The 55673-nt window shown below is 64.8% G+C and carries 56 protein-coding genes and 3 tRNA genes (1 of these 59 running past the window's edge); 20 read left to right on the forward strand and 39 right to left on the reverse strand.

All coding sequences use genetic code 11. The features are described 5' to 3' along the window. Positions 1-265: 265 nt before the first annotated feature. The 3 genes from BMF89_RS09125 to BMF89_RS09135 form a co-directional block, all read right to left on the reverse strand. Positions 266-685, reverse strand: a complete 420-nt coding sequence (locus BMF89_RS09125) for a DUF3151 domain-containing protein (protein ID WP_078106777.1) — start codon at positions 683-685, stop codon at positions 266-268. Further along, positions 685-1776, reverse strand: a complete 1092-nt coding sequence (fbaA, locus tag BMF89_RS09130) for a class II fructose-bisphosphate aldolase (protein WP_290439673.1) — start codon at positions 1774-1776, stop codon at positions 685-687. The genes BMF89_RS09125 and fbaA overlap by 1 nt, the downstream gene beginning before the upstream one ends. A gap of 93 nt (positions 1777-1869) precedes the next feature. Further along, on the reverse strand, positions 1870-2517 hold the full coding sequence (locus BMF89_RS09135; RefSeq protein ID WP_078106893.1) for a TrmH family RNA methyltransferase: 648 nt from the start codon (positions 2515-2517) through the stop codon (positions 1870-1872). Between the two features lie 187 nt (positions 2518-2704). Between BMF89_RS09135 and BMF89_RS09140 the strand changes: the two genes are divergently transcribed. Both BMF89_RS09140 and BMF89_RS09145 read left to right on the forward strand, forming a co-directional pair. Continuing rightward, a complete protein-coding gene (locus BMF89_RS09140; RefSeq protein WP_139359611.1) occupies positions 2705-3535 on the forward strand; it encodes an HAD-IIA family hydrolase in 831 nt (276 codons plus the stop codon). Positions 3536-3553: 18 nt separating this feature from the next. Then, complete coding sequence (locus BMF89_RS09145) at positions 3554-4246, forward strand: tyrosine-protein phosphatase (protein ID WP_078106780.1); 693 nt, start codon at positions 3554-3556, stop codon at positions 4244-4246. A gap of 22 nt (positions 4247-4268) precedes the next feature. Here the strand turns inward: BMF89_RS09145 and BMF89_RS09150 are convergent, their stop codons facing one another. Further along, a complete protein-coding gene (locus BMF89_RS09150) occupies positions 4269-5321 on the reverse strand; it encodes a thioesterase domain-containing protein (protein ID WP_078106781.1) in 1053 nt (350 codons plus the stop codon). Positions 5322-5388: 67 nt separating this feature from the next. After that, entirely contained in the window at positions 5389-5973 is a 585-nt protein-coding gene (pyrE, locus tag BMF89_RS09155) for an orotate phosphoribosyltransferase (RefSeq protein WP_078106782.1), read from the reverse strand. A gap of 126 nt (positions 5974-6099) precedes the next feature. Here pyrE and BMF89_RS09160 point away from each other — a divergent pair, with 126 nt between their 5' ends. Further along, a complete protein-coding gene (locus BMF89_RS09160; protein ID WP_078106783.1) occupies positions 6100-6741 on the forward strand; it encodes an NAD(P)-binding domain-containing protein in 642 nt (213 codons plus the stop codon). 91 nt (positions 6742-6832) lie between these two features. Here BMF89_RS09160 and BMF89_RS09165 read toward each other — a convergent pair whose 3' ends face one another. From BMF89_RS09165 to BMF89_RS09190, 6 genes are all read right to left on the reverse strand, one after another. Next, entirely contained in the window at positions 6833-7744 is a 912-nt protein-coding gene (locus tag BMF89_RS09165; RefSeq protein WP_078106784.1) for a sugar phosphate isomerase/epimerase, read from the reverse strand. After that, positions 7741-8964 (reverse strand): Gfo/Idh/MocA family oxidoreductase, encoded by a 1224-nt coding sequence (locus BMF89_RS09170; RefSeq protein ID WP_078106785.1) that lies wholly within the window; start codon positions 8962-8964, stop codon positions 7741-7743. Before BMF89_RS09170 ends, BMF89_RS09165 begins: the two co-directional genes overlap by 4 nt. After that, the gene (locus BMF89_RS09175; protein WP_078106786.1) at positions 8961-9806 is read right to left on the reverse strand and encodes a sugar phosphate isomerase/epimerase family protein; all 846 of its coding nucleotides are present in this window, start codon (positions 9804-9806) and stop codon (positions 8961-8963) included. Before BMF89_RS09175 ends, BMF89_RS09170 begins: the two co-directional genes overlap by 4 nt. Positions 9807-9809: 3 nt before the next feature. Beyond that, positions 9810-10643: a carbohydrate ABC transporter permease gene (locus BMF89_RS09180; RefSeq protein ID WP_241707369.1), complete on the reverse strand. Its 834-nt coding sequence runs from the start codon at positions 10641-10643 to the stop codon at positions 9810-9812. A gap of 83 nt (positions 10644-10726) precedes the next feature. After that, on the reverse strand, positions 10727-11722 hold the full coding sequence (locus BMF89_RS09185) for a sugar ABC transporter permease (RefSeq protein ID WP_078106788.1): 996 nt from the start codon (positions 11720-11722) through the stop codon (positions 10727-10729). 12 nt (positions 11723-11734) lie between these two features. Continuing rightward, entirely contained in the window at positions 11735-13090 is a 1356-nt protein-coding gene (locus tag BMF89_RS09190) for an extracellular solute-binding protein (RefSeq protein WP_078106789.1), read from the reverse strand. Between the two features lie 184 nt (positions 13091-13274). On the opposite strand from BMF89_RS09190, the gene BMF89_RS09195 reads away from it, so the two are divergent. The 4 genes from BMF89_RS09195 to BMF89_RS09210 all read left to right on the forward strand — a co-directional run bounded on the left by BMF89_RS09195 (position 13275) and on the right by BMF89_RS09210 (position 17776). After that, complete coding sequence (locus tag BMF89_RS09195) at positions 13275-14297, forward strand: LacI family DNA-binding transcriptional regulator (protein ID WP_078106790.1); 1023 nt, start codon at positions 13275-13277, stop codon at positions 14295-14297. Between the two features lie 156 nt (positions 14298-14453). After that, positions 14454-15275, forward strand: coding sequence for an ammonia-dependent NAD(+) synthetase (nadE, locus tag BMF89_RS09200; RefSeq protein WP_078106791.1), 822 nt, complete (start codon positions 14454-14456; stop codon positions 15273-15275). 252 nt (positions 15276-15527) lie between these two features. After that, entirely contained in the window at positions 15528-17243 is a 1716-nt protein-coding gene (locus BMF89_RS09205) for an AMP-binding protein (protein ID WP_078106792.1), read from the forward strand. A gap of 26 nt (positions 17244-17269) precedes the next feature. Next, positions 17270-17776: a MarR family transcriptional regulator gene (locus BMF89_RS09210; protein ID WP_078106894.1), complete on the forward strand. Its 507-nt coding sequence runs from the start codon at positions 17270-17272 to the stop codon at positions 17774-17776. Positions 17777-17845: 69 nt separating this feature from the next. Here BMF89_RS09210 and BMF89_RS09215 read toward each other — a convergent pair whose 3' ends face one another. From BMF89_RS09215 to BMF89_RS09245, 7 genes are all read right to left on the reverse strand, one after another. Next, on the reverse strand, positions 17846-18625 hold the full coding sequence (locus tag BMF89_RS09215; RefSeq protein ID WP_253190772.1) for an enoyl-CoA hydratase: 780 nt from the start codon (positions 18623-18625) through the stop codon (positions 17846-17848). 64 nt (positions 18626-18689) lie between these two features. Continuing rightward, positions 18690-19610 (reverse strand): 3-hydroxyisobutyrate dehydrogenase, encoded by a 921-nt coding sequence (gene mmsB, locus BMF89_RS09220; RefSeq protein ID WP_078106794.1) that lies wholly within the window; start codon positions 19608-19610, stop codon positions 18690-18692. Further along, positions 19603-20649, reverse strand: a complete 1047-nt coding sequence (locus BMF89_RS09225) for an enoyl-CoA hydratase/isomerase family protein (RefSeq protein ID WP_078106795.1) — start codon at positions 20647-20649, stop codon at positions 19603-19605. The genes mmsB and BMF89_RS09225 overlap by 8 nt, the downstream gene beginning before the upstream one ends. Continuing rightward, positions 20649-22148, reverse strand: coding sequence for a CoA-acylating methylmalonate-semialdehyde dehydrogenase (locus tag BMF89_RS09230; protein WP_078106796.1), 1500 nt, complete (start codon positions 22146-22148; stop codon positions 20649-20651). The genes BMF89_RS09225 and BMF89_RS09230 overlap by 1 nt, the downstream gene beginning before the upstream one ends. A gap of 146 nt (positions 22149-22294) precedes the next feature. Further along, positions 22295-23674 (reverse strand): deoxyribodipyrimidine photo-lyase, encoded by a 1380-nt coding sequence (locus BMF89_RS09235; RefSeq protein ID WP_078106797.1) that lies wholly within the window; start codon positions 23672-23674, stop codon positions 22295-22297. Between the two features lie 83 nt (positions 23675-23757). Beyond that, positions 23758-24429, reverse strand: a complete 672-nt coding sequence (locus BMF89_RS09240; protein WP_078106798.1) for a fasciclin domain-containing protein — start codon at positions 24427-24429, stop codon at positions 23758-23760. Positions 24430-24643: 214 nt separating this feature from the next. Further along, positions 24644-25435: an IclR family transcriptional regulator gene (locus BMF89_RS09245; RefSeq protein ID WP_253190773.1), complete on the reverse strand. Its 792-nt coding sequence runs from the start codon at positions 25433-25435 to the stop codon at positions 24644-24646. A gap of 218 nt (positions 25436-25653) precedes the next feature. On the opposite strand from BMF89_RS09245, the gene BMF89_RS09250 reads away from it, so the two are divergent. The 6 genes from BMF89_RS09250 (at position 25654) to BMF89_RS09275 (ending at position 30774) form a co-directional block, all read left to right on the forward strand. After that, entirely contained in the window at positions 25654-26370 is a 717-nt protein-coding gene (locus BMF89_RS09250; RefSeq protein ID WP_078106799.1) for a CoA transferase subunit A, read from the forward strand. Positions 26371-26396: 26 nt separating this feature from the next. Further along, a complete protein-coding gene (locus BMF89_RS09255; protein WP_078106800.1) occupies positions 26397-27080 on the forward strand; it encodes a CoA transferase subunit B in 684 nt (227 codons plus the stop codon). After that, positions 27077-28282 carry an acetyl-CoA acetyltransferase gene (locus tag BMF89_RS09260; RefSeq protein ID WP_078106801.1) on the forward strand — a complete coding sequence of 402 codons (1206 nt, stop codon included), beginning with the start codon at positions 27077-27079 and terminating at the stop codon, positions 28280-28282. The genes BMF89_RS09255 and BMF89_RS09260 overlap by 4 nt, the downstream gene beginning before the upstream one ends. A gap of 148 nt (positions 28283-28430) precedes the next feature. Beyond that, positions 28431-29000, forward strand: a complete 570-nt coding sequence (locus tag BMF89_RS09265) for a DUF308 domain-containing protein (RefSeq protein ID WP_078106802.1) — start codon at positions 28431-28433, stop codon at positions 28998-29000. Positions 29001-29064: 64 nt separating this feature from the next. Continuing rightward, positions 29065-29871, forward strand: coding sequence for an exodeoxyribonuclease III (locus BMF89_RS09270; protein ID WP_078106803.1), 807 nt, complete (start codon positions 29065-29067; stop codon positions 29869-29871). Positions 29872-29904: 33 nt separating this feature from the next. After that, positions 29905-30774: a hypothetical protein gene (locus BMF89_RS09275; RefSeq protein WP_078106804.1), complete on the forward strand. Its 870-nt coding sequence runs from the start codon at positions 29905-29907 to the stop codon at positions 30772-30774. 34 nt (positions 30775-30808) lie between these two features. Here the strand turns inward: BMF89_RS09275 and BMF89_RS09280 are convergent, their stop codons facing one another. The 5 genes from BMF89_RS09280 to BMF89_RS09300 form a co-directional block, all read right to left on the reverse strand. Further along, positions 30809-31867 (reverse strand): LacI family DNA-binding transcriptional regulator, encoded by a 1059-nt coding sequence (locus BMF89_RS09280; RefSeq protein ID WP_078106805.1) that lies wholly within the window; start codon positions 31865-31867, stop codon positions 30809-30811. A gap of 120 nt (positions 31868-31987) precedes the next feature. After that, positions 31988-32260, reverse strand: a complete 273-nt coding sequence (locus tag BMF89_RS09285; RefSeq protein ID WP_241707324.1) for a hypothetical protein — start codon at positions 32258-32260, stop codon at positions 31988-31990. Then, positions 32257-33132, reverse strand: coding sequence for a carbohydrate ABC transporter permease (locus BMF89_RS09290; RefSeq protein ID WP_078106806.1), 876 nt, complete (start codon positions 33130-33132; stop codon positions 32257-32259). The genes BMF89_RS09285 and BMF89_RS09290 overlap by 4 nt, the downstream gene beginning before the upstream one ends. Further along, positions 33129-34148: a sugar ABC transporter permease gene (locus BMF89_RS09295; protein WP_078106807.1), complete on the reverse strand. Its 1020-nt coding sequence runs from the start codon at positions 34146-34148 to the stop codon at positions 33129-33131. Before BMF89_RS09295 ends, BMF89_RS09290 begins: the two co-directional genes overlap by 4 nt. An 87-nt stretch (positions 34149-34235) precedes the next feature. Then, on the reverse strand, positions 34236-35516 hold the full coding sequence (locus tag BMF89_RS09300; protein WP_078106808.1) for an ABC transporter substrate-binding protein: 1281 nt from the start codon (positions 35514-35516) through the stop codon (positions 34236-34238). A gap of 239 nt (positions 35517-35755) precedes the next feature. Here BMF89_RS09300 and BMF89_RS09305 point away from each other — a divergent pair, with 239 nt between their 5' ends. Beyond that, a complete protein-coding gene (locus tag BMF89_RS09305; protein ID WP_139359616.1) occupies positions 35756-37504 on the forward strand; it encodes a glycoside hydrolase family 13 protein in 1749 nt (582 codons plus the stop codon). Positions 37505-37619: 115 nt separating this feature from the next. Here BMF89_RS09305 and BMF89_RS09310 read toward each other — a convergent pair whose 3' ends face one another. The 9 genes from BMF89_RS09310 to BMF89_RS09350 form a co-directional block, all read right to left on the reverse strand. After that, a complete protein-coding gene (locus tag BMF89_RS09310) occupies positions 37620-37925 on the reverse strand; it encodes a hypothetical protein (RefSeq protein ID WP_078106810.1) in 306 nt (101 codons plus the stop codon). Positions 37926-38125: 200 nt separating this feature from the next. After that, entirely contained in the window at positions 38126-38737 is a 612-nt protein-coding gene (locus tag BMF89_RS09315; RefSeq protein WP_078106811.1) for a hypothetical protein, read from the reverse strand. Then, entirely contained in the window at positions 38734-39447 is a 714-nt protein-coding gene (locus tag BMF89_RS09320; protein WP_078106812.1) for a hypothetical protein, read from the reverse strand. Before BMF89_RS09320 ends, BMF89_RS09315 begins: the two co-directional genes overlap by 4 nt. Continuing rightward, the gene (locus BMF89_RS09325) at positions 39444-39827 is read right to left on the reverse strand and encodes a hypothetical protein (protein WP_078106813.1); all 384 of its coding nucleotides are present in this window, start codon (positions 39825-39827) and stop codon (positions 39444-39446) included. Before BMF89_RS09325 ends, BMF89_RS09320 begins: the two co-directional genes overlap by 4 nt. Continuing rightward, on the reverse strand, positions 39824-40015 hold the full coding sequence (locus BMF89_RS09330; protein WP_078106814.1) for a hypothetical protein: 192 nt from the start codon (positions 40013-40015) through the stop codon (positions 39824-39826). The genes BMF89_RS09325 and BMF89_RS09330 overlap by 4 nt, the downstream gene beginning before the upstream one ends. Further along, a complete protein-coding gene (locus tag BMF89_RS09335; protein WP_078106815.1) occupies positions 40012-40485 on the reverse strand; it encodes an Asp23/Gls24 family envelope stress response protein in 474 nt (157 codons plus the stop codon). Before BMF89_RS09335 ends, BMF89_RS09330 begins: the two co-directional genes overlap by 4 nt. 198 nt (positions 40486-40683) lie before the next feature. Further along, positions 40684-40759: transfer RNA gene (locus BMF89_RS09340), tRNA-Phe, on the reverse strand. Between the two features lie 50 nt (positions 40760-40809). Continuing rightward, a tRNA-Asp gene (locus tag BMF89_RS09345) sits at positions 40810-40883 on the reverse strand. Between the two features lie 100 nt (positions 40884-40983). Further along, positions 40984-41056: transfer RNA gene (locus tag BMF89_RS09350), tRNA-Glu, on the reverse strand. Positions 41057-41332: 276 nt separating this feature from the next. Here BMF89_RS09350 and BMF89_RS09355 point away from each other — a divergent pair. Beyond that, a complete protein-coding gene (locus BMF89_RS09355) occupies positions 41333-42256 on the forward strand; it encodes a DMT family transporter (protein WP_078106816.1) in 924 nt (307 codons plus the stop codon). 56 nt (positions 42257-42312) lie between these two features. On the opposite strand, the gene BMF89_RS09360 is transcribed toward BMF89_RS09355, so the two are convergent. Then, a complete protein-coding gene (locus BMF89_RS09360; RefSeq protein WP_078106817.1) occupies positions 42313-43233 on the reverse strand; it encodes a carbohydrate kinase in 921 nt (306 codons plus the stop codon). A 48-nt stretch (positions 43234-43281) separates the two neighbouring features. Continuing rightward, complete coding sequence (locus BMF89_RS09365) at positions 43282-44334, reverse strand: LacI family DNA-binding transcriptional regulator (protein WP_253190774.1); 1053 nt, start codon at positions 44332-44334, stop codon at positions 43282-43284. 159 nt (positions 44335-44493) lie between these two features. Here BMF89_RS09365 and BMF89_RS09370 point away from each other — a divergent pair, with 159 nt between their 5' ends. Further along, positions 44494-45012, forward strand: a complete 519-nt coding sequence (locus tag BMF89_RS09370; RefSeq protein ID WP_171983444.1) for a metallopeptidase family protein — start codon at positions 44494-44496, stop codon at positions 45010-45012. Position 45013: 1 nt separating this feature from the next. On the opposite strand, the gene BMF89_RS09375 is transcribed toward BMF89_RS09370, so the two are convergent. Next, a complete protein-coding gene (locus tag BMF89_RS09375) occupies positions 45014-47800 on the reverse strand; it encodes a PEP/pyruvate-binding domain-containing protein (RefSeq protein WP_078106818.1) in 2787 nt (928 codons plus the stop codon). Positions 47801-47839: 39 nt separating this feature from the next. Then, positions 47840-48892: a universal stress protein gene (locus tag BMF89_RS09380; protein WP_078106819.1), complete on the reverse strand. Its 1053-nt coding sequence runs from the start codon at positions 48890-48892 to the stop codon at positions 47840-47842. Positions 48893-49291: 399 nt separating this feature from the next. Between BMF89_RS09380 and BMF89_RS09385 the strand changes: the two genes are divergently transcribed. Further along, a complete protein-coding gene (locus tag BMF89_RS09385) occupies positions 49292-50011 on the forward strand; it encodes an FAD-binding protein (RefSeq protein ID WP_078106899.1) in 720 nt (239 codons plus the stop codon). On the opposite strand, the gene BMF89_RS09390 is transcribed toward BMF89_RS09385, so the two are convergent. Continuing rightward, positions 50008-50670, reverse strand: a complete 663-nt coding sequence (locus tag BMF89_RS09390) for a copper resistance protein CopC (protein WP_078106820.1) — start codon at positions 50668-50670, stop codon at positions 50008-50010. The two genes, BMF89_RS09385 and BMF89_RS09390, sit on opposite strands and share 4 nt — an antisense overlap. 115 nt (positions 50671-50785) lie before the next feature. Here BMF89_RS09390 and BMF89_RS09395 point away from each other — a divergent pair, with 115 nt between their 5' ends. The 3 genes from BMF89_RS09395 to BMF89_RS09405 all read left to right on the forward strand — a co-directional run bounded on the left by BMF89_RS09395 (position 50786) and on the right by BMF89_RS09405 (position 53760). After that, positions 50786-52228 (forward strand): NCS2 family permease, encoded by a 1443-nt coding sequence (locus BMF89_RS09395; protein ID WP_078106821.1) that lies wholly within the window; start codon positions 50786-50788, stop codon positions 52226-52228. Between the two features lie 74 nt (positions 52229-52302). Further along, positions 52303-53268: a formimidoylglutamase gene (hutG, locus tag BMF89_RS09400; protein WP_078106822.1), complete on the forward strand. Its 966-nt coding sequence runs from the start codon at positions 52303-52305 to the stop codon at positions 53266-53268. Positions 53269-53538: 270 nt separating this feature from the next. Then, entirely contained in the window at positions 53539-53760 is a 222-nt protein-coding gene (locus BMF89_RS09405) for a hypothetical protein (protein ID WP_059388456.1), read from the forward strand. 105 nt (positions 53761-53865) lie between these two features. Here the strand turns inward: BMF89_RS09405 and BMF89_RS09410 are convergent, their stop codons facing one another. After that, positions 53866-54114 (reverse strand): hypothetical protein, encoded by a 249-nt coding sequence (locus tag BMF89_RS09410; protein ID WP_078106823.1) that lies wholly within the window; start codon positions 54112-54114, stop codon positions 53866-53868. Between the two features lie 194 nt (positions 54115-54308). Continuing rightward, positions 54309-55673: the 3' portion of a histidine ammonia-lyase gene (gene hutH, locus BMF89_RS09415; protein ID WP_078106824.1), read on the reverse strand. 228 nt of this gene lie beyond the right edge of the window; the window shows 1365 of its 1593 coding nt (coding positions 229-1593); the start codon falls outside the window, past its right edge; the stop codon is at positions 54309-54311.

Consider the following 55673-nt stretch of genomic DNA (forward strand, 5'->3'; position numbering starts at 1 on the left):
CAAGGCACCAAGTTGGGTCGGCGTTCACCGAGACGAACACCTCCATGATCACCGAGCCGCCCGGAGAGAGCCAGAGTCTTGGTGAGCCAGACGCATACTTTCCCGGCCCACGGCGCACCAGCGGCGCTCATCCGCTAACTCGCATTTGTTGTCGTTTTGACGGCTCATAACGGCATTAATTGCGAGTCAGTTGGGCTGGGGAAGCGCGACGGCGGCCGCCCACCTCAAAGGTGAGCGGCCGCCGTCGGCGTTTAAGACAGCTGTCCTAGCCTTCGATCGCTGCCTTCGCGGCGGGATCGGAGTCGTTCAGGAACTTCTCGATCCGCTCCGGCTCCTCGGCTTCGCCGATGGCGGCGGATGCCCGGCCGAGGGAGTACAGAGCACGCAGGAATCCCCTGTTGGGCTCGTGCTCCCACGGGATGGGTCCGACGCCGCGCCAACCGTTACGGCGCAGCGAATCCAGTCCACGATGGTAACCCACGCGGGAATACGCGTAGGAATCGATGGTCCGGCCCTCAGCCCAGGCTTCCTCGGCCAGGATCGCCCACAGCAATGAAGACGTGGGGTACTTGGCCACGAGGTCCAGTGCTTCCTGCCCCAAGGCAAGGTGCTGGTAGATCTCGGTCTCTGCAGGCAGGAGCGTAGGCTCCGGGCCCATCAGGTTCTTGCGGAATTCGTCGGACATTAGAAGGTCTTGCCTACCGAACCGAGCTGCTTTGCGGCTTCCACGATGCGGGCAGCCATGCCGGCTTCGGCGGAGGCACCCCAGACGCGCGGGTCGTACGTCTTCTTGTTGCCCATTTCGCCGTCGACCTTCAGGACTCCGTCGTAGTTCTTGAACATGTGTCCGGCAACCGGGCGGGTGAACGCGTACTGGGTGTCCGTGTCGATGTTCATCTTGATGACGCCGTAGGAAACGGCATCCGCGATTTCCTGCTCGGTGGAGCCGGAGCCGCCGTGGAAGACGAGGTCGAACGGGTTGGTCTTGCCGATCTTGGCACCGACCTCGGCCTGGATCTGCTTGAGCAGTTCGGGGCGGAGCTTGACGTTGCCCGGCTTGTACACGCCGTGGACGTTGCCGAAGGTCAGGGCGGTCAGGTAGCGGCCGTTCTCGCCGGCACCGAGTGCCTCGATGGTGGCCAGCGCGTCTTCGGTGGTGGTATAGAGCTTCTCGTTGATCTCGTTCTCGACGCCGTCTTCCTCGCCGCCGACCGTGCCGATCTCCACCTCGAGGATGATCTTGGCCGCAGCCGCGCGTTCCAGGAGCTCGCGTCCGATCCGGAGGTTATCGGACAGGGTCTCGTGCGAGCCGTCCCACATGTGCGAGTTGAAGATCGGGTCCTTGCCGGCCTTGACTGCTTCCTCGGAAGCAGAAAGCAGCGGAAGGACGAAATCAGCCAGCTTGTCCTGCGGGCAGTGGTCCGTGTGCAGGGCGATGTTCACGTTGTAGTTCTTGGCGACCTCGCGGGCGAAAGCCGCGAAACCCAGGGAGCCGGCAACCATGTCCTTGACGGAAGCGCCGGACCAGTAAGCCGCACCACCGGTGGAGACCTGGATGATGCCGTCCGATTCAGCCTCGGCAAAGCCGCGGATGGCGGCGTTCAGGGTCTGCGACGAGGTGACGTTCACTGCCGGAAACGCGTATCCACCGGCCTTCGCGCGGTCGATCATCTCGGAGTAAATCTCTGGGGTTGCGATGGGCATGCTGACTCCTATGCTGATTTTCGTCTGTGGGTTTTGTTGACCCTGGAGTAGACCTATACGGCTAGGCACCATCCTAGCGACTTCGAATCCGGCACCGTGTTTCCGGTCACGGAGACGGGTAACACTTGCGGACGTTTTGCCCGAAGGTCCTACCAGCCGGATCCCCTAGGAAACCCGCTGGCCGAAGTTGTGGCGGCGGATCCAGGCGTGCATCGCGATGGCCGCGGCCGACGCCGCGTTCATGGAGCGCGTGGAACCGTACTGCTCGATCGACAGAGTGGCGACGGCGGCGTCGTGCACCTCGGGAGTCAGGCCGGGGCCTTCTTGCCCGAACACGAGCACGCAGTTGCGAGGAAGTTCATAGGTTTCCAGCGGCACGGAATCGGGGAAGATGTCGATGCCGATGATGGCCAGCCCCTCCCCCTGCGCCCACTCCACGAAATCCTCCACGGTGGGGTGGTGGCGGACGTGCTGGTAAAGGTCAGTGACCATGGCCCCGCGACGGTTCCACCGGCGTCGTCCGATGATGTGGACCTCCTTGGCGAGGAACGCATTGGCGGTGCGCACTACGGTGCCGATGTTCAGGTCATGCTGCCAGTTCTCAATGGCAATGTGGAAATCGTGCCGGTGGGCGTCCAGGTCCGCGACGATCGCTTCATGCTTCCAGTAGCGGTACTTGTCCACGACGTTGCGGCGGTCGCCGTCCGCCAGGAGGTCCGGGTCCCACTGCTCGCCGTCCGGCCAGTCGCCTTCCCAGGGCCCGACGCCGACCTCCGGCTTCGCTTCGGACTCCCCCTCGGTTGACGGGACGATGGTCGGAACATCAGTGGAGTCGGTAGGGGCGGGGGTCTGGGGCCGGTCAGTCACTCCTCAACCCTAGCTCGCGCAATACCGCCTGCGGCGCCGAAACCCGGTGCCGCAACGCAGGACACCCGGGTGTCTCGGAGGCCGAAAGATGAAAGACTTGGGACGAGAACCAGCCACTACGCGGAGGAAAAGCATGGAGAACGCAAGCGAGGCCCCGAAGAGCTCGGCCCTTTACCGCAACGGACACGAAATCGAATGCTGGCTCACGGATATGGACGGTGTCCTCGTCCACGAAAACCAGGCGGTTCCCGGAGCGGCTGAACTGATCCAGCGCTGGGTGGACACCTCCAAGCGATTCCTTGTCCTCACGAACAACTCCATCTTCACGCCGCGGGACCTGGCGGCCCGGCTGAGTTCCTCAGGCTTGGAAATCCCGGAGGAGAACATCTGGACCTCCGCCCTGGCCACGGCACAATTCCTCAAGGACCAGGTGCAGGGCTCGGAGTCAGGAAACCGCGCCTACACGATCGGTGAGGCAGGGCTCACGACGGCGCTGCACGAGGCCGGCTTCATCCTCACCGACCAGAACCCGGACTTCGTGGTGCTCGGCGAAACGCGCACCTACTCTTTCGAAGCGATCACCATGGCCATCCGGCTGATCCTCGCCGGGGCGCGTTTCATCGCCACCAACCCGGATGCCACCGGCCCGTCGAAGGACGGCCCGATGCCCGCCACGGGCGCCATCGCTGCGCTCATCTCCAAGGCGACCGGCCGCGAGCCCTACATTGTGGGCAAGCCGAATCCCATGATGTTCCGTTCCGCGATGAACCAGATCGACGCGCACTCGGAGACCACGGCAATGATCGGAGACCGCATGGATACGGACATCATCGCGGGCATGGAAGCCGGGCTCCACACCGTCCTGGTGCTCAGCGGCATCACCCAGCGCGAGGACATCGCGGCCTTCCCGTTCCGGCCGAACCAGGTCCTGAACTCGGTAGCGGATCTCAAGAACCAGATCTAAGAAGAAGGGGCTCGTGCCATGGCTGTGCTGAACCTCCGTTCCCTGGCGGGGGGCCGCATTCTGAGGGGCAGCCAGCCGTTTGGCATGGACACCGCGGCGACGGCTGACTTCCTGGAACGTCACGGCATTAAGACGGTGGTGGATCTGCGGAGCGAGTACGAGCGCGCCATCGTTCCATGGCAACTGGCCAACGGCTCGATGTCCAAGGCTCCAGTGGAGCTCGTGGAGAATCCCCTCGATCCGCGTACGGCTTCCGACGGGCTCCAATCAATCCGCACGGCCGAAGACCTCGGCGAGCTCTACCTTGGCTGGGTGCGCACCCGCCCCGATTGGGTGGCCGAATCGTTGCGCCCTGCGGCCCATGGCAAGCGCACGCTCATCCACTGCTCGCTCGGCAAGGACCGCACCGGCGTCGTATCCGCTTTGGCGCTCCTCGCGAGCGGCGCTGGCCACGCGGCTGTTATCGCGGACTACGCCGCAAGCACCGCTGCCCTCCCCACGATGCTCAAAACGATGGCAGCAGCGTGGCGGTTGGCCGTCCCCGAGGTTCCCGAGGAAGCATTCAGTCCCTCGCTCATGCTGCTGCAATCCCCCGAAGCCGCGATGGAATACTTCCTGGACCGTTTCGGGCTCGAGTTCGGCAGTGCGGCGGATTACTTGCGCGAAGCCGGCCTCAGCGGTTCCGAGCTGGATGGACTGCGGCGCCGGTAGCGGCGTTTGTGGCGGGCACCGCTCAGTAGAAAACCACCCGCGAGCCGGCCCTGGGCAGCGGAAAGAGTTCGTTCTCCAGGTCCTCGATGATCGGATTGTAGATAAAGGGATTCCACTGTGGACTCGCATGGGCGGGCCGGGCGCCGTCGGTCCTGCGGCCCGTGGACGCGATGTTGAGGGGGAAAGTCTTGGCCCACGCAGCCCGGGCTGTCGCGTAGTTCACCGTGTCATCGTTCGGGTTCCCGATGAAGGCCATGCGGGTATCCCCCAGCCGGTCGACAAACCGTGTGCCGTCGAAGTGGTAGATATAGTCCGATTCGCTCTGGATCAGGACGCTCGACGGCGCGATCGGCGAAAGCTGTTCCAAGGTCTGGTCCCAGATCTGCCCCCAGGTGCGTTCGTGCTTGTTGACCACGCGCTCGCCCAGCTCGTAACCGCCGCGGAGCACCGACGGAACCTGGAAGCCGCTCTCATACAGGAACACGACGCCGTCGAACCAGCTTTGGTCGAGGATGTCGTACTTGCTGAACGGCGATGAATCCAACAGGATCAGCTTGACGCTGACGCCGTTCCGCTCACGCAGGAGCGCGGCCACTTCGGTGGCCAGCATTCCACCGAAACTGTGGCCGTAGAAATACAGGGTGTTCAGCTTGCGCTCGTTGATGTAAGCGAGCACCGCGTCCACCACCTCGGCGACTTCCAACCCCAGGTTGGAGTATCCGACGGCGGCCATCTGGCCCCGCTGCCGGAGCGACCCCCGGAGCGAGTTGAGGATCCATTGGGCCTCTTCCCAGCTGGTCTTGTAACCGGGAAAGAGAATCCAACTCGAGTTGGGGTAGTAGGACTCCGCGACATCGTCTCCCACCGGGAGGATCTTGGTGACGCGACGTTCTGCCTGGACCTGGCGGGTGAACAGCATATCCGCTGCGAGCGCCGTGGAAGCGCCCGCTCCAATGAGGAAGCTGCGGCGGGAAAAACTCTTCAGCTCGGCAGCTTGCCGGAGAACCCGGGCGAGGGAGCCCGGGTCCTGCCAGCGTTGCTGGTTCCGGGGAAATTTTCCCGCCCGATAGTTCACGCAGCCAGCTTAGGCGCTTCAGCCGACGGGCACACGGTCCCCCAAACCCGCCCAGGTTTGTAAGAAATCAGTCGAGTCCCAGCTCGTCCTTGCCGAAGGCGAAGAGGTACGGCACACCGGTTTCGGCCTCGATCTTTTCCTTGGCGCCCGTGTTGCGGTCCACAATGACGGCCACGGCCACCACGTTGCCACCGGCCTTGCGGACACCCTCGACGGCGGTCAGCGCCGAGCCACCGGTGGTTGAGGTGTCTTCGAGAACCACGACGTTGCGGCCCTCCACCGAGGGACCTTCCACTTGGCGGCCCATGCCGTAGGACTTCTGCGCCTTGCGCACCACGAAGGCGTCAACGGCGCGTCCGGCGTCGGCGGCGGCGTGCATCACGGCGGTTCCGACCGGGTCCGCACCCATGGTCAGGCCACCGGCGCACTCAACGGCGATTCCGGCGTCGTCGATCATGGCAAGCATGACCTGGCCAACCAGCTTCGAAGCCTCGTGGTGGAGGGTGATGCGCCGCAGGTCGATGTAGTAGTCCGCCTCGGCACCGCTGGAAAGGATCACCTTGCCGCGGACGACCGCCAGTTCCTTGATCAATTCAAGAAGGCGGGCACGGGCAGCAGCAGTGGCGGTGGCAGCATCAGAGGCGACAGTCATGGTGCCTATTCTACGTAAAGCCGTTGGACGCAAGGGAATGGACACCGTCACGGAATCCCACGTCGCCTGCACGTCACTCGCCGTAACCTATGAAATATCTGCGCCGAAGACGGCGTTCCCGCACGTATGACAACAATCGGAATCATCGGTGCAGGACACATTGGCAGCCAAATCGCCCGCAAGGCGGTCGAACTCGGCTATGACGTAGTGATCAGCAACTCCCGGGGACCGGAAACCCTTGCGGAACTGGTGGCGGAGCTTGGCGCACATGCCCGTGCCGCCACACCGGCCGAGGCGGCAGCGGCGGGCGATTTCGCCGTCGTGACCGTGCCCCTCAGGAGCTACCAGGACATCCCCGTGGAGCCGCTCGCGGGCAAGATTGTGATCGACACGAACAACTACTACTGGGAGCGCGACGGCCGCATCCCGGAGCTGGACACGGGCGAAGCCACCACGTCCGGTCTGCTGCAGAAGCACTTGCCCACGTCCAAGGTGGCCAAGGGCTTCAACCACATCATGGCGAAGCAGATCGGCACCGACGGCACCCCTGCGGGCACCGAAAACCGCCGCGCGCTGGCCACCGCAAGCGACTACCCCGAGGCCGCCGAACTCGTGGAGAAGCTCTACGACGAGTTCGGCTTCGACACCGTCAACATCGGACCGCTCGACGAGAGCTGGCGCGTGGAGCGCGACCGCCCGGCCTACGTGGTCCGGCAGAACGCCGCCGAGCTCAAGGACAACCTGGCGAAGGCACCACGCACGATCTAGACACCACAACCCAACAGCCGCTTGCCTCCGACAGGCAAGCGGCTGCTGGGTTTGAGCGGCTGCTGTGTTTAGGCGCTGACGGCCCGGGCCGTCAGGGTGCCGATGCGGGATCGACGACGGCGAACCCCGCCAAGGCGGCTGCCTTGCGGACGTACGCCAGGTTCGATGCAGTCCGTTCCTCCAAGGGAAGCTCGGTGGAAAAGTCCTCCAGCGTGACCCAGGAGTCGTAGCCGACGTCTGCGAGCGCACGGAAGTAGGCGAGGACACTTGCCTGGCCTTCGGCAAGAGGGGCCCATTCGTTGACCCACACGGCCGCTCCCGATTCGTCCTTCGAGTCGGTGCGGACCCAGCGGGCGTTCTTCACGTGGACATGTGCCAAGTAAGGGCCAAGGAGCTGGAGTGCGGGCAACGGTGATTCCCAGCCCTCAATCAGCAAGTTGCCAAGGTCGTGGATGACCCCGACATGCCGCGGGTCCAGGCCTTCCAGCAACCGCCGTGCCGAGGAGGCCGACGCCGTCACGGTTCCATGGTGCAGTTCCACGAGGGCTTTGGCACCGTGATGTGCAGCGCGGGAAGCAACCCACTCGTAGTGCTCCCGGGTAGCGGCAAAGAGTTCCGGGTAGGACAGGCCCGTGGGTTCCGGCCCGCCCATGTTCGAGTTGCCCAGCGGCAGCACGTTGACCCGGACCTGCCTGGCACCCAAGGCCGCGGTCGCCGCGAGGACGCGATCGACGTCGTCGTGGTTGTCGCAGCGGGCGTAGCCGCCGAGGCCGGAGAATTCCAACCCTGCGTCAGCGGTGAGCCGGGCAATCTCCGGGATCGAGTCTTCCAATCCCGTCATGGGCCAGGTGGCACGGTTCCCTGCCCAGAAGCCTGGTTCCGCTGCGTCCGCCTGGTCCGTGACGCGCCATTCGATGCCGTCCCACCCCTGGGCTGCAAGCTTCGTGGCGGCTTCCTGCGGCGACCACTCGGGAGTGGAAGCGGTGAACACGGAGAACTTCATGCCGATACCTCTTCGCGATTGGCTCCCTGCTGGCCAGCGGCCCCGCCTGTGCGGACCTCCACGTTGTTGTACTTGCCGGCAATGACATCGTCGATCAGCACGGGCTGGCCCAAGGTTGCCGAGACATACAGGGCACGCACGGTAGCCAGGGCGGTCACGGCGTCCCGGACGGTAACGCCCGCGGGGCGCCCTTCCCGGATCGCGGCGATGATGTCGCGGTACTGCCGGACATGTCCAGCCGGATAGACCGTGGGATCCAGTGCTTCGACGGTGTCGTCCGGGTATTTGGCGAGCTCGACGGCGGCCTGGTTCCCGCCGCCGAGGATGCCCATGGCGCTGCTTTCCGAAGGATCAGCGGCGTCGGACGCGTGGAAGTATGCGAGGTCGTCGTTGTCGATCACGGCGGAACCCTTGCTGCCCATGACCTGGAGGCGGACCGTCAAGCCCGGGTACGCCGCTGTCGTCGCGTGCAACACGGCAAGGGCGCCGGATTCGAAGGTCACGGTGGCCACGGCGGTGTCCTCCACCTCGACACCCTCGTGGGCGAGGAGCGCGGTTTTGGCGCTGATCTCAAGGGGCCGCCCGAGGAACCACAAAAGCAGGTCCACGGTGTGGACGCCCTGGTTCATGATGGCGCCTCCGCCGTCCATGGCCCAGGTTCCGCGCCATGCGCCCGAATCGTAGTAGCCCTGGCTCCGCCACCAGCTGACCGAGGCGACGGCCGAGGTCAGTGTGCCGAAGCGTCCGTCTCGACGGGCCTCGTCCACCACCCGGCTGGCCGGATCGAAGCGGTGCTGGCTGATCACGCTTGCCACCAAGCCCTTGGCCTCGGCAGCCTTGGCTGCAGCCAGGATCTCGTCTGCCTTGCCCAAGTCAACGTCAAGGGGCTTTTCGATCACCACGTGCTTGCCGGCGTCGAGCGCTTCCAGCGCCAACTGGATGTGCAGGCCGCTGGGCGTCGCGATGATGACCAGGTCCACCGGTGCGGCGGCGAGCGCCTCGGCCAGCGTCAGGAAGACCGCCGGCTTCGGGTCGCCCTGGGCTTCGATCTTGGCGGCAAGCGCCTCGGAAGCTTCGGGGATCACATCCACCAACGCGGTGACCACCACCTCCGGGAATTCGCGGACCGCGGCCGAGTGGGTGCGGCCGATGACGCCGCACCCTACGATCGCGGCCCGGATCTCCGCGGGAGCGCCCGGAGCATTTGAGGTTTCGCTCACTTCGTCTCCACTCCTGCTTCATGGAGGACTTTCGCGAACGCCCTCGCCGCGATGCCGAACGCCGTCGGGCCGGAGAAGCCGCCCAGTCCATGGGCGCCGGCCAAGTGCGGCTCGAGGCTCGCGAAACCGGTGTATCCGTCGGCCTTCAAGGCCTCGACAGTGCGGAGGACATCGCCGTCGCCCTCGCCTGCCGGGACCACGGTGGCGTTCGAGAACAGGGCATCCTTGACCTGCAGGTATTCAAGGTGCGGCCTTAGCTTTGCGTAGCCGTCCTCGAAAGGCTTGACGCCTACCTGGACGAAATTCGCCGCGTCCCAAGCCACTTTGAGCGCGGGAGACGCCACGGTTTCGATGATGTCCAGGACCCGTTCGGGGATGTCCCCGTAGATGTCCTTCTCGTTTTCGTGCAGCAGTACGACGCCGGACTCCTCCGCCACGTCCGCGAGGGCCCGCATGCGTTCGATGACCGCCTCCCGGATGCTCTCCACCGCCACGTCCTCGCCGTAGTAGAAGGAGAAGATCCGGATGTAGCGCGATTCCAGGACCTGGGCGGCGTTGACTGCACGGCGGAGGCGTTCCACCTCGTGCTCCACGGGAAGGGAAACGTCCACCTTCCCGATCGGCGACGCGATCGCGGAAACCTTCATTTCCGCCGCATCCAGCAAGGACTTCAGCTCGCGAAGCTGCGCCTCATCCAAATCCACGATGTTGGTGCCCCAGGCGCTGCGGACTTCAATGTGGCTCGCTCCCAGTGCCTGCATCACGGCAATCTGGATCTTGGGGTCGTCGTCGATCTCGTCGCCGAAGCCCGAGAGCTCCCATTCAACAGCTGGCGTGCTCATAACTTACTTGACTCCTCCGGCGGTCAGGCCGCCCACTAGGTAACGCTGGAAAATCAGGTACAGGATGACCACCGGGGCAGCGCACACAAGGGAAGCTGCCATCATCTGGCCGTAGAAGGGAATCGCGCCGCCCTCTTGCGAGGCACCGAAGATCTGGAGCGCGACGGCGGCAGTCTGGCTTTCGGGCCGCGTCATGACAGAGGCGAACAGGACGTCGTTCCAACCGAGCAGGAAGGCGAAAATACCGGAAACGACCACGCCGGGCCAGCTCAGCGGGAGGATGATCCGCACCAGCACGCCCAGGTTGCTGGCGCCGTCGATCCTTGCCGCCTCTTCGAGTTCACGCGGCAGGCCGCGCAGGTAGGTGACCATCACCCAGGTGGAGAACGGCATCGCGAACGTCAGGTAGGTGATGAACAAACCCCACTGGGTGCCGATGATCTGGATGCCCAGGTAGCTCGCGGACGACGAGAACAGCACGAAGACCGGAAGCACCATGAGGGTGCCGGGAACCGACTGGAGTCCCAGGAGCCCGCGAAGGATCGTCAACCGGCCACGGAACTGGTAGCGGACCAGCACGTAGGCGGTGGCGATCGACATGAGGGCGGAGACGACGGCGGTGGACCCGGCCACGAGCACGCTGTTGGCCAGGCCCGTGGCCAGTCCAACACTCGACCAGATCGTGGAGTAGTTCTCAAAGGAGAAGCTGGACGGGAAGAACTCGCCACGGGCCACGCCGATGTCCGAGTTCACGGATGCCAGGAAGATGTACGCCACGGGAATGAGCACCAAGGCGCACAACACTGTGAGGATGATGGCGAGCATGGGCCCAGGCATGAGCCGGGTTACTTCGTGCTGGCGTTTGGAGCCCGGGCGGAAGTCTTCGCTCGATGTGCGTCCGACGGCGGTAGTTGCGGTGCTCACTTTTTGCCTCCGGGAGTCTCGGCGTCGTCGAGTTTGACGGCCCGCAGATAGACGAACAAGGGGATCGCGATCAGGATCAGCGAGATGAACGCCATGGCCGCGCTGAGCCCGAACCGGAAGCTCTGGAAGCTGGTGACGTAGGTGAGGATCGGGAGCAGCTCCACATCGGACGGAGCAGGAACCCCGAACAGGACGAACGGCAAGGTGAAGTTGTTGATGTGGTGCAGCATGCCGATCAGGAACGCCAAGGAGAGCGGACCCTTGAGATAAGGAAAGACCACATAGCGGAGCTTGTTCCACCACAGTGCACCGTCAAGGGCCGAGGCCTCGTGGACCTCATGGTCCACGGACTGGAGCCCGGACAATGCCAGCAGGTAGACAAACGGCCACGATGCCCAGATCTGGACCAGGATCAGCGTCCAATATGACTGCGGACCATTGAGCCACAGCCCGGGGTCTATGCCCACCGAATGCAGCATCGAGTCGATGACGCTGCCGGGCTGGAACATGGTCCGCCACACCGTCGCCACCACGAAGGAGGGAAGGACGTAGGGGATCAGGAAGATGGAACGGATCACGGCCCGGCCCTTGAACGCGTTCTGGGTGGCGACGGCGCCGGCGATGCCGAGCGGGATCGTGACCACCATCGCGATCAAGGAGTAGCTGACGCTGAGCCAGATGGCGTGCAGCAAAGGCGATGCGGTCAGCGCTTCGACGAAATTCTGGACTCCGATGAACGGAGCGCTGACCCACTGGCGCAGCGAATACTGGTCCAGGTCCAGGCCCGACATGAAGATGCCGAGCAGGAGCGGCACCACGATGATGATCACCATCAGCAGGCCGCCTGGAATCAGCATCCACAAGGGGCGGTTGCGTTCGCTCAGCCCCTTGCGGCGCCGGGAGGTGTCGTCCGGTGACTGCGGGTCCGGCTTTGAAGCGCGGGACGACTTGCGGCGCGTGGACTTGCCCGCAGTCAATGAATCGGTGGACATGTCACTTCCTACTTACTTCGATGCCCGGTCAAGCGAGGCCTGGCCCTTGGATTGGGCGTCCTTGAGACGGGCCTGGAGGCTCGAGTCGTCGACGGATCCCTTGGAGAGATCGGGGATCGACTGGACCACGACGTTGAGGAGAGCCAGCTGGATGTCGCCCCACGCTCCGGTGAACGGCGTGGCTTTGGACTTCGCAGCGGTGTCGGCAACCGGTTGGAGAGCGGGGTTGCTCAGCGCCTTCAGGGCTTCGGCGTTGGCAGGCAGGTCGCCGAAGATCTTCTGGAAGTTCAACTGCTCGTCCTTGGACGTGATCAGGTTGATGTAAGCGAAGGCAAGGTCCTTCTGCTTCGAGTAGTCGGCAACAACCACGTTGTCACCTGACAGGATGCTGGCTGCATTCGCGGCGTCGCCCTGCGGCGAGGTCTGGCCGGGCGCCGTGGTCGGCATGGCTGTGTAGGCGTACTTGCCCGCGACCGCCGACTTGTCGAGCGTCGGGAGGGAACTCGACGTCGTCATCATGAGGTATCCCGCCTTGCCCGAGGCGAAGGCTGCGACGGCGTTGCTGTTGCTCCACCCGATGGAAGCCGGATCGACGATCTTGTCCGTGGTCAGCCATCCGAAGTAGGTCTGGTAGGCCTTCTTGACGGCCGGGTCGTCAAGCTTGAGCGTTTTGCCGTCCACGAGCGGGTTTCCTGCCTGGACGGACATGGCCCAGATGAACTTCCAGGGGTCAAAGTTGTCCTTGTAGCCGGTGGCGAGTCCGAAGGTGCCGGTGGCCGGGTTGGTCATCTTCTTGGCCTGTGCGGCGAGCTCGTCCCAGCTGGTGGCGGGCTTGTCGATCCCGGCGGCTTTCAGGATGTCCTTGTTGTAAGCCATCACGAACGGCCGGCTGACGAAGGGAATGCCGGCTTGGTGCTGGGCATCGGGGCCGGAAATTCCGAGGGCGGCGGGGTTGAACTTGTCCTTGCCGCCAATCTTCTTCCAGTCGTCGTCGGTCAGCGTCACGAAAGCCTTGGTTGCATACGCAGTGGGCGTGAACGTGGTGCCGAGGCTGTAAACGTCAGGTCCCTGTCCGGAGACGACGGACGTCTGGATGCGGGTCAGTTCATCGTTGGCCGACGCGAAGGTTTCGAATTCGATATCGGCACCGGTCTGCGCCTTGAACTTGGCCGCAATGTCGGTGAACCACTGCTTTTGCTGGGCAGAGTACTGGTTGTTGACGCCGGTCAGGACGCTCAACTTCTTGCCCTTTCCGTCAACGGGTCCCGCGCTCCCCCCGGAGCTGCTGTTGCCGCCTCCGCAGGCGGTCAAAGCTAGGGCGGCTGTTACGACAACAGCGGCAAATTTGGCGGACGATGCAAACTTCATTGTTTTCCTCCCTGGAGCCCGATGGCCTCATTGGCGTGGTGCGCGTCACATCGGGTGATTTCTCCGAGTCTAGGCACGCCAAACAGCGATGACAAGCGATTGCCAAAAATTGTCATCGGTGCTGCAATTGTGGGACAAGTCACTCGTTGTTGAGCGGCTGCGGCAGATGAGGAACACCTAGACCATGGCAGAACTCCAGCTCCAGTCACCGGGCAGGCAGCCCACGATCCGCGACGTCGCGGAACTTGCGGGAGTGGCGACGTCAACAGTTTCAAGGGCCCTGAGCAATCCCGGGCGGGTGAACCACGTGACCCGCGAGCGCATCGAAGAAGCAGCCGCGCAATTGAATTACATTCCGAGCTCGCAGGCGCGCGGGCTCAGCTCCGGACGCACCCAGACCGTTGCCGTCCTGGTTCCGGACATCACCAATCCGTTCTATTTCGACATCATCCGCGGGGCGCAACACCAGTTGAAGGCCGCCGGCTACACGCAACTGCTCGTTGACACCGAGGAATCAGCGGAGATGGAGGCAGATGCGCTGCAGAAGATGCGCCGCTCGGCAGACGGATTCATCCTTGCGGCGTCCCGCCTGACGGACGCACAGCTCGCCGAGGCGGCGGCACAACAGCCCCTGGTCACCATCAACCGGGCTCCGGCAATCGCACCCACCGTGGTGATCGATACGCCGTCGGCCATCATCCAGGCACTGGAACACCTGGTCTCCCTGGGGCACACGAGGATCTGCTTCGTCGGAGGCCCGGCCACCTCCTGGTCAAACGCCAAGCGGTGGCAAGCGTTCCAGGAAGAAACCACGGAACGGGGGCTGACCACATTCAGCGTGGGGCCGTTCGCACCCAAGACCACCTCGGGAGCGGCCGCAGCGGACGCCGCGGTACACACGGGGGCCACGGCGTGCATCGTCTTCAACGACCTGCTGGCCATCGGAATGCTGCAGCGCCTGCGTGAACGGGGCATCCGCGTGCCCGACGACATGAGCATCGTCGGTTGCGACGACATCTTCGGAGCCGATTTCTGCAACCCGCCGCTCACCACCATGGCGTCCCCCATCGAACAAGCCGGGCGCGTAGCAGTCTCCATGCTCCTGTCCCGGTTGAATCCCCAGTACGGCGGGACCAGCCGGCGCCTGGCAGTCATGCCAACGCACCTCACGGTGCGGGCATCGACGGGCGCCGCGCCAGTGCGGTGAGTGCCCCCTGCGCGCCCAACTGACTCGCAGTTGTTGTCGTTTTGGAGCCTTATAACGACAACAACTGCGAGTCAGTTGGGGCGCGCGGGCCAGCACGACACCCGGAGTGATGAAATTGCGTGTTCCGAGCACTACTTTTTTACTAGTGTTGGGGACATGCGCACACTCCAGGCCACGATCATTGCGGAAATGGGCGTCCAGCCCCGGATCGACCCTGCCGGGGAGGTCCGTAAACGCGTCACGTTCCTGAAGGAATATCTCAAGGCCACGCACACCAAGGGCTTTGTCCTGGGCATTTCCGGCGGACTGGATTCCTCGCTCGCCGGGCGCCTTGCCCAGCTGGCAGTCGAAGAGCTCACAGCCGAGGGCGTGGAGGCCAATTTCGTGGCCGTCCGGCTCCCCTATGGCGCCCAGCATGATGAGGAAGACGCCCAGGCCGCGCTGGATTTCATCCAGGCCAAGACGGAATGGACGTTCAACATCTCCCGCGCCGTGGACGGTTTCGAGGATGAGTTCGAGAAGACCACGGGCGCGCGCATCTCGGATTTCCACAAGGGCAACACGAAGGCCCGGGCCCGTATGACCGCCCAGTACGCCCTCGCCGGCGAATACAACTACTTGGTGATCGGCACCGACCACGGAGCCGAATCCGTCACCGGATTCTTCACCAAGTTCGGCGACGGCGGCGCGGACATCCTGCCGCTTTTCGGCCTTAACAAGCGGCAGAACCGCGCACTCCTTGCCGAGCTGGGCGCCCCGTCCAGGGTTTGGGAAAAGATTCCGACGGCGGACCTGCTGGACGGCACGCCTGGACGGACGGACGAGGATGAACTCGGAGTCAGCTACGACCAGATCGACGACTACCTTGAGGGCCGCGATATCCCCGAGGCGGCGGCGATGCTGATCGAGCAGAAGTACACGCGGACGCGCCACAAGCGCACTGTTCCGGTCACGATTTTCGACACATGGTGGAAGTAGCAGTCGCCTGAACCCGGGGGCCTCCGTCACGCTGAGCGCCTTTTTGCAGCGCACGACGGCGGTCTCCCGCGCCGTGGCGGGGGCGCCGCCGTCGTCATCCCGCAAAAGTGTGCCCTGCGTGGGAGTGCGCAGCCCCGCAACGCCGCCTCTTCCAAACCCTTGGATGTCCTAGTATATTGCAGGTGAGGCGGATCACACGGCGAGTTCGTCCCCGGTTCGCACTCCCCATACACGCAGGGCGAAAGGCAGACAATGACAGTCACCGACGACTTCCGTGCAGCCCGCGATCGGCTCCTTGCGCTGCGCACCGATTATTCAGGGGCGCGCAGCGACTTCCAGTGGCCCCGTTTCAGCGAGTTCAACTTCGCACTCGACTGGTTCGACCAGATCGCGGATAACCCCGGCACGGCCAACAACCCTGCGCTGGTGATCGTCGAGCAGGACGGCAGTTCCACCCGCCGCAGCTTCGCCGAGCTCTCCGCGCGCTCCTCGCAGCTTGCCAACTGGCTCCGATCCAAGGGCGTCCAGCGGGGCGACCGCATGATCATCATGCTCGGCAACCAAGTGGAACTGTGGGAACTCATGCTCGCCGGGATCAAACTCGGCGTGGTCCTGATCCCCACCACCACGCTCATGGGCCCGCGCGACATCACGGATCGCGTGGAGCGCGGCGGCGCCCGCTGGGCCGCCGTCGGGAGCGCCAACATCGCCAAGTTCGCCGAAGTGCCGGGCGATTACACCCTCATTGAAGTGGGTGACGGCCAGACCCCTGGCGCCCTCCAGTACGCCGAAGCGGATTCCGCCGAGTCGACGTTCATCCCGGACGCCCCCACCGCCGCTGACGAAACCATGCTCCTCTACTTCACCTCGGGCACTACGTCGCGGGCGAAACTGGTGGAGCACACCCACACCTCGTACCCGGTGGGACACCTCTCCACGATGTATTGGATCGGCCTGGAGCCCGGGGATGTCCACCTCAACGTGGCGTCCCCCGGCTGGGCAAAGCACGCGTGGTCCAACGTTTTCACGCCGTGGATCGCCGAGGCCTGCGTCTTCGTCTACAACTACGATCGCTTCGACGCCAAGGCCCTCATGGAGCAGATGGGCCGCGAAGGCGTCACGAGTTTCTGCGCCCCGCCCACCGTATGGCGCATGCTCATCCAGGCGGACCTGACCCTACTCAAAACGCCCCCCACCAAGGTGGTTTCGGCGGGTGAACCCCTCAACGCCGAGGTGATCGGGCAAGTCGAGCGGGCCTGGGGACAGACCATCCGCGACGGTTTCGGCCAGACGGAGTCGACCGTCCAGGTCGCCAACACCCCCGGCCAGCCGGTCAAGACCGGCTCGATGGGACGGCCGCTGCCGGGCTACGACGTCGTCCTTGTTGACCCTGCCACTGGTGAAGAGGCCGACGACGGCGAGCTGTGCTTGCGCTTGGACCCCCGCCCCGTAGGGCTCATGAAGTCCTACTTCGGCGACCCGGAAAAGACGGCCGAGGCGTTCCGCGACGGTTACTACCACACGGGTGACATGGCCAGCCGGGACGGGAACGGAGTCATCACCTACGTGGGCCGCGGAGACGATGTGTTCAAATCCTCCGACTACCGCTTGTCCCCTTTCGAACTCGAAAGCGTCCTGATCGAGCATCCCGCAGTGGCGGAGGCCGCCGTCGTGCCCTCTCCGGATCCGGTCAAGCTTTCGGTGCCCAAGGCTTTTGTGGTGCTCGCCGCCGGGTACGAGCCCGGACCCGCTGTTGCCGAGGACATCCTCAGATACTGCCGGCAGCACCTGGCGCCGTTCAAGCGCGTCCGCCGGCTCGAATTCGGTGAGTTGCCCAAGACGATTTCGGGCAAGATCCGGCGCGTCGAGCTTCGAGGCACGGAGGTGGCCCGCCACAGCGATGGTCCGCTGCCTGCCGGCCTGGGCGTCGAGTACACCGAGGATGAGTTCCCGAGTCTGAAAGAATAGGCAGCCAAGCAATGTCAGGAGGCACCGTGGGCAGCCCACTCCCCCGCGATCCCATCGCCGACGCCCAGCGAAACTGGGAGCGCCACGGCTGGGGCGAAGTCGCCGCGCCCATGGCGGCCATTACCGCGATCATGCGCACGCAGCAGATCCTGCTGGCGCGGATCGAAGGCGTTTTGAAGCCCTACGGCCTGACCTTCGCGCGCTACGAGCTCCTCGCGCTGCTGAGTTTCGCACGCAGCGGCGCGTTGCCGATGAACAAAGCCAGCGCGCTGCTTCAGGTGCATCCGACGTCGGTGACCAACGCCGTCGACCGCCTCGAGAAGGCCGCCCTCGTGGTCCGCTCCCCGCATCCCACTGACGGGCGCACCACGCTGATCGAGCTCACCGCGGAGGGCCGCACCCTCGCGAAGCGCGCGACGACGGCACTCAACAACGAGGTGTTCGGCCAGTCCGGCTTCGGGGACGACGACGTCGAGCACCTGATCCGCGTGCTGGGAGACTTCCGCAAGGCCGCGGGCGACTTCACGGACTAACGAATTTTCCATCCATTGCTGAGTAACTGCTGTTTTGAACCTTCAGAACGACAGTTACTCAGCAGTGGATCAGCGGTGCTTGAACTCCGGCTGGCGCTTCTCGGTGAACGCCGCCATGCCTTCCTTCTGATCCTCCGTGGCGAACAATGAGTGGAAGACCCGGCGCTCGAACAAAACACCCTGGGAGAGGCCGGTTTCGAAGGCTGCGTTGACGGCTTCCTTGGCCACCATGGCAACCGGCTTGGACTTGGACGCGATCACCTCGGCGGCCTTCATCGCCTCCTCCACCACGGAATCGGCTGACACGACGCGGGAAACAAGTCCTGCACGCTCGGCTTCCTCGGCGTACATGAACCGCCCAGTGAGGATCATGTCCATTGCTTTGGCTTTGCCCACGGCCCGGGTCAGCCGTTGCGAGCCGCCCATGCCGGGAATGACGCCGAGGTTGATTTCCGGTTGACCGAACTTGGCGTTGTCCCCGGCAATGATGAAATCGCACATCATGGCAAGTTCGCAGCCACCGCCCAGGGCAAAACCGGACACTGCCGCAATCACGGGAATGCGCAGGCGAGTGAGGCTTTCCCAGGCGCGGAACCAGTCGGCGGCATACATGTCCATGTACCCCTTGGAGGCCATTTCCTTGATGTCGGCGCCGGCCGCGAAGGCCTTCTCCGATCCGGCGATCACCACGGCACCCACCCCGGGATCCGCATCCATGTCCGACACCGCGGCCACGATCTCATTCATGGTGGCCTGGTTCAACGCATTGAGCGCCTTGGGCCGGTTCAGGGTCACCAAGCCCACCCGTCCACGGATTTCCACCAGGATGTTTTCGTACTGCTGCGTCAAGCCGTGCCCCTTTTGTCGGTTGCTCAGTTGTGTCGGTTGCCCCGAAATAATCTTCCCGCCAAGGCTACTTGGCGGACTTGTCCCGGATGTCTGTGATGATGCCGGAGAAGTCACGCCCGGCTCCGCCTTCGGCCGCGAAAGCATCGTAAATCCGCGATGCCAGGTGTCCCATTTGCCCGTCCACTCCGGTGCTCTCGAGCGCGTTGACCGCGAGCCGGAGGTCCTTTGCCATGAGCGCTCCGGCGAATCCGGGCTGGTAGTCGCGGTTGGCCGGGCTCGTGGGGACCGGTCCGGGAACCGGGCAGTTGGTGGTGAGCGCCCAGCATTGCCCCGAGGCGTTGGATGCGACGTCGAACAACGCTTGGTGCGTGAGGCCCAGCTTCTCGCCCAGGACGAACGCCTCGCTGACGGCAATCATGGAAACGCCCAGGATCATGTTGTTGCAGACCTTGGCCGCCTGCCCGGCTCCGTGGTCGCCACAGTGGACGATCCTCCGGCCCATGAGTTCCAGGATCGGCTTCACTGTTTCGAAGTCTGCTGGGAGCGCCCCCACCATGAAGGTCAGGGTTCCGGCTTCGGCACCAACCACGCCTCCGGAAACGGGCGCGTCGACCGAGCGGTGGCCGGCCTCCAAAGCAATGGCAGCGGCCTCGCGGGCCTCGTCGACGTTGATGGTGGAGCAATCCAGGAACAGTGTGTCCGGCGCCGCCACCGAGAGAAGGCCCGGTGCTCCGTCGACTCCCCGGTACGCGTCCAGGACGTGCTTGCCGCTGGGCAGCATGGTCAGGACAACCGAAGCACCGGCGACGGCCTCCGGAGCGGAATCCACCGTGGCGATGCCGTGTTCGCGGGCTGCCTCGAGCGCTGCCGGCACGGGATCGTAGGCGACCACGTGGTGCCCCGCTTTGACAAGGTTCACGGCCATGGGACCGCCCATGTGGCCAAGGCCGAGGAAAGCGATGGTGCCGGAAACTGCGTCAGACATGGTCGGACTCCTTTGAATGAAGTTTGAGTTCGCGATCGCCGAGCGAGGCGAAGAAGCCTTCGACGGCGGCCGGCGACACCTCCGCGAGGGAAGCCGGCTTCCATTGTGGGTTGCGGTCCTTGTCCACCACTTGGGCGCGGATCCCCTCGCGGAAATCCGGGCCGGCCAGGCAGCGCACGCCAACCCGGTATTCCTGTTCCAGCGCCTCTTCGAGCGAGAGCTCCCGGACGCGCCGCAACGATTCCAGGGCCACTTTCACTGCTGTTGGCGACTTCGCCTCGATCGTGTCCGCGGCCGCGGCGGCGTCCCCACCGGCCGCGCGCAGCCTCGCGACGATTTCCTCGGCGTCATCCGAAGCAAAGGCGGCATCGATCCACTCGCTCTGGCCGGACAGCGCCGAGGCCGGCGGTTCCTGCACAAAACGCCCGACGGCGGCCTCCGCCGTCGAGCTTTCCAGCGCTTCCGCGAGGGCGGGGAGGCTTTCGGACGGGACGAAGTGGTCCGCGAGCCGCAGGAACAGGGCATCGGCCCCGCTCAAGTGGGCACCCGTAAGCGCGGCGTAGGTGCCGGACTCCCCCGGCGAGCGGGACAGCAGCAGGGTCCCGCCGACGTCGGGCACAAACCCAATGGTGGTTTCCGGCATGCCGGTGCGTGTCCGCTCGGTGACCACGCGGACCGAGCCGTGGGCCGAGATACCGACCCCGCCGCCGAGGACCAGTCCGTCCATGAAGGCCACGTAAGGCTTCGGATACCGGGCAATGAGCGAGTTCAAGCGGTACTCCGCAGCCCAGAAGTCAGCTGTCTGGCCGCCGTGGCGCAGCATGTCATCGTAGATCGCCACGATGTCTCCACCCGCGCACAGTCCACGCTCCCCGGCGCCGTGCACCAAAACCGTCTTGACGCCGTCGTCGTCCGCCCACTCGGTGAGTTGCTCCAGCATGGCGTGCACCATGCCGCTGGTGAGGGCGTTGACGGCCTGGGGCCGGTTCAGGGTGATGACGCCGAGGTGGCCGCGCTTCTCGAAGAGGACCTCGGCCATTAGCTGCCGGCCGGCATCACGAAGCTGGCGCCCTGGCGGATGCCCGAGGGCCAACGGGTGGTGACCGTCTTGGTCTTGGTGTAGAAGCGGAAGGCGTCCGCGCCGTGCTGGTTGAGGTCGCCGAAGCCGGAGGCCTTCCAGCCGCCGAAGGTGTAGTAGGCAATCGGGACGGGAATGGGAACGTTGATGCCAACCATGCCCACTTCGACGCGGCTCGCGAAGTCCCGGGCAGCGTCGCCGTCGCGGGTGAAGATCGCGACGCCGTTGCCGAACTCGTGCTCGGAGCAGAGCCGCAGCGCTTCTTCGTAGTCAGCTGCGCGGAGGACGCTCAGGACCGGGCCGAAGATCTCCTCTTTGTAGATGGACATGTCCTTCGTCACGTTGTCGAAGAGGGTCGGGCCAACCCAGAAACCGCCGTCGTAGCCGTCCACCGTGAGGCCGCGTCCGTCGGTGACGAGCGTGGCGCCCTGGTCGACGCCGGCCTGGATGTAGCCCTCGATCCGTTCCTTCGCCGAGGCTGCCACCACCGGACCGAAGTCCGAATCCTTGGCCAGGCTGGGGCCGACCTTCAGTCCGTTGATACGGTCCTGCAGCTTGGAAACCAGCTCATCGGCCGTCTCCTGGCCAACCGGAACCGCAACGGAAATCGCCATGCAACGCTCTCCGGCGGAGCCGAAGCCAGCGCCGATGAGCGCATCCGCGGCCATGTCGAGATCGGCGTCGGGCATGATCACCATGTGGTTCTTGGCGCCGCCGAAGCACTGGGCGCGCTTCCCGTGGGCGGCCGCGGTCGCGTAAATGTACTGGGCAATCGGCGTGGAACCGACAAAGCCGATGGCCTTCACGCGCGGATCCTCAAGGAGGGCATCCACCGCTTCCTTGTCGCCATTGATGACGTTGAAGACGCCGTTCGGCAATCCGGCCTCGGTGAAGAGCTCGGCCAGGCGAAGGGGCACGGAGGGGTCGCGCTCCGACGGTTTGAGGATGAAGGCATTGCCCGCAGCCAGCGCGGGGCCGGACTTCCAGAGCGGGATCATGGCGGGGAAGTTGAAGGGCGTGATGCCGGCGACAACGCCGAGCGGCTGGCGCAATGAGTGGACGTCGATGCCGGTGCCGGCGTTGTCCGAGAACTCGCCCTTGAGAAGGTGTGGCGCGCCGGCGGCGAACTCCACCACCTCGATGCCGCGCTGGATGTCGCCCTTGGCATCGGGGAAGGTCTTGCCGTGCTCGGAGGAGAGCAGCGTGGCGAGTTCGTCCATGTGTTCGTTGACCAGGTCCACGAACTTGAGCAGGATCCGGCCACGGCGCTGCGGGTTCATCGCAGCCCATTCGAGCTGGCCCTTTTCCGCGTTCGCGATGGCGTTCCTGACCTCATCAGCGCTGGCCAAGGGAAGCTGGGCCTGAATCTCGCCGGTGCAGGGATCGTAGACATCGCTGAAGCGCCCGGAGGTCCCGTCGATCCTCTGGCCGTCAATGTAGTGGGAAAGTTCGCGCACCATGGAATGCTCCTTTGCATAGGGGAAATGCCCGCCATCGGCCTCGAAAGCACATGTCCAACTGCGCTCCGGGACGTCTTTGATCCCGAATATACTCGGACTTCCTACTAATTTCTAGAGGACCTCAGCTAGTGCTCAGGTGGCCCGCCTCAACGGGGCATGTTGCCGTAGGCATCCAGAGCCTCCCGGCGCGAGGCCTTGAGATCCACCACCGGCTCCGGATAGTCCGCCGTGGCCAGCTCCGGGATCCACTGGCCGACGTAGCCGCCGCGGGGGTCGAATTTCGCTGCCTGGGTCTCCGGATTGAAGATCCTGAAGAACGGCGACGCGTCCGCGCCGGAACCGGCTACCCACTGCCAGTTCGCGGGATTGGACGCAGGATCGGCATCCACCAGGGTGTCCCAGAACCATTGCTCGCCCACTTGCCAGTGAATGCCGAGGTTCTTCACCAAGAGGCTGGCGGAAACCATGCGGACCCGGTTGTGCATCCATCCGGTGTGCCACAATTGCCGCTGCCCGGCATCCACCATGGGGAAGCCGGTGCGGCCTTCCTGCCATGCTCGAAGGAGATCTTCAGCTTCCTGGGACTGGTCACCCGCGCCACCCGGCCAGGCCCACGGATAGTGGTCGAATCCGGGCCGCAAATTGGCCGTCGCCAGATCCGGGTGATGGAAGTATTGGTGCCAGCAGAATTCCCGCCACCCGAGTTCCGCGGCGAAAACGGCCACTCCGTCGCCCAGTTCCCGCCGCCGGCGCTGCTGGGCATGCCATACCTCGAACGGGCTGAGTTGCCCCCAGCGCAGGAACGGCGACAACCGGCTACTGCCCGGCAAGTCCGGACGGTCCCGGTTCACCGAATAGTCCGCCAGCCCGCGCTCCACGAAGTCATCGAGAAGTTCGTGCGCCTGCGCCGAACCCGGCTGCCAGCTTTCCGACAATCCGGCAGACCAATCGGGGCTCCGCGGCAACAATCCCCAAGAGTCCAATTCCTCGGACCCGGGAAGCCGGCCGGAGAATCCGCGGCCCGGTTCCGGAGCTTCCAGCGGTTCGCGGAAATCCAAGCCGGACACAGTCCGCCAAAAGGGCGTGAAGACCTTGAAGGGTCCGCCCTGCTTCGTGGTCACGGCCCAGGGTTCATGGAGCAAGGATGCCTGGAAACTCTCGGCATGCATCCCGGACTCGCGCGCCCAGGTCTTGATACCGACGTCGAGCATTCGCTCCGGTTCGCCATAACGGCGGTTCCAGTACAGCGACCCGGCACTCATCGCCGTCGCGGTTTCCCGGACCATCTCCGCCGCCGGTCCGCGGCGCAGTACGAGAGGCACGCCCAAGGTTGCGAGGTCTTCGCGAAGGGTGACCAGGGAATGATGCAGCCACCAGCGGGAGGCACCGCCGAGCGGCCTGATGCCCGGCGATTCCTCGTCCAGGACATAGAGCGCGACGGCGGCTCCATCGTCCACTGCTGCCCGCAGCGCCGGGTTGTCCGTGGTCCGGAGATCGTCCCGGAGCCACACGATTGACGGCTTCACTCATCCCCCTCGGATTTGTGGCAAAGGCCATGCCCCCTAAGACGAATCTTAAGGGGCATGATCTGTACTGAAGTTATTGAGATTTATTTCGGCATCAGGACGGTGTCAACCAGGTACACCGTGGCGTTGGCGGTGTGGACGCCACCGCAGATCACGGCAGAACCTCCGTCAACCTTGAGTGCATCCTTGCTTCCGGTGACGGTCACAGAGTCGCCCTCAACGGTCTTGTGGGTGCCCACGATCTGGTCCGGGGTCAGCTGGCCGGGGATGACGTGGTAGGTCAGGATCTTGCTCAGGGTAGCGTCGTCGGTCTTGAGGCTGTCGATGGTGGCGGCCGGGATCTTGGCGAATGCGCTGTCCACAGGAGCGAACACGGTGAACTGGCTGCCGTTAAGCGTGTCCACCAGGTTGACCTTCGGGTTCAGCTTGCCGGACACGGCGGCCGTGAGGGTCTTGAGCAACGGGTTGTTGGAAGCGGCAACGGCTACGGGGTCGAGAGCCATGCCGGCGACGGAACCTGCACCGCTGGGAACCTGGGAGGCGTAGCCTGCACAGCCCGGGCCGACCAGGTCCTTGGTCGGGTCCATCGCGGCGCTTGCCGAAGCGGAGGGGGTCGCCGCCATGGTGGACGACGAGCTCGGAGCCGCCGATGACGGTGAAGCCGTGGAAGCGGAGCCGCCACAAGCGGTGAGGCCCAACAGGGCGGAAGCGGCGAGACCGGCAATCGCAAAAGACGTGCGCTTTGTAGCAAGCATGACATTTCTCCTTCAAACGGACTGACATTCGGTGCCGGTTGATTCCGGCGTGAAAGCACTTCACCTTTGCGGGGCTAAGTCCTTATGCCAGCTATTCGGAGGTGTGGGCTGCAGGGATGGGTGAGTTTCAAAAATTAATTTGGAAGCGCCTCAACACCCGACCGCGTTGGAAGATCCCGACGCCGGATGGCGGCGTGGGTGCCGACATTGCCGCTCAAAGGTGGTCGGTTCTTGCGGAGCTCATCCGGTGGGCTTCCTCCATCAACAACTTGCCGAGGAATTCCTGGCGTTCAGGACGGAACCGCGGCTCGATGCCGGTAAGGGACAAGGCGCCGACCGGCCTGCCCTGTTGGTCGAAGACGGCGGCCGCCATCCCCCAACTTCCCTCCAGGACCAACCCGGGATTCACCGAGTACCCGGCAAATCGGGTTTGCTCAAGGTTCCGGCGCACCACGCCCTCGCTGTGGCCGGCAGCGAACTCCCCCGCGTGCTGTTCCCACCCGGAGAGGATCACTTGCTGTTCCTCGTCCGTCAGGAAGGCCATGATCGCCGTGCCGGCCGACGCCACGCCAAGCGGGAACCGGACGCCCTCGTGCAACACGAAGGAGCGCACAGGGAAGCTGCCTTCCTCTCGGAGCACGCACACGGTTTCGTGGCCACGACGGATGGAATAGAAGGCGCTTTCGCCGCTCTCCTCGGCCAGACGTCGCAGGCTGGGCCGGGCCAGGTCCTCAAACGGGAACCGGGCCGCCGCAACGGACCCCAGCAGGAAGATCTCAGGCCCCAGGATCCAGTTGCCGGTCCGTTGGTCATGATCCAGCAGGCCTTCAGCCGCGAGCGATGCGAGCAAGCGATGCACCGTCGGGCGCGTCAGTCCGGACTCGCGGACCAGGCCAGCAATGGACATGCCCTCCGGCTTGCGTCCCACGAGCCGGAGGAGCGCGGCTACCCGCCCCACCACCTGGGCGCCCTGCACGGGCTTTGCGTGCGGCTGTTGGGTCGGCACCTCTCCTCCTTCCAAAGATTTCCTCCACAATGTGGACACCTCCAAGAGTACCGTCCACACTGTGCGAGGTCAGCGCGGCTGGCCACACGACGCCATTGACCCTTCCCTCAGGGCCACCATATGCTCCTAAGCCAAACGACTAGTTCAGACTTGCCCGGCGCAGTGTCCACAAAGTGGATATGTGCTGGGTGACCTTACTCAAAGACGAGGACAAAGCCATGGCCAAAATCCATCCCAGCTCAGCCGTTGCACTGCAGGACGTCCTGCGCGACGGCCAGACGATCGCCGTCGGAGGTTTCGGGCTCAGCGGCATCCCCGCGGACCTGATCGACGCCGTCCGCGATTCGGGGGTCAAGGACCTGACAGTGGTCTCCAACAACATGGGCATTGACGGCAAGGGGCTCGGTGTCCTCATCGAAGCGGGCCAGGTCCGCAAGGTCATCGCCTCCTACGTGGGCGAGAACAAGCTCTTCGCCGAGCAGTACCTCTCGGGCCAGCTTGAGGTCGAGTTCGCTCCGCAGGGCACCCTCGCCGAGCGCCTCCGCGCCGGCGGCGCCGGGATTCCGGCCTTCTACACGCGGACCGGCGTCGGAACCTTGGTTGCCGAGGGCAAGCCGCTCGAGGAGTTCGACGGCGCGACGTACGTCCGCGAGCGCGGGATCGTCGCCGACGTCGCACTGGTCCACGCGCACACCGCGGACACGGACGGCAACCTGATCTACCGGTACACGGCCCGGAACTTCAACCCCGTAGTGGCGACGGCGGGCATTGTGACCATTGCCGAGGCCGAAGTGATCGTGCAGCCCGGCGAATTGGATCCCAACCACATCGTGACACCCGGCGTCTACGTCCAGCGGCTGGTCCAGGCGAGCGGCCGGCCCAAGGACATCGAGCAGCGCACCGTGCGGACCCGCACTGAAGCCCTGGCCGTTTAAGCACCCACCAGCGAAGGAGCACCACCATGGCATGGACCCGAGACGAAATGGCCGCCATTGCGGCCGAGGAACTCCACGACGGCGACTACGTCAACCTCGGCATCGGCATTCCCACCCTCGTCGCCAACAACCTGCCCGACGGCGTGCGGGTTGTCCTGCAAAGCGAGAACGGCCTACTCGGCATGGGGCCTTTCCCGTATGAAGGCGAGGAAGACGCCGACCTCATCAACGCCGGCAAGCAGACCGTCACGGTCCTGCCCGGCGGCAGCATCTTCGACTCCGCGACGTCCTTCGGGATGATCCGCGGCGGACATGTCAAGGTTGCCATCCTCGGCGCCATGCAGGTTTCCGGCAACGGCGACCTCGCCAATTGGACCATTCCGGGAAAGATGGTCAAGGGCATGGGCGGTGCCATGGACCTGGTGGCCGGCACTCCGCGCGTCGTGGTCCTCACCGAACACAACGCCAAGGACGGGAGCGCGAAGATCGTCCGCGAATGCACCCTGCCGTTGACCGGCCTGGGGGTGGTGGACCGGATCGTGAGTGACCTCGCGGTGTTTGACCTTGTGCGGAACGACGGCGGCGGGCGGCAGCTCACCCTTACCCGCCTCGCCCCCGGGGTCACCGTGGAGGAACTCCGCGATAAAACGGAGGCCGCGTTCGCCGTCGCATTGGAAACCACCTCCGCTCTCGAAGGAGCAACAGCATGAGCCTGAAAGACCAGTTCGGCAAAGATGTCCTCCTTACCGGCTGGGGACACAGCAAGTTCGGCAAACTCACGGACGAGACGCTGGAGTCCTTGATCGTCCAGGTGTCAGCGGAGGCCATCCGGAACTCCGGACTCGAGCCACGGGACATCGACGAGATCTACCTCGGCCAGTTCAACTCAGGCATGCAGCCCCTGGGCTTCACGTCCTCCCTGGCCCTGCAACTGTCCGAGGACCTGGCGAACGTGCCCGCAACCAGGACCGAGAACGCCTGCGCTTCCGGTTCCGCGGCATTCCAGCAGGGCGTGAAATCCGTGCTTGCCGGGGCGGCCCGCAACGTCCTGGTGATCGGCGCCGAGAAGATGACCGACGCCGGAGCCGACGTTGTCGGAGCAGCCCTTCTGGGCGCGTCCTACGAAATGGCGGGCAAGGCCTCCACCACCGGTTTCACGGGGTTGTTCGCCGAGGTGGCCAAGCACTACGAGAAGCGCTACGGAGCGGGCCTCGCTGGTGCAGGTCTGGGCGACATCCTCGGATCCATCGCCGCCAAGAACCACCACAACGGCATGGACAACCCCTACGCGCAGATGCACCGCGATTTCGGCGAGGAGTTCTGTCGGACGGTTTCAGAGAAGAACCCCATGGTTGCCGAACCGCTGCGCCGCACCGACTGCTCCCCCGTGTCCGACGGCGCCGCCGCCGTCGTGCTCTCCCTGGGCCCGGCGTCGGGCGCTGCTACCGAACCCGTACGGCTGGCGGGCTTCGGACAGGCGAACGACTTCTTCCCGGCAGAGCGCCGCGACCTCACCGAATTCGCCGCCACGCGGGTGTCCTGGGAACGCGCGCTGGGGATGGCCGGCGTCGGTATCGACGGACTGGACTTCGCCGAAGTGCACGATTGCTTCACGATCGCCGAACTGATCATGTACGAGGCCATGGGACTGACCCCACGCGGCGAAGGCTCCCGGGCCGTGCAGGAAGGCTGGGTCTACAAGGACGGCAAGCTGCCCATCAACGTGTCCGGCGGGCTCAAGGCGAAAGGCCACCCCGTGGGCGCTACAGGCGTGTCCCAGCACGTCATCGCAGCCATGCAGCTCACGGGCACCGCCGGCGCCATGCAACTGCCCAACGCGCGCCGCGGGGCCGTGCAGAACATGGGCGGCGTGGGCATCGCGAACTACGTTTCGATTTTGGAGGCAGTCTGAGGAACACCGCTGAAACTCCCCGCTCTTGATGCCCGACGTCGACTGCGGCCTGCGTAGTGGCGCGGGCCGCCGTCGGGGTCCAAGCCCAAAGGTGGGGAGTTCCGGCCGGCCCATTCCCCAGCTACCTCGCCGGGTCTAAACTGACCCTATGTCCGACACCGCAGGACGCAAGTTGTTTCAGCATTCAGGAACGGCGCTCATCTTCCGGGGAGCTTTGGCCCTTCTCTTTGCCTTCCTGGTCGCTTCCCTGCCGGTAGCCACGGTATTTGCCCTTGTCTACGTGTTCGGCGTGTTTGCCATCACCGACGGGCTCACCAACATGGCCCACTATTTCTACGACCCTGCGCGCCACTCCCGCTGGAGCCTGATCGGCGGCTTCATCTCGGTCGCAACGGGCCTCGTGGCCGTTTCCTGGCCGGGTATCACCGCCGCGGCACTGGGCGTCCTGATCGGAGCCTGGGCCCTCCTCCTGGGGATCTCGCAGATCATCCTTGCCCGGGACATCAGGACAACGGTCAGGGGTTGGTGGATCTGGATGCTGACGGCAGTGGTCACCACCTTGTTTGGACTTTTTGTGCTCGTCAATCCAGCAGCCGGATTCCTGGGCGTGGTGGCGCTCCTCGCGACCTACGCCGCGGTCAGTGGCGTTCTGTTGATCGCCTCCGGCATCAGGCTCCGCAGGCGCGCCTCCTCTTCTTCGGTGATGCTCGCCCATTAGCCCCAGCGGTAGCAATCCGCCCCGGGGGGATGCGCCAAGGCCCAAGTTCGGTAAGTTAGTGGCTGTGAAGATAGCTACCTGGAATGTGAATTCGCTCCGCGCACGTGCCGACCGCGTCGAGGCCTGGCTGCAGCGCAGTGACTGCGATGTCCTCGCGATACAGGAAACCAAGTGCAAGGACGACAACTTCCCGTGGGAGCTCTTCGAGCGCATGGGCTACGAGGTTGCCCATTTCGGCCTGAGCCAATGGAACGGCGTGGCGATCGCCTCGCGTGTAGGGCTCGACGACGTCGAACGCACCTTTGTTGACCAGCCCGCCTTCGGAAAGGCGGGCAAGGATCCTGTTCAGGAAGCCCGCGCCATTGCCGCAACGTGTGGAGGGGTACGGGTGTGGAGCCTTTACGTTCCCAACGGTCGTTCGCTCGACGACGAGCACATGCCCTACAAGCTCAAGTGGCTGGACACCCTGAAGGGCCACGCCGCCGCTTGGATCACAGAGAACCCCGAAACCCAGGTGGCGCTCATGGGCGACTGGAACATCGCGCCGCTCGACGATGATGTCTGGGACATCGATTACTTCCGGGCGAACGCGCTCACCCACGTGAGCGAACCCGAGCGTGAGGCCTTCCGGGCGTTCGAAGGGGCCGGTTTCACCGACGTCGCGCGCGCCTACACACCGGGTCCCGGCGTCTACACCTACTGGGACTACACGCAGCTGCGGTTCCCCAAGAAGGAGGGCATGCGTATCGACTTCGTCCTGGCCTCTCCCGCGCTGGCCGCCCGCGTCACCGGGGCGTCGATCGACCGCGAAGAGCGCAAGGGCAAGGGCGCCTCGGACCACGCTCCCGTGATCGTGGAGCTTGCGGACTGAGCAGCAACAATTGACGGAGGAGGCGGGCCCGCGATGAGCGGAAAGCTATACGGGAGTCAGGCTGGGCTGCCTTTCTCTTCAGCGTTGCGCGTCTATGAACCGCTCGAGGCATTCCCGGAAGACCAGCGGCAGCAGCTCGTGGCGAGCGGCACCCGCAGCGGTTCGCGGGCCGCCGTCGAAAATGCCGAGCTGCTCGCTTCCCTCGGCCGGGTCACGCGCAAGGGCGGGGATCCGTTCCCCACCGGCAGCACCGATCTTGTCCGCATCACGCGGATTCCCACCGGAGATCCGAACGACCCCGACGGCGGCCGGCTGCTTTACTGCCCCAGCCAGCTGGTCATCCGGGCAGGATTGGCTGCCAATGCCCTCATGGAAGGTATCCACGGGCCGCTCGCGGACCTGCTCATCCCCGTGGACCAGCGCGATCGGCACCAGGCACGCATCGACCGCATCAACGCCAGCCATGACGCGAAGCGCGTGCACACCCGGGCCTCGACGTGGGGGATCCCCTTCAGCTGGTTCTCGCTCTTCCAGGAATCGGACCGCAAGGATGTGGTGGAATCCGGCGGCCGCATCCTGACGGTGAGGGTCTGGGCCTCGCTGACCGATGCCTTGGACCGGGCACGCTTCGCCGTAGCCAACCTCGCCCTCGCCGCCCCGGACCTGGACATGCTGGACGACCTCACACAGCTCACCGAATGGCTCGAATTGTTCCATGTGCAGTCGATGGTCGAGCTGGATTATGGCGCCGTGGCGGACAAGGTATACCCGGACGAGTCACCCATGGACGTCAGGCTCGGCATCGAATGCCTGGCCGAGGGCGACATGACGGGAGCGGCCGCGGCTTACCGCAGGCTGGCTTCCCGCTGGATCCCCATCAGGCAGTTGGCCCGGGCTTCGTAGCTCCTCAGCTTCGTGGCCGGAACTCTTGGCCTCGTCAGTCCTTGGGGCGGGGCGGACCCGTGGTCTCACGGACGATCAGCCGGTGGGCTGCCTTCATGGAGCGTACGGACCCTGCGGCACCGGCCAACTCGTCCAGCAGCATGCGGGTGCCCAATTGGCCCTGTTCCACGGGGTCCTGGGCCACGGTTGTCAGGCCCATTGCCTCGGCGAATTCATGGTTGTCGATGCCGATGATGGACAATTCTTCCGGTACGCGGACGCCACGGCGCCGCGCCTGCAACATGGCTCCCATGGCCATTTCATCGGAGGCGCAGAAGATCGCCGTCGGTTTTGGCCCCGGCTTGCTCCAGAGTTCGTCGAAGGCTTCCTGGCCACTGCCCACGGTGAAGTTTCCGAAAATGTCCCATTCCGGCGGCATGGAAAAGCCAGCGCTTGTCATGGCATCCGTGAAACCGTCAACGCGCAGTCGTGGGACGGTGAAGTTCAGGTCGGAATCGTCCTGGCCGTGGAGCAGCGCGATCTCGCGGTGGCCGAGATTCAACAGGTGCATGGTGGCTTCCACCGAGGCGGCGTAATCGTCGATCCCGATGCTGGGGCAATCCTCCACCGGACCGCCGACAATGACCAAGGGGATTTCGATCCTCTGGAGATCGGCGATTTCCTCGGGGGTCAGGGACATACAGAGGACCAGGAGTGCATCAATCTGCTTGTAGACCATCGTCTTGCTGAAGAGCCGTTCCCGCGCTCCGCGCTGCCCGCCCAGGTTGAACAGGGAGAGGTTGTAGCCGCGGGCGTGGAGCTCACGGTCTACGCCCTCGATCGCCTTGAAGAAGAACCAACGGTCCACGTAGGGGGCCAGGACACCGATTGTCCTGGTGCGGCCCGTAGCCAGCCCCGAAGCGGACGACGACGCCACGTACCCGAGTTCTCCGGCGACCCGCAGGATCTTTTCCCGGGTCGCAGGAGACACCCTGGGAAGGCCTCGCACCGCGCGGGAAACGGTAGCGGTGGAAACGCCTGCGGCGTGTGCGACGTCCTCAATGCTGGCTCCTGCGTGGCCGCCACGCTGGGAGCGTTCACTCGTTTTTGCCACTTCAGCCCCCTCAGAGATTCCGTGCGGAAGCCGGGGGTTTCCTTCCCAGACGGCAGATAACCAGCGTATTCCCCCTGGTTGTCCTCCGCCGATTCCGCTCTATTTATTTCGGCTCGCTGCTCAACCGATGCGCCTTGACGTCCGCGCGGGGAGCCTCCGGCGAAGCCGAAGCATTCCCCACAGGGCCAGCAACACCGCGAGCAGGCCAAGTGCCCAGCCCAGTGCGGGCTGGGCCGTGAGTTCGGCGGCCACCGTGATGACCAGCAGGACCAAGGCCCAAAAACCGAGAAAGCCAATCACGAGGTCGAAATCTTCAGCCGATTTCACTCGCGTGTTTTGCTCCTTGGCCGGGCCGCCGAGGGACGGCCCGGCCGAATCAGGAGTTTGCGTCATTTGACCGCGCCCGCTGTCAGCCCCGCCACGATCTTGCGCTGGAAGACCAGCACGAGGATCACCAGCGGAATCGTAACAACCGTTCCGGCTGCCATGACGGCGGTGTACGGCTCCTGGTGGGCCTGTGCACCGGCGAAGTAGGCGATAGCCACCGTGACCGTCTTGGTCTGGTCATTCGACAGCTGGCTCGCGATGAGGAACTCGTTCCACGACGCGATGAACGCCAGGATGGCGGTGGTGAACACGGCAGGCGCAGCAAGCGGCATGATCACCTTGCGGAATGCCTGGCCCTGTGTACAGCCATCAATTCGAGCTGATTCTTCCAGCTCCCACGGCATTTCCCGGAAGAAGGACGTCAAGGTGTACACCGTCAACGGAAGCACGAACGAGATGTTCGGGATGATCAGCGCCTGATATGTGCCGTACCAGCCGATGTTGGTGAACAGCTGGAACAGCGGCGTCACCAAGGCCACGCCCGGGAACATCGATGCACCGAGGACGAAGCCGAGGACCAGGAATTTGAAGCGGAATTCGAGCCTGGACAAGGCGTAGGCCGCAAACACGCCGAACAGCAGGGCAACCACGGTGGTTACCCCCGCCACGAAGAGCGAGTTCAGGAGGTTCCGGCCGAAGTGGTTGCCCAGGTTCTCCGAAAAGACCGTGGTGAAGTTGTCCCAGGTGACGTGGGTGAAGAATGGCGTCGAGTCGAAGGTGTATCCAACGTCGCGGAACGCGGTCACGATCATCCAGTAGAACGGAATCAAGCACCAAATGAAGATGAGCGCAGCGCTGAGGTACGTTCGTCCGCTCGCCCAGCGTTCCCGCCGTCGGGCAGCTGTCTTGGGCGCGGTGTCAAAGCTCACGGCGGTCATTTTTCCTGTCCCTTGGTCTTAGGCGTGGCTGAGGCGACAGCGTTGGCTCCCAGGAAACGAACGAAGATGAACGCCACGAGGAAGATGATGAGGAAGGTGATCGTGGACAACGCCGCTGCTGAGTTGAATCCCTGACGGATTTGGTCAACCACCAGGATGGACAACGTCGTCGTGCCATTCGAGCCTTGGGTCATGATGGCCGGCAGGTCATACATGCGCAGTGCGTCAAGGACACGGAACAGGACAGCCACCATGAGCGCCGGCTTCACGAGCGGCAAGGTGATCTGCGTGAAACGCTGCCATGCCGAGGCGCCGTCGACCTTGGCCGCCTCGTACACTTCCGCCGGGATGATCTGCAGGCCAGCCAAAATCAGCAGGGCCATGAACGGCGTGGTCTTCCAGACGTCCGAAATGATGATCGCCCAGCGGGCCGGCCACTCGCTGCCTGTCCACAGGATTGCCGTGCCGAAAAGCTTGTTGGCGATTCCGTCGAAAGCGAAGATGAAGAACCACAGCTTGGCGGTGACGGCTGTCGGGATGGCCCACGGAACCAGGACAGCAGCGCGAAGGGCACTGCGACCGCGGAAAGTCCGGGCCATGATGACGGCCATCCAGAATCCGAGGACAGTCTCCAAGACGACGGTGACGGCGGTGAAGAAGAACGTCGTTCCAACGGCGCTCCAGAACTGGGAGCCAAGGGTGCCGGGCGCACAGGCTGCGGAGCCACATTGCTGGGCCAACCAGTGGACAAAGTTGTCGAAGCCTGCGGCTCCACCCGAGACGAAGACCTTGGTGACCGGGTCAAGGCCCTGGTCCTTCTGGAAGGCCATGATAATCGCGTTGACCACCGGGTAAACGATGACCACGGCGAGCAGTACCAAGGCGGGGGAAATCAACCAGAACGCCCACCGGCCTTGCGATGTGGCCGCCCGGTCCTGTCCTACTTCTTTTTGACCTTTTTTGGGTTTGGGGCTTGGTGTCTCTGGCGCCCGTTTAGGCTGCGCTAGGGTGGACATTTCCCCTCCTTCCGGAAATTGATAGCGTGCCCCTCGGGCGGCCGTTCGCTTGAAGCGCCAGCCGCCCGAGGTTCACTGGAGGTATCGCTATTGGCTGGCCGAGTTGATGGCCGTGTCCATATCGGTCATCGCCTGATCGACGGACTTGTCACCCTTGATCGCAGCGTAGGCATTGTCCTGGATGGCCTTGGTGACTGCAGGGTAGAACGGCGTGACCGGGCGCGGCACGGCATTCGAAATCGAGGTCTTCAGCACCGGAAGGTACGGCAGCTGCTGGACCAGGGTCGGATCGTCGTACAGGGAACCGATGACCGGGGCCAGGGAACCCTGCGTGGCGTAGAACTTCTCGGTCTCTTCACTGGTCATGAAGGTCAGGAAGTCCTTGGCCGTCGCCTTGTGCTGCGAGTAGACGCTGACGGCGAGGTTGTGGCCACCGAGGGATGAGGCGCCGGGGCCGCTCTTGCCCGGAAGCGGAGCCATCCCGAAGGTGTCCTTCACCTTGGAGGAGCCGTCCGTCTTGGCGAGGTTGTAGACGTAAGGCCAGTTGCGCAGGAAGAGGAGCTTGCCGTCTTCGAACGACTGCCGGCCCTGTTCTTCCTGGTAGGTCACGCCCTGCGTGGGGATGTTTCCGTTCTTGTAGGCCGTAACCAGGTTGTTGAGGCCGGCCTTGGCCGCCGCGGAAGTCACGGTCGATTTGCCGTCGTCTCCAACGATCGTGCCGCCGGCCGAGTTGATGGCTTCAGCCGCGTTCACGGTGAGGCCTTCATACTTGGCGAACTGCCCCGCGTAGCAGTCGATGCCATGCGACTTAGCGATGGAGCACATGCTCATCATCTCGTCCCAGGTCTTGGGCGGGGTGGGCACCAAGTCCTTGCGGTAGAAGAGGATGCCGCCGTCCGAAGTCTGCGGTGCCGCGAAGAGCGTGTTGTTGTACGTTGCCGTCTTGACCGTAGCCGGCAGCATCTTGGAGGTATCGATGCTCATCTTGTCCGAGAGCGGCTGCAACCAACCCTTCGCTGCAAACTCGGCGGTCCAGATGACGTCCACGTCAACGACGTCATAGTTGGCGTTCTTGGCCTGGAAGTTCTGGACCAAATCGTCATGCTGCTGGTCCGCCTGGTCGGACTGCTCCTTGAAGGTGACCTTCTGGTCCGGGTGCGCTGCATTCCACTTATCGACGAGCGGGCGCACAACGTTGCTGTTGTCTTTGCCCTGGACGTAGGTGATAGGACCCCGTCCGTCGATGTTTGCTGCGGCATCGCCACCGCTAGAGGCTGTGCTGCCGCCACCGCCGCCACCACAGGCGGACAGGGACATGGCTAGCACGCCGGCAACAGCAGCCGGCAAAAGGTACTTGCGTGTGTTCATGCTGGGAACTCCTCAGTGAGTGGACCAGGTATTTCCGCTGCGCGGTTGATGTGGTGAGCCTCACATTAGTAAGCTTCCGGGTAGTAATGCAAGCGTTTACACAAAAATATGTCTTCGAGAGGAATCCAGTGCCGCACTCCCCGATCCCAACCCCCGGTTCCAGCAATTCCGCGTGGTGGGCAAGCGCCGTGGTGTACCAGATCTATCCTCGCTCTTTCGCCGACGGCAACGGCGACGGGATGGGCGACCTTGCCGGGGTCACCGCAAAACTGCCGTACCTGCAGGAGCTCGGCGTGGATGCCGTATGGCTCTCCCCGTTCTATAAGTCGCCGCAGGCAGATGCCGGATACGACGTAGCGGACTACCGGGCCGTGGATCCGCTCTTCGGCACCTTGGAGGACTTCGACGCCATGCTGGAGAAGGCACACAGCCTCGGCATCAAGGTGATCGTCGACCTCGTCCCCAACCACACCTCGGACGAGCACGCCTGGTTCCGCGAAGCCCTTGCTGCCGCCCCCGGCTCCCCCGAACGCGGGCGTTACATGTTCAACCCGGGCAAAGACTCCAAGCCGGGCTCCGGGGACGGGGCCTTGGCCCCGAACAATTGGAAATCGATCTTCGGCGGCCCCGCGTGGACGCGCCTGACGAACGACGACGGCACTCCGGGCGAGTGGTACCTGCACCTTTTCGACACGAAGCAGCCCGATCTCAACTGGGAGAATCCCGAGGTCCATGAGGAGATGCGTTCGGTGCTGCGCTTCTGGCTGGACCGCGGAGTTGACGGCTTCCGGGTGGATGTTGCCCACGGCCTGGTCAAGGAAACCGGCTTGCCGGACTGGGAAGGCGCTGCCGCCATGGTCGAAGGTGGCTTGTCCGCACCAGGAGCCCACAGCGAAGCCGTCGAACCGCATACCGCCAAGCTGCACATCGCCCCCGCTGCCGACAGCCCCGCCGGGGCCGTCGCGACCGCCGTCGAGCACAAGGTCAAGCCACCGCTGGACCCGCCGTCGCCCTTCTTCGACCAGGACGGCGTTCACGAGATCTACCGCGAATGGAACAGAGTCCTCGCCGAATATGACGGCGACCGCATGCTGGTTGCCGAGGCGTGGGTGGAGCCTGCGGAGCGATTGGCACGGTACGTGCGCAAGGACGAAATGCAGCAGGCCTTCAACTTCGATTTCCTCCTGGCAGGCTGGGATGCGGAGCGCATGGCAGTGGCCATCGAAACTTCGTTGGACGCGGCCGGATCCGTCGAGGCTCCCTCCACCTGGGTCCTGAGCAACCACGACACCGTCCGGCACCCCAGCCGTTTCGGGCTGGCAGATCCCACCACGTTCCCCAAGGGAATCGCGGCGGAGGACGAACAGCCCGACGCCGATCTGGGCCTCGCGCGGGCACGCGCAGCCTCCATGGTGTCCTTCGCCCTGCCGGGCTCGGCCTACCTGTACCAAGGTGAAGAACTCGGCCTTCCGGAGCACACGTCCCTGCCGGCCGAAGCGCGCCAAGACCCATCATTCTTCCGGACGAAGGGCGTGGAACGCGGCCGAGATGGGTGCCGGGTGCCGCTGCCCTGGAAATCCGCCGAGGCCGGCTTCGGGTTCTCGGACGCGGCGTCGGCGGGTACGGGCGACGCCGCTACTGCCGGCAAGGCACCCGCGGCGCCCTGGCTCCCCCAGCCCGAAGAGTTCGGGGAGCTGGCGGCGGACCTGCAGGCCGGCGTCGGCGGCTCCACCTTGGAGCTGTACCGCGCAGTCCTGGCATTCCGCCGCTCTCACAGCCTCGGCTCGGGGACGTTCCAGTGGGCTGAAGCGCACGATCCCGCCAACGGAGTCCTGGCCTTCCACAACCGGGACGTCCTGGTAGTGGTCAATATGGGAACTGCGGCTCTCCCTGTCCCGGCCGGGCTGCGAGTGGAACTCTCCAGCGATGGCGCCTCAGGCGGGACGTCGATTCTCCCGGACAGCGGGGCGTACCTCGTGACGCAGTAGGATCCCTTCCCGACCTTCTTTCACACGGAAAAGGGGCCGACACGCAGCAAGTTGTGCGTGTCGGCCCCGTTCTGTATCCAAAGAGGGTCAGGAACGCGCCGTCATGGCGCGGAGCCTACTTGCCGCCCTTGAAGAATCCGGCGATCTTGGAGCCGAGGCCCTTGGCGTTCCCGGCCACGTCCCCAGCGATTTCCTTGGCGTTTCCTGCAACATCCCCTGCGAGGTCCTTGGCTTTCTCGGCCACGTCGCCCGAGAGGAATTCCTTGACGTGCTCCGCGGCGTCGCCGGCGAATTCCTTTGCGTTCCCGACCGCCTCACCGGCAAAAACCTTGACGTGCTCCGCGGCATCTCCCGCGACGTGCTTGGCCTGCTCAGCTGCGGCTTCGGCGCTCTGCTTGATGTTGTTGACTTCTTCGCTCATGGTTATCTCCTTGTTCCTGGTCCAAAGTGCTTTTGGTCCATCGGCTTGACTCGGACCCAAGGTCCGGTGCCGGCCGGGCAAGCCCAACCAAAGGGAAGAGTTCCCCCTACCCTTCAAACTATGGCCCAACGCGCACCCCTGCAACGCAAAACGCCTGGGAAAGCACATAGCCATCCGATTAACAACGGCTGCGGGTCGGCTCAGCGAACGCGCTCGGCCTTGCTGAACCTGGTGCGCGCACCGGCCCCGATATGAATCAACACGGGTGTCTTCCGCCCGACTACCAGGTCCAGTGCCTCCACCAGGCGGGAGACGTCTGCGGCCAGCAGGTGCGGGGAAACGCCTTGACGGGGCTGGACCCGGACACGGAGCCCGGGGCGACCGTTGACCTCGTACGTTGCCACCGTTACGCCGGCGAGGTCCGCGCGTTCCGCGAGGGCCGCCTTGAGCGCCTGCTCGGCAAGGTTGCCTCCGATATTGACGTCGCCAGGGGTCCGGGCGTCGTCGTATTCCGACACGATGAGGTTGGCGCGGCCTTTGCCCTGCTGCGATACCCAGGACACCATGAGCACGATCAGCACAACAAGCACCGCAGCTGCCGCAATCCAGAGCCAGCTTTCCTCCCGTCCTGGAATACGGGTCTGCTCGGAGAGGTACTTGGCGTGTTCCCAGAGCCCGGTGGACCAGCCCTGCCACCAACTTCCGACGGCGGGAACCGTGGCGAGCAGCATCAGGAGAATGCCAATGGCCAGCAGATTCAGGCCAAGGATGCCGATCAGGATGCGGTTGAGGACGTGCGGAGTGCCGTTCATGCCCCGATCACCCCGGACGTCGCGACGTTGACACGGACTGAAGGCATAGGCGACGGTGCCATCCTTTGAAGTTCATCCTCCACGGCCGCAAGTATCCGTTCCTCGCGCAAGGGCACGCCCGAGGTGGGCCTGACGTTGACCACAACCAACCGCTGCGAAACCACCACCATGACTTGCTCCTGGGTGACGTTCGCTGCGGTCCGGGCAACCCGCGCCAGCGCCGAAGCGATGACCTCGTCGTCCACCACTACTCCGGCCCGGGGATCCTGAAGCAAATGACGGGACTTCCGGCCGGGAAGGACCGCGTTCAAGAAGAAGATCAACCCAACCATGGCCACGACGCCGCCCAGCGCACCGAGCAGCAAGGGCGAAGTACCTCCGGGCAGGGCCGTGAGCCGTTCAGCGGCCGTTTGCGGATCGATGAGCCACGGCGGCTGGCCGATGGCGCGCAAGGCGGATTCGAGGAGGGCATAGACACAGGCCGCAATCACAAGGGTCGCCGCCAGTCCCGCCATTCCGGCGCGGGAGGAGCGGGTCTCGCGCTTGAGGATGCGCTGGAGTCCGACGTCGGTCCGGTCGCCGACGTCGGAGGTCCCGGGTGCCGGGACGCCGGGGGTATCGCCGTCGGCCGTATCCGCTGCGTGCAAAGTGTCCGGGTGGCCGCGGTCGGGGTGGCTGCGCCGGGCGTGCGGGGTCTGGGCGTGGCTCATTGGACGCGGGCTCCTTCGCTGACGCGTGCGCCGCTGATCCGGATGTCCACGCGGCTCAGGGTGGAACCGCTCAGCTGGGTGACACGCTCAAGGATGGCGGTCTTGGCAGCGACGGCCCGCTCCCAAACCGTGCCGCCGTATCCTTCGACACGCAGCGGGTCCCTGAGGACTTCGGTCAGCGAGGGCACACGGATCGGGGCGGCTATCGAGAGTGCCAGGAGGCCGTCGTCGTCCGACCACTCGGCGCGAACATCCTGCGCCGAGACGCCGAGCGCCTCGGCAGCGGCCGCCTGGGCCAAAGTGGTGAGGGCCTGGGTGCTGATTCGGTTGTGTCCGGCCAGGGAGACGGCAGGCTGCACAGCCTCAGCCGTGGAACTCATGACGACGAGCGGCGGCCGGTGAGGGCATCCAGCACGCTGCGCAGGTCAAGCTTTCCGTCCGCGGCGCGGCCCAGGAGTGCGCCGATGCCCATGAAGAGAAGGGCAATGATGAAACCCCACAGCCCGAATTGGAAGGCCATGAACGCCACGAAGGCGCCGATCCCGATCCCGACAACAGTCATGCTCACTGGAGTGGCTCCCTTTCCGATAATGCGCCTTTTGTTCCGGCTTTGACGGGCGGGGCAACGTAGACGTCGTTGATCTCAACGTTGACCTCAATGACTTCCAACCCAACCAACGATTCGACCGCACGGTAGACGGCCGCGCGGACCTGGTTGGCGACATCATGCAAAGGGTATCCATAGACGGCCACAAGATTGAGGTCCACGGCCACTTGGGTCTCTCCGACCTCGGCGCGGACACCTGCGGCATGGTCCTGGCTGCCGACGGCATCGCGGATGGCTCCGAGGGCGCGCGATGGAGCCGATCCGAGGGAATAGACGCCCGGAACGGCCCTGGCTGCAATGCCGGCAACCTTGGCGACGGCGGAATCCGAGATCACTGTGCGGCCACTTCCTGCCACCGTTTGCCGGTCCTCGGATACCGGAGCCCCAACGGCTTCCGGTTCAGGCGCGGTGTAGCTTTCCTGCTGGTCCATGTAGCCCTCCCCTTCTCTTGAGTACCACACTAGCGCGTGGCTAAGAGAAGGCGGAGACAAGCGGCCCTTGCCGTGAAATTCTGCTGGACCACCCCGGGAAATGTCCGGCTTTTGCGCACAAAGTCAATAACCAGGGCTTTTCCGCTGCAGGTTTTAAAAGAAGAAAAGCGCCAGCTCCGAAGAACTGACGCTTCCCAGTGGTGGCTCCGACCGGCGTCGATCCGGTGACCTTTCGATTTTCAGTCGAACGCTCTACCAACTGAGCTACAGAGCCTTAGGTGACAATGTCACCATGACTGCCGGAACTTCTTCCGGCAATCAGAGCGACCCTGACGGGACTTGAACCCGCGACCTCCGCCGTGACAGGGCGGCGCGCTAACCAACTGCGCTACAGGGCCTTGCTTGCAGTATCTCTACCGCGGTTGCGGCATCTCCACCGCTTTTTTCAAGGCTTCCAGCTTACCAGACTTTTCAGCCTGACTTGACCAGTTCCTTGCGTACCCCCAACGGGATTCGAACCCGTGCCGCCGCCGTGAAAGGGCGGTGTCCTAGGCCGCTAGACGATGGGGGCCTGGAACAATCCGAATTCGCGACGGCCGACAACGCAATGCGATTTCCCGCCTGCATACCGCTTCTCGCTCGTCCGAACTGGACTCTAAAACTTTAGAGCATAGTCGGGGATATTCCCAAATCGCCTTCCGCGAAGCGAAAACCGGAGCGAAAACCGGAGCGAAAACCGGGACGCAGCGTCCCGTTCAAAACCGCGGCGACAGAGTTGGCGGTTTCTTGTTGAAAGACGTCCGAATTCCGCCAGTCCGCCCAGCCCTTCCCGGGCTAGATTGGCATCATGGCCACAAGCACCCCCATCTCTCCGGCGACCACTCCCTCCCGGACCATCAGTAAGCTCGGCATCGCCGCCGTCATCGTCACCGTTGTCCTTTGGGCGTCCGCCTTCGTAGGCATCCGCGCCGTGGGACCCAGTTTCTCCCCCGGCTCGCTGACGCTCGGACGGCTGGTCGTTGCCGCCGTCGCGCTCGGAATTGTCGCCCTGCCCAGGCTCAAGCGCTGGCCGAAAGGCCGCGAATGGCTGCCCATCCTCGCCTACGGCGTCATGTGGTTCGCAGGTTACAACCTCGCCCTGAACGCCGCCGAGCACATGCTCGATGCCGGAACCAGCGCCATGCTCATCAACGTCTCGCCCATCCTGATCGCCGTCCTCGCCGGCGTCATCCTGAAAGAAGGATTTCCGCGTTGGCTGATCATCGGCAGCCTCGTGGCATTCAGCGGCGTTGCCCTGATCGCGCTCGGTTCGGGACAGCGCTCGACGGCGGATGTGGCCGGAGTGCTGTTGTGCCTTCTTGCCGCCGTGCTCGCCGCGGTAAGCGTCATCGTCCAGAAGCCCGTGCTGCGCACGTTCTCCGCGGCGCAGGCCACCTGGTTTGGCATTATGGTGGGCGCAGTGTGCTGCTTGCCGTGGGCCGGCCAGCTGGTGACCGAAGTGCAGGCAGCGCCCCTTCCGGCCACGCTTGGCTTGGTGTACCTCGGAATCTTCCCGACGGCCATCGCTTTCACCACGTGGGCTTATGCACTATCCCTCATCGAGGCCGGCAAACTCGCCGCCACGACCTACTTGGTTCCGGGCACCACGATCCTGATTTCCTGGGCGGTGCTCAAGGAGATCCCCACCATCTGGGGACTCGTGGGCGGTGTCATCTGCCTCGTAGGCGTCGGGCTGACGCGGCGCCGCTCGCGGAGGATCACCCCGCGCTAGAAGCCGGACGGTCCGGCGCCGCTCCCGCAAGGAAGCCGGGCCGGGCCCCAGCCGTCCTACCTCGCCATCCCGGCAAGGAGCTCCCGGTGCGTGGGCGGATTGGCTCCGGGCCGCCCCACCGTGATGGACGCGGCCATGGAAGCGGTCTGTCCGATGCGTTCGAGGACCGTGGGCGCAAGCCCTTGGCTGCCGCGCAGCAGCAGCCCGAGAATCAGAGCCGACATGTAGGAATCGCCGGCCCCGATGGTGTCCGCGACCACTGAGGTCACCGCGGGAACCGTCAGCTGGGTGTACGGCGTCGCCATGAGGGAGCCCTGCGCGCCCCGAGTCACCACGGCCAGGCCTGATCCGAGGCCCAGGATGTGCTTGGCAGTCTCTTCCAAGGACTTGCCCGGATAGAGCCAGAACGCGTCGTCGTCGCTGAGCTTCACCACGCTGGTCAGCGGCACGAGCTCCTCGAAAATGCGCCGTGCCTCGCCGTGGCTGCCCAGGAGGTCGGTGCGGATGTTGGGGTCGTACGTGACGATGCACCCGCCTTGGGCCTGCTCCAGGAGGGTCCTGACGACGGCGGCGCCGGGCTCGAGGAACGTGGCGATCGAACCCGTGTGGAGGATCTTCGGGGCGTAAGGGAGCGCGGCAGGAGCCAGCTTCCACTCGATGTCGAAGGTGTACTCCGCCGAACCGTCCGCGGCGATCTCCGCCGTCGCCGTCGCGGTCTTCGCGAGCGATTGTGAGCCCGGCAGGACAACCACTCCTGCGCTTGCCAGGTGCGCCGCGATGGACTCGCCCCGGGAATCGCGCCCGACCGCGGTCAGCAGCCCGGCTTTCACGTCGAGCCGTCCAAGGCCGTAGGCGACGTTCGCCGGCGAGCCGCCGGGGTATTCGGTCTGCCCTTCGGGCGAGTTGACGATGTCGATGAGCGCTTCGCCGACCACGACGACGTCGAGCGGCTCGGACGCGAGGTGCGAGTGGTTCATGCGTTTCCTGTTCCTTGCTTGGGGAGATTCAGTGACTGATGGTGGATTTCAGAAGCTAGTAGCCGTTTTCAGTGGCGCCGCCACGGAATGGCGTTCGACAAGGGGACATTCAAAGTATTCGGTACTGCCATCACGTTCCGCGCCGGCCAGGAGCACTTCAATGGCACGCCTGCCCATCTCGAGGAAGGGCAGTTCGAGCGTGGTCAGACCGGGCCGCAAATGCGGGGCAAGCGTCTCCTGGTTGTCGAAACCCACCAGCGACACATCGTGCGGGATGGACAGTCCAAGCTGGGCCAGCGCCTGGTAGCTGCCCCAGGCGGTGCGGTCGTTGGCGCAGAAGATGGCGGTGGGTGGCTGCGGACCGGTCATGAGCGCCAGGGCATTGTCGAAACCGCCCGATTCATGCCCGTCGCCGATCCGGTGGAGCCCGGGGTCGGTGTCGAGGCCGGCCTCCCTGAGTGCCCTGAGATAGCCCGCATGGCGTCCGGCGGCGGCAGGAAGCGCGCCGTCCACCGCGCCGATGTTGATCATCGCAATACGCCGGTGGCCCGCGTCCACCAGGCGTTTGGTGGCCATGTAGCCGCCCAGCGCCTCTTGCGGAGCGATGCTAGGAAAGCGTCCGGATCGGTCGCGGGAATTGAGCACGACGGCGGGCACCTCAGCCAGGACGTCCGGCACGTCGAGAACGCGGTGGTACATGGCGGCGTAGACCACTCCGGCGACCTTGTAGGACAGCATGGTTTCCAGCGACGCAGCCTCGAGGGCTTTGTCGCCGCCGGTGTTGACGGTCAGGAGGAGCAGTCCGGCCTCCCAAGCCCTTGCCTGGGCGCCTTCGATGATCTTGCCGGCGAATGGCGCAGTGGCCACGAAATCGCCGACGAAGCCGATCATTCCGGCGACGCCGTCCCGGAGCACTTTGGCGTGGGCGTTGGTCCGGTACCCCAGTTCGTGGGCGGCAGCATGGACCTTGCGCCGGGTTTCTTCCGAGAACCTGGTTCCCGCGGCGTCGTTGAGCACCAGCGAGACTGTGGCCTGGGAAACGCCGGCAGCCGCAGCGACGTCGTTCATCGTCGTGCCGGAACGGCTGCCGGGGCGGGTCATGGGCTGGCCTGTCTGCTCGAAACTTCGGGGGCTTGTCACAGGATCCGCACGCTTGGCCGGGCTTAACCTGGGGCTTGGTTATACGAATTACCAGCCCGGAAAACTGTAGCTGCCAGCACATCGTGCGTCAATGACCGGGCCGCGGACTAGAGTCAGAACATGCCCGTGAATTTTCCTCCCGGCCTGCCGATCGTTCCCGACGGCGATGCCCCCGGCGGCCCGCGCATTTCCTCCCCTCTCCCTGGTTCCGGGGTGGGTACTGGCGCTGGTTCCGGGGCGGGTTCCGGGGCGGCGCAGTTCGCCACTGTTCCTTTCGAGATGTCGCCGGAAGACTTCGAGGCGGCAGTCAGTGATGCCTTGCTCCTCATTCCGGACAAAGCGGCGCGGGCCATGGACAACGTGGCCATCGTCATCGAGGACGACTACATCCCGCGGCCCGGAGAGGACCCGGACACCGTGCTCCTTGGCCTGTACGAGGGGGTGCCTTTGACGGAACGGGACTCTTGGTGGGATGCCGGTTCCCTCCCGGACCGGATCACCATTTTCAGGCAGCCGATCCTGGATATCTGCGAGTCCCGCCAGGAAGTGATCGACGAGGTTGCCATCACCGTGATCCATGAGATCGCCCACCACTTCGGCATCGGCGAGGACCGCCTGCACGAGCTCGGCTGGGGATAGGCTAGATAGCCACCGTCCCTGTGGCGCCGTCCACCGTGATCGTTTGTCCCGTACTGACCCGGGAGGTCGCATCCGGGACGCCGACGACGGCGGGAATCCCGTACTCACGGGCGACAACAGCTCCGTGGGAGTTGGGGCCGCCCATCTCCATCACAAGTCCCCCGGCGGTCAGGAAGAGGGGCGTCCAGCCGGGATCCGTGGAGGGTGCCACCAGGATTTCGCCGGGTTCGAGGTGCGCGCCCACCGGATCCATGATCACCCTGGCCACTGCCGTCACCGTTCCCGCCGAAGCAGGGGTTCCGTGCAGCAGGCCGTCGGGCAGTGCGCTCCCCTTCTCTGTGCTGCCCGCAGCTGCAGCCCCCGTCTCGTGGCGAAGGAAACCGGCGGGCAGCGCTTCCGGTTCGGTGCCGTCGGAGAGCAGGACGCGAGGCACGTGGCGGCGCTTGAGTTCAAGCTCGTACGCCTCGCGCCGCTGGGCCACTACTTCGTGGAGATCCTTGCCGTCCAAGCCATTGCGGGCATCGTTGAAATCCAGGAAAAAGACGTCACCGGCGTCATCGATGATTCCCGCGTCCGCCAAGGCCTCCCCTACCTCCGAAACCTGGGCACGCACTGCGGCGAAGCCACGTACGAGGTGATACTTGGGCATCTCGCGGAGTCCCGCAAACATGCGTGTCCGTTCAAGTGCCATTTTCACGATCCTGGCGTGAAGCGGACTCTTGGACCGCGCACGTGCCACCAGCACCGCGACTTGCTCCACGGCGTCGCGCGCTGCTTTTTCGAACTGTTTGTCCGGCGCCAGGCGGGGATCGTCGAGGCGAAGGTAATTGACCAGGACTCCGATGATGTGGGTCGGGTCGTCGGACCAACGGGGCATGCCCAGGTCAATTTCGGCGACGGCCCGGTGCCCGTAGTCACGCAGGAAGGAGGCCAGCCCCGATTGCGCGACGATCGGCAGCCCGCCGTTCCGATACCCCTCCGCGAGCGCAGCTGGATCCCCGCCGGTGAATGCCGCCGAGGAAGCGGGATCGTCACGAATGCTGGCCGCAAGCCGCCATAGCGCAAGGTCCATTTCCGTGGTGACGTTGTTGGGCAGGCCGCGGATGATGGTTTGGAGCTCACCCCAGGAGGCTTGTTCGCCAAGTAGCTTCCGGACCAGCCCGATCATCGCGAAGCCGAGCGCCACCGGCGGCAGAATATTGGGCAGTATCGGGAACAATTCTTCGCGCAGTATCCGCTCGGCGCGGTCCAGCTTGTCACGGGGGGTGGCATCGGCGGGGACTTCATGCGTTGCATACAGGTCCTCCCCCAGCCGTTCCGCCTTGTCGAGGGCAGCGTCCGGCCGAAAGAGCGCGCGCAGCAGTGTCTCCGGAAGGTGGAAACGGAGCACGATCGGGCCAATGTGCCTGAGCAATTTGAAAGGCGTCTTGCTGGTGAGCGCGAATCGCGGGTCATCGAACAGCTCGCGCATGATTGCGGCCGACCGTGATTCCATGACGTCGAAAATCCTGGGCACGACGGCCCGCCCGGCCTTGCTCCGGAGCACCGAAGTGAAGTCGAAATAGATCCGCTGCCCCGCCTCGTAATAAGGCGAAGGGCCATCCCGTGGTTCGGGAACGCGGAATCCCGCGGCGACGGCTACCGATGATCCCATGAGCCTGATGCTGGCAAGCCCCATGGGAGTCAGGGGACGGGTGAGGCCTTGGGCGAGGCTGAAGCAAAGGTACGCGTGGGGACCGGGGATTGCGGGTTGCCGGGTCATTTGCGGGTAGAGCGTGGTGATAGGCCGGGCTTGGGTGAGCCACAGTTTGCCCTCGCCATCGATGGCCCATTCAGTGTCCTGCGGTGCTCCGTAATGCTCCTCGACGCGCTGGCCGAGGACAGCGAGCGCCCTGATCTGGGAGTCGGCAAGGCAGGCGTCCCCGGCGGTTTGATCCTGCACGGCAGCCGCGTCGGAGGTTCCGGACAAATAGAGCCTTTCGGTTCCGCCGCCAGGATCGGCGCGAATCACCAGCCTCCGGTCACCGATCATTCGTTCCGTGATCCTGCCGGTGAGCGAATCCACCACAAAGTGGTCCGGATTCACGGAACCCGAGACAACCGCCTCGCCGAGCCCGGGGTTGGCGTCGATCACCGCCTCGCGGCGCCGCCCGGTCACCGGATTGGCGGTGAACAACACTCCGGCAGACTCAGCGTCCACCATCCGTTGGACGACGACGGCGAGCGCCACCGTCGCGTGGTCGATCCCGTTGCCTGCACGGTAGCTGACCGCCCGGTCAGTCCACAGGGAAGCCCAGCACTTCCCGACGGCCTGCAGCACGGCGTCGATCCCCACGACGTTCAAGTAGGTGTCCTGCTGTCCGGCGAAACTCGCAAAGGGCAGGTCCTCGGCGGTGGCAGAGGACCTGACTGCGACGGGGACTTCCTGGCCCAGCGCGGAGTAGGCCGAGCGGACGGCTCCTTCGACCTCTGCCGGGATGCCGGCGTCGAGCACTGCTTCCCTGGCGCGGGCCGCGAGGGAAGCGAGCCCCTCAAGGTCGCCGGGGTCCACGGCCTCAAGGCCACTAAGAACGTCCTTGAGGCCTGCCTCGGGACTTCCATCGGGCTGAAGCGCGCGCCGGTAAGCCTCGGTGGTCAGGCAAAAACCGGGCGGGACCGGAAGTCCCGCCCAGATCATTTCGCCCAGATTGGCCGCCTTGCCCCCGACTTCCGGAAGCATGGTTGCCCGGATCCGGCGCAACTCGACGATCAGGCGCGGGCCTTCCCCGGGCTGTGCGTGCTCCGCCATTGCCGTCCGCCTGCGTTCACCGGTCCTTGGCCGTGCCGCTCATGCGGCGCCGAGCATGGGACCGAAGTTGACTCGGTCGGCCAGCCTGGGATCCTCGCGGTCGGGAACAACCAGCACGGGCCCTTTGGCATGGTGGAGCACTCCATCCGACGTCGATCCGAGGAGCATCCCTGCGAAGCCTCCCCGCCCGCGCGTCCCCAGCACCACGAGTTCGACGCCGCGGCTCACCTCCACGAGGACTTCCACGGGTGCACCGTCCAGCAGTTGTGTTTCCGCCGGAAGCTTGGGGAAGTGGCTCTTGAGCCACGCCAAGCCCGCGTCCAGCTGAACCCTGATGTCCTTGAAGAGCGCTTCCCTGTCCAGGGGTGCCGGAACCCACGCCAACGAGCCGCTGTACTCGGGAACGGCGCAGATGACGCGCAGCTTCGCTCCCATGCGCTGGGCCTGCTCCGCAGCTTCCAAGACGGCAACGCGGGCCTGTTCCGAGCCGTCCACGCCGACGGCCACCACATTCTCAATTACGTGGGGCCCGGCCTTCGCGCGCTCGGCCTTGATGTGCTTGTCCTCTGTGGTTTCACCGAACCGGTCTGCGCAGAAGAGCGGGACGGTCACGGTGGGGCACTTGGAGTGCGCCGGCAGGGCACTGCTCACGGAGCCCAGGAGCCTGCCCACGAACCCGCCCCGTCCCCTGGTGCCGAAGACCAGGAGCTCGGCCGTTTCGGACAGATCGAGCAGCACGCCGGAGGCATCTCCGTTCTCCACCGAGCCATCGACGTCGATGGCGTACCCGGAGACCTTCTCAAGGGCCTGTTTGACGATGGCCTCGGCGCCGTCCCGGATAACGGAGTCATCCACTGTCGCATAGCCGCCGTCCAGGCCGGAAGCCGCGAAGATGGGCACAGAGTAAGCCGTGACTACATGCAGGGGAAGCTGCCTGCGTTCGGCCTCGCGCGCTGCCCAAAGGAGGGCGCACTGGCCGTGTTCACTGCCGTCAACGCCCACCACAATTCCGCCCGGGGCAATGGACGGTTCCTCTCCGTTGCCTTCGGGCTCTGCTCGATGGCTCTCAGAGTGTTTGCCGTGCTGGTCCATGGGGCCTGCCTCCTCGCACTGCTGGCTGATGTTGCGGCTATTCTGCCAGAGCCCGCGCCCACAACGTGTTTCTCGCACACCTGCCGTGAGTTGCGGCCTCCAATGCTCACTATTCTCGTTTGCAAGGGCCGAATCAAGCGGGAAGAAGCGTATGTGGAAACCCGCCCGGGGCGTGGAAATCCACCGAATCGTGGCGGGAAAAACGCAGCGGCAGACATGCCGATGCCGGGGCTATCCAGCACGCGATTTCTTCTGTAATGTTCGAGGCACTGGTGACCGGGGATGGTGTTTTTCAACACATCAACGGCCATCATTCGCGACCGCTTGGGGACCCGGACGCCGACCCCCGGTGTTGCCTTCGGCAACGCACCTTCAAAGAGGAGCCAAGCTGTGTCAACCATGCCTGCTGCGAGTACGGAACGCACCACCGCCGTGGTCATCGGTGCCGGCATGCCCGGACTGGCCGTGGCCAGCGAACTCAGCCGCTACGGAGTGGATGCCATCGTGGTGGACGGAATGTATGTCCCCGGCCCCCTGCAGTCCCTCAACACCGGCATCCTGCAGCGCTGCGACGCCGCCGACGCCGCGTGCCTCCAAGAGCGCAGCGAAATCCTGAGGCACCTGCGCAACTACGCAGCCAGCCACGGCCTCGACGTCCGGAGCAGCACGCGGGCTGTCCGCCTCGATCGCCTGGACGAAGCCGCCGCGGGGACCGTGATTTCCGGAGCCGTGGTTTCCGACTCCGGGCTTTCCAACCCGACCGGACAGGATCCGGCAACGGAGGCCTTGGCAGCCCCGGGCGTTGTCTCCTATCAATGGGCCGTGCACACCGCCAACGGTGTGCTTTTGGCCGACCACGTCGTTGTCACCCGCTGTGGACAGAGCCAGTTGCGGCGGATGCTCGCCGAGCTTGGCATCGCGATCGGCCAGAACCTCGTCGCGGCCATGCGCGCAATGGGAATGTACCTGGTTGGAGTCGGCGAACTTGCCACACCCACGCCAAAGGAAGTCCTGCGCCAAGCCAAGGTGGTGGGACAGGCAATTTCCGCCAAGGTCCACCCGGACAGCGTCCACGGGGCCCTCACCGGCACCTTTGCAGCAATTCCTGCGCTGGCCTAGGGCTTCTTCTCCAGGCTGCCGGGCTCGTCCTCAGAGTCCTCTTCATCATCGGATTCACCGGAATCTCCACCTGCCAGCCTGCGCCGTGCGGTAATGCCCAGGAACACCAGCAGGCCCGCGGCCACCACCGCGAAGACCACGATGCTCCACGGGAACGGCTGGGAGGCATCGGGCACCTTCTCCGGCGTCGTCGTGGAACCCGGCGCGGCAGTGCCGGCGGTGGGTACCTCCGCCGAAGGTGCCGTGCTCGCAGCACCGCCGCCCGCCGTCGTGCTTCCTGCCTTTGCAGTGAAGGTGAAGGTGCCTTCGATGGGGTGCGAATCCGAGCTGACAACCCGCCAGACGACGGTGAAGGCTCCGGCGGGCGCGCCCGCCCGCAGCTTCTGCGACACCACGGTGTCCACAATCTCGACGGAACCATCTGCCCAGTTCCGGCCTGAGGAGTCGTTCACCTGGATTTGTGAGCCGAGCAGGAGCGGCCGGTTGTTGAACGTGACGGACACGGAGTCCGGAACGTTGGCGACCGTTGAGCCGTTGGCCGGTGACGTTGACTCCGCCGTGTCGTGCGCGAAGGCGGGTGCTGCCGAGAACAGGGCGGCAGAGAAAAGGACCGCTGTGAAAGCGACGACGACGGCCAGCAGCTGGCGGATAGGGCGCATGAGCGAATGACTCCCTTTGATGTTGGATTCCTTACAGACTAGGCGAATTCACGGGAGGACCTAAGCCTCGGGCATAGGATTTGAGAGCACACTTCCCCGATCCCCGGAGACCCCCATGCTCAAACAGGGCTCAGCCATCGACCGCTACTTCAAGATTTCGGAACGCGGATCCAACTATTCGCGAGAAATCCGAGGCGGCTTCGCGACCTTCTTTGCCATGAGCTACATCGTGGTGCTCAATCCTTTGATTCTCTCCGGGACGGACTCGAGCGGCAATTCCCTTGGCTTCGCCGCCGTCGCCGCCACCACGGCCTTCGTCGCGGGCATCCTGACGATCCTCATGGGAGCCTGGGCCAAGCACCCCTTCGCCATTGCCACCGGGCTGGGCGTCAACGCCTTCGTGGCGGTAACGATTGCCTCACACCCGGGCCTGACATGGCCCGACATGATGGGCCTCGTGATGCTTTCGGGCCTCACCATGCTGATCCTGGTGCTCACCGGTTTCCGGACCGCGGTCTTCAAAGCCGTACCTGAGGCCCTGAAGACCGCGATCGTGGTGGGCATCGGCCTCTTCATCGCCTTGATCGGCCTGGTCAATGCCGGCTTTGTACGCCGCATCCCGGACGCCGCGGGCACCACGGTCCCACTGGGCCTGGGCGTCGACGGGAAGCTGCTTGGCTGGCCCACCCTGGTGTTCGTCGTCGGTCTCGTCCTGACCATCGCCTTGGTGGTCCGCAAAGTGCGTGGCGCCATCCTGATCGGCATCATCGTCTCCACGGCCCTCGCGGCCATCCTGGAGTTCACGCTGCACATCGGACCGAGCTTCGACGGCAAGACCTACAATCCCCGCGGCTGGTCCCTGGTGGCGCCCAAGTTCACCGAGTGGGCCGCTCCGGACCTGTCCCTCATTGGCAAGGCGAACCCCTTCGGCGCGTTCCAGCACCTTGGCATCATTGCCGCCACGCTGCTCGCGTTCGTGATCCTGCTCAGCATCTTCTTCGACGCCATGGGCACCATGGTGGGCCTCGCCAGGGAAGCAGGCAACATCGACAAGCACGGAAACATCCCCAATGTGGACCGTGTCCTGCAGGTGGACGCCCTCGGCGCGATCATCGGCGGCGGCTCCTCCGTGTCCTCCAACCAGATCTTCGTGGAATCCGGCGCCGGCATCGGCGAAGGTGCCCGCACCGGCCTGGCCTCGATCGTGACCGGCCTGCTGTTCCTCGTGGCCATGTTCTTCACCCCGCTCATCAACCTGGTCCCGTTCGAGGCCGTCGCCCCCGCCCTGGTGGTGGTGGGCTTCATGATGGTGTCCCAGGTGGGCAAGATCCACTGGCAGGACTGGGGCGTCGGCATTCCCGCGTTCCTGACCATGGCCCTCATGCCGTTCACCTACTCGATCGCCAACGGCCTAGGCGCCGGGTTCATCTCCTTCGCCCTGATCCGCACGTTCCAAGGCCGCGCCCGCGAAGTCCATCCGCTCATGTGGGCCGTGGCCGCGGCGTTCCTGGTGTTCTTCGGGATCGGTCCCGTCGAGGAACTCCTGGGAGTCAAATAAGCCTTTCCGGAATACCGGACACCCTCCGCCTGGAAGCGGTACTTTTCGGCGCCGTCATGCGCTGAGCTTTAACCATGGAGATTTCCCACGCTGTTGCCGATGTCCGCCCGACGCCGTGGACCGGCCGCTTCGACGGCGACGGCGAGGGGCACCGCCGCTGGTGGCAGGCCGTGGCGCCCCACACTCCCGATGCGGCCGCCCCCGGCGCGACGGAAGCAGGCGCCCGGCCCGCCGTCGTCGTGGGCTTCCGCAGTGACGAAGGCGTGCGGCGCAACAAGGGCCGTATCGGCGCGGCGGCCGCCCCGGAGGCCATCCGCCAAGCCTTGGGTCCGCTGGCTTTCCACCTCGAGCGGGACGTGTTCGACGCCGGCAATGTCGTCGTGGAGGACGGCTCGCTGGAGGCCGGCCAGGAGCGCGCGGGCCGCGTGATTTCGGAACTGCTCGACGGCGGCAAGCTCACGGTGCTGCTCGGCGGCGGGCACGAAACTGCTTTCGCCAGCTATTTGGGCGTGGCAGGCTCGGAGGCTGTGCGGGGCGGCAAGCGCCTCGGAGTCCTGAACCTGGACGCGCACTTCGACCTGCGGGACGAGCCGGTGCCGAGCTCGGGAACGCCGTTCCTGCAGATGGCCCGGGCGGAAGCCTCCGAGGGCCGCGAACTGAATTACGCCGTCGTCGGAATCTCCGAGCCAAACAACACGCGCACCCTCTTCGACACGGCAGACCGCCTAGGCGTGAAGTACCTGCTGGACGAGGACTGCTCCGCGGAGGCCGTTCGGGATTTCGTGGCGCGGTTCCTGGACACCGTGGACGTGCTGTACCTGACGATCGACCTGGACGTGCTTCCGGCGTCGGTGGCTCCCGGGGTGAGCGCACCCGCAGCGTATGGGGTGCCGCTGCCAGTCATCAGCGCTGTGTGCAAACAGCTTGCCGCGAGTGGGAAACTCCTGCACCTGGACGTTGCCGAGCTCAACCCGGAGTTCGACATCGACTCGCGGACCGCCAAGGTGGCCGCGCGCTTGGTGAACACGCTGCTGGCGTAGGGCCTCCTGAGGTGCCGCGCCCACCCGTGCCGCGCCTGCCGCGCCTGCCCGTCCTGCCCAACTAGCTCGCATTTGTTGTCGTTTTGAGGGCTGAAAACGACATTAAGTGCGAGTTAGTTGGGTGAGGCTCGGCCTCCTCACCCTGCCGCCCGGCCCTTGGCCCGCCGGTGATCCAGCTCGCAGAATGACAGACATCCCATGACTCTTTGCTATCTTTTATGCAGGAATTGCCGCTCCCCCAACGCGGCATCCTGCAGAAGGAGGCCCCCAATGAGCACTGCCACGATTGAAAACAACGAGATCCATTTGTCCTTTGCGTCCGTCGACGAGGTCCATGCCGGACTTGACGAAGCCGTCAGCACGCTCATCGAAGCCGCTGCCGAAGACGGCCGCTGCGGGATCCTGGTGACCCGCCGGGAGCCCGGAAGCTACACGGTTGCCTTGGACGAGTCGGTCCCGTTCGGCCAGACCCGCGAGGTCCTCGCCGCCTAAGATCGATCCTAGAAATAGGTACAACAAAACCGGGGCTTGTTTCCCAGACCACGCCAAGAAGGCGCGGAATGGGAAACAAGCCCCGGTTTTTGAACTATAGAGTCACTACGCCCGGCGCAACTCCACGCCGTCGGACTTCATGAAAAGCTGCTTGGCGGCTTCGTCGGCGCCAGGTCCCGCGGGTTCAAGCCACACAACATTGCCGCTGTCCGAGACTTCCTGCACCTCCCCCGCCGCGACCACATGTGCGTGCCTTACGACTTCGATCCGCTCCCCCACCTTCAACGTTCCCCAGTTGGAAACGACGGCGGACTGTGCGATTCGCCTGGACAGGACTGTCCCGCGTGCCTTCATTGAACTTCTACCCCTTTGTGGATGTTCGCTACTTCAGTTGTGAACGGATATTCCCCGGCAAGCCCACGACATCGTCGGCGTGGACAATGCCGTACCCCATAAGTTCTACTACACAGAAAGCGCCCCGGTGGACGTATTGCCGAACATTTCCGGGGCGCTTCCTATTGTTCACGCGAACAGTATTTTGTTCGGCGTCAGGCGAGAATTCCGACGGCGGATTCGGCGGCCGCCCGCACCTCGCCGGCGCCTACAAGACGGTCCGCGGCTTCCAGCTCAGGTGAGAGGAACCGGTCGGTACCAGGACCGTCGACGACGCCGCGCAGCACCTCGATCACGGCGGTGCCGGCCGGGCCCGGGGTGAGTTCGCCACCGGACAGTTTGGTGCGGATGTCGAGGGCACGGGTGCTCGTCACGAGTTCCACAGCCAGGACGCGGCGCAGGTTCTCAATCGCCTTGCGGAGCTTGCGGGCAGCGTGCCAGCCCATGGAGACGTGGTCTTCCTGCATGGCGGAGCTCGGGATGGAGTCCACCGACGCCGGGACGGCCAGTCGCTTGTTGTCCGAGACGAGTCCTGCCTGCGTGTACTGGGCGATCATGAGGCCCGAGTCCACCCCGGGGTCGTCGGCGAGGAAGGCCGGGAGACCGTGCGAGCGGGCCGGGTCCAGCATGCGGTCCGTGCGGCGCTCGGCGATGGAGGACAGGTCCGCCACGGCGATCGCCAGGAAGTCCAGGACGTACGCCACCGGGGCGCCGTGGAAGTTTCCGTTGGAGGACACGCGGCCGTCCGGGAGCACCACGGGATTGTCGATGGCCGCAGCCAACTCGCGGGAAGCGACGAGTTCGGCGTGCGTCACCGTGTCGCGGACCGCGCCGGCAACCTGGGGTGCGCAGCGGAGCGAGTATGCGTCCTGGACCTTGGTGTCATTGATACGGTGCGAAGCGACGATCGGCGAGTTGGACAGCACGCGCAGCATGTTGTCCGCGCTTGCAGCCTGGCCCGGGTGGGGCCGTAGGGCAGCGTGCAGCTCCGGCAGGAACACCTGGTCCGTGCCGAGCAGCGCCTCGACGCTGAGAGCGGCGGTGATGTCCGCCGTCGTAAGCAGCAGGTGCAGGTCGGCGATCGCCATGAGCAGCATGCCGAGCATGCCCTCGGTGCCGTTGACGAGCGCAAGGCCTTCCTTTTCCGCGAGGACGACCGGCTCGATGCCGTGTGCGGCAAGAAGCTCGGCAACCGGCTTCTTTCCGGCGGCGCCGTAGAGCTCGCCGTCGGGCCCGGTGGCTTCGCCTTCGCCCATCAGGACGAGGGCGCAGTGGGACAGCGGCGCGAGGTCGCCGGAGCAACCCAGGGAGCCGAATTCACGCACCACGGGGGTGATGCCGGCGTTGAGGACGTCCACCATCGTCTGCAGGACCACGGGGCGAACGCCCGTGCGGCCCGAGGCCAGGGTCTTGGCGCGAAGGAACATGATGCCGCGGACCACTTCGCGCTCGACTGCCGGGCCCATGCCGGCCGCGTGGCTGCGGATGAGCGACTTCTGCAACTGGGTGCGGAGTTCGTT

Origin of the sequence: Arthrobacter sp. SRS-W-1-2016, from assembly GCF_002009585.1 — a bacterium.
GTDB lineage: Bacteria > Actinomycetota > Actinomycetes > Actinomycetales > Micrococcaceae > Arthrobacter > Arthrobacter bambusae_A.

Coding starts and splice junctions, on each gene's coding strand:
- BMF89_RS09125 (WP_078106777.1), bottom strand. CDS start 685: ATGTCCGACGAATTCCGCAAGAACCTGATGGGCCCGGAGCCTACGCTC.
- fbaA (WP_290439673.1), bottom strand. CDS start 1,776: ATGGTGCCTAGCCGTATAGGTCTACTCCAGGGTCAACAAAACCCACAG.
- BMF89_RS09140 (WP_139359611.1), top strand. CDS start 2,705: ATGGAGAACGCAAGCGAGGCCCCGAAGAGCTCGGCCCTTTACCGCAAC.
- BMF89_RS09145 (WP_078106780.1), top strand. CDS start 3,554: ATGGCTGTGCTGAACCTCCGTTCCCTGGCGGGGGGCCGCATTCTGAGG.
- pyrE (WP_078106782.1), bottom strand. CDS start 5,973: ATGACTGTCGCCTCTGATGCTGCCACCGCCACTGCTGCTGCCCGTGCC.
- BMF89_RS09160 (WP_078106783.1), top strand. CDS start 6,100: ATGACAACAATCGGAATCATCGGTGCAGGACACATTGGCAGCCAAATC.
- BMF89_RS09165 (WP_078106784.1), bottom strand. CDS start 7,744: ATGAAGTTCTCCGTGTTCACCGCTTCCACTCCCGAGTGGTCGCCGCAG.
- BMF89_RS09175 (WP_078106786.1), bottom strand. CDS start 9,806: ATGAGCACGCCAGCTGTTGAATGGGAGCTCTCGGGCTTCGGCGACGAG.
- BMF89_RS09180 (WP_241707369.1), bottom strand. CDS start 10,643: ATGCCTGGGCCCATGCTCGCCATCATCCTCACAGTGTTGTGCGCCTTG.
- BMF89_RS09185 (WP_078106788.1), bottom strand. CDS start 11,722: ATGTCCACCGATTCATTGACTGCGGGCAAGTCCACGCGCCGCAAGTCG.
- BMF89_RS09190 (WP_078106789.1), bottom strand. CDS start 13,090: ATGAAGTTTGCATCGTCCGCCAAATTTGCCGCTGTTGTCGTAACAGCC.
- BMF89_RS09195 (WP_078106790.1), top strand. CDS start 13,275: ATGGCAGAACTCCAGCTCCAGTCACCGGGCAGGCAGCCCACGATCCGC.
- nadE (WP_078106791.1), top strand. CDS start 14,454: ATGCGCACACTCCAGGCCACGATCATTGCGGAAATGGGCGTCCAGCCC.
- BMF89_RS09205 (WP_078106792.1), top strand. CDS start 15,528: ATGACAGTCACCGACGACTTCCGTGCAGCCCGCGATCGGCTCCTTGCG.
- mmsB (WP_078106794.1), bottom strand. CDS start 19,610: ATGTCTGACGCAGTTTCCGGCACCATCGCTTTCCTCGGCCTTGGCCAC.
- BMF89_RS09225 (WP_078106795.1), bottom strand. CDS start 20,649: ATGGCCGAGGTCCTCTTCGAGAAGCGCGGCCACCTCGGCGTCATCACC.
- BMF89_RS09230 (WP_078106796.1), bottom strand. CDS start 22,148: ATGGTGCGCGAACTTTCCCACTACATTGACGGCCAGAGGATCGACGGG.
- BMF89_RS09240 (WP_078106798.1), bottom strand. CDS start 24,429: ATGCTTGCTACAAAGCGCACGTCTTTTGCGATTGCCGGTCTCGCCGCT.
- BMF89_RS09250 (WP_078106799.1), top strand. CDS start 25,654: ATGGCCAAAATCCATCCCAGCTCAGCCGTTGCACTGCAGGACGTCCTG.
- BMF89_RS09255 (WP_078106800.1), top strand. CDS start 26,397: ATGGCATGGACCCGAGACGAAATGGCCGCCATTGCGGCCGAGGAACTC.
- BMF89_RS09260 (WP_078106801.1), top strand. CDS start 27,077: ATGAGCCTGAAAGACCAGTTCGGCAAAGATGTCCTCCTTACCGGCTGG.
- BMF89_RS09265 (WP_078106802.1), top strand. CDS start 28,431: ATGTCCGACACCGCAGGACGCAAGTTGTTTCAGCATTCAGGAACGGCG.
- BMF89_RS09275 (WP_078106804.1), top strand. CDS start 29,905: ATGAGCGGAAAGCTATACGGGAGTCAGGCTGGGCTGCCTTTCTCTTCA.
- BMF89_RS09285 (WP_241707324.1), bottom strand. CDS start 32,260: ATGACGCAAACTCCTGATTCGGCCGGGCCGTCCCTCGGCGGCCCGGCC.
- BMF89_RS09290 (WP_078106806.1), bottom strand. CDS start 33,132: ATGACCGCCGTGAGCTTTGACACCGCGCCCAAGACAGCTGCCCGACGG.
- BMF89_RS09295 (WP_078106807.1), bottom strand. CDS start 34,148: ATGTCCACCCTAGCGCAGCCTAAACGGGCGCCAGAGACACCAAGCCCC.
- BMF89_RS09300 (WP_078106808.1), bottom strand. CDS start 35,516: ATGAACACACGCAAGTACCTTTTGCCGGCTGCTGTTGCCGGCGTGCTA.
- BMF89_RS09305 (WP_139359616.1), top strand. CDS start 35,756: ATGGGCGACCTTGCCGGGGTCACCGCAAAACTGCCGTACCTGCAGGAG.
- BMF89_RS09310 (WP_078106810.1), bottom strand. CDS start 37,925: ATGAGCGAAGAAGTCAACAACATCAAGCAGAGCGCCGAAGCCGCAGCT.
- BMF89_RS09315 (WP_078106811.1), bottom strand. CDS start 38,737: ATGAACGGCACTCCGCACGTCCTCAACCGCATCCTGATCGGCATCCTT.
- BMF89_RS09320 (WP_078106812.1), bottom strand. CDS start 39,447: ATGAGCCACGCCCAGACCCCGCACGCCCGGCGCAGCCACCCCGACCGC.
- BMF89_RS09325 (WP_078106813.1), bottom strand. CDS start 39,827: ATGAGTTCCACGGCTGAGGCTGTGCAGCCTGCCGTCTCCCTGGCCGGA.
- BMF89_RS09335 (WP_078106815.1), bottom strand. CDS start 40,485: ATGGACCAGCAGGAAAGCTACACCGCGCCTGAACCGGAAGCCGTTGGG.
- BMF89_RS09355 (WP_078106816.1), top strand. CDS start 41,333: ATGGCCACAAGCACCCCCATCTCTCCGGCGACCACTCCCTCCCGGACC.
- BMF89_RS09360 (WP_078106817.1), bottom strand. CDS start 43,233: ATGAACCACTCGCACCTCGCGTCCGAGCCGCTCGACGTCGTCGTGGTC.
- BMF89_RS09365 (WP_253190774.1), bottom strand. CDS start 44,334: ATGACCCGCCCCGGCAGCCGTTCCGGCACGACGATGAACGACGTCGCT.
- BMF89_RS09370 (WP_171983444.1), top strand. CDS start 44,494: ATGCCCGTGAATTTTCCTCCCGGCCTGCCGATCGTTCCCGACGGCGAT.
- BMF89_RS09375 (WP_078106818.1), bottom strand. CDS start 47,800: ATGGCGGAGCACGCACAGCCCGGGGAAGGCCCGCGCCTGATCGTCGAG.
- BMF89_RS09380 (WP_078106819.1), bottom strand. CDS start 48,892: ATGGACCAGCACGGCAAACACTCTGAGAGCCATCGAGCAGAGCCCGAA.
- BMF89_RS09385 (WP_078106899.1), top strand. CDS start 49,292: ATGCCTGCTGCGAGTACGGAACGCACCACCGCCGTGGTCATCGGTGCC.
- BMF89_RS09390 (WP_078106820.1), bottom strand. CDS start 50,670: ATGCGCCCTATCCGCCAGCTGCTGGCCGTCGTCGTCGCTTTCACAGCG.
- BMF89_RS09395 (WP_078106821.1), top strand. CDS start 50,786: ATGCTCAAACAGGGCTCAGCCATCGACCGCTACTTCAAGATTTCGGAA.
- hutG (WP_078106822.1), top strand. CDS start 52,303: ATGGAGATTTCCCACGCTGTTGCCGATGTCCGCCCGACGCCGTGGACC.
- BMF89_RS09405 (WP_059388456.1), top strand. CDS start 53,539: ATGAGCACTGCCACGATTGAAAACAACGAGATCCATTTGTCCTTTGCG.
- BMF89_RS09410 (WP_078106823.1), bottom strand. CDS start 54,114: ATGAAGGCACGCGGGACAGTCCTGTCCAGGCGAATCGCACAGTCCGCC.